The organism is Paenibacillus sp. Y951 (assembly GCF_056786395.1).
Genome location: NZ_JBXCIY010000011.1, coordinates 115343 through 165814, shown reverse-complemented (window position 1 = coordinate 165814; position 50472 = coordinate 115343). Strand labels below are relative to the sequence as shown.

Annotated in this window: 48 protein-coding genes and 2 pseudogenes; 17 read left to right on the top strand and 33 right to left on the bottom strand. The window is 37.8% G+C overall.

Annotated features, from left to right (window positions below):
• The 8 genes from AC1TPB_RS16525 to AC1TPB_RS16490 form a co-directional block, all read right to left on the bottom strand.
• On the bottom strand, positions 1 to 2114 hold a 2114-nt coding region (locus AC1TPB_RS16525; protein WP_482077508.1), incomplete at its 3' end, for a hypothetical protein.
• The gene (locus AC1TPB_RS16520) at positions 2115 to 3062 is read right to left on the bottom strand and encodes a copper amine oxidase N-terminal domain-containing protein (protein WP_482077507.1); all 948 of its coding nucleotides are present in this window, start codon (positions 3060 to 3062) and stop codon (positions 2115 to 2117) included. It abuts the gene before it with no gap.
• 267 nt (positions 3063 to 3329) lie between these two features.
• Positions 3330 to 4208, bottom strand: coding sequence for a carbohydrate ABC transporter permease (locus tag AC1TPB_RS16515; protein WP_482077517.1), 879 nt, complete (start codon positions 4206 to 4208; stop codon positions 3330 to 3332).
• A 204-nt stretch (positions 4209 to 4412) separates the two neighbouring features.
• Entirely contained in the window at positions 4413 to 5294 is an 882-nt protein-coding gene (locus AC1TPB_RS16510) for a carbohydrate ABC transporter permease (RefSeq protein ID WP_482077506.1), read from the bottom strand.
• A gap of 98 nt (positions 5295 to 5392) precedes the next feature.
• Positions 5393 to 6703: an extracellular solute-binding protein gene (locus AC1TPB_RS16505; RefSeq protein ID WP_482077516.1), complete on the bottom strand. Its 1311-nt coding sequence runs from the start codon at positions 6701 to 6703 to the stop codon at positions 5393 to 5395.
• Between the two features lie 132 nt (positions 6704 to 6835).
• Complete coding sequence (locus AC1TPB_RS16500; RefSeq protein WP_482077505.1) at positions 6836 to 7624, bottom strand: response regulator transcription factor; 789 nt, start codon at positions 7622 to 7624, stop codon at positions 6836 to 6838.
• A 2-nt stretch (positions 7625 to 7626) separates the two neighbouring features.
• Positions 7627 to 9411 carry a cache domain-containing sensor histidine kinase gene (locus AC1TPB_RS16495; RefSeq protein ID WP_482077504.1) on the bottom strand — a complete coding sequence of 595 codons (1785 nt, stop codon included), beginning with the start codon at positions 9409 to 9411 and terminating at the stop codon, positions 7627 to 7629.
• 192 nt (positions 9412 to 9603) lie between these two features.
• Complete coding sequence (locus AC1TPB_RS16490; protein WP_482077515.1) at positions 9604 to 10788, bottom strand: MFS transporter; 1185 nt, start codon at positions 10786 to 10788, stop codon at positions 9604 to 9606.
• A 218-nt stretch (positions 10789 to 11006) separates the two neighbouring features.
• Here AC1TPB_RS16490 and AC1TPB_RS16485 point away from each other — a divergent pair, with 218 nt between their 5' ends.
• From AC1TPB_RS16485 to AC1TPB_RS16460, 6 genes are all read left to right on the top strand, one after another.
• Entirely contained in the window at positions 11007 to 11339 is a 333-nt protein-coding gene (locus tag AC1TPB_RS16485; RefSeq protein WP_482062368.1) for a hypothetical protein, read from the top strand.
• Between the two features lie 87 nt (positions 11340 to 11426).
• Complete coding sequence (locus AC1TPB_RS16480) at positions 11427 to 11666, top strand: hypothetical protein (protein WP_482077503.1); 240 nt, start codon at positions 11427 to 11429, stop codon at positions 11664 to 11666.
• A complete protein-coding gene (locus AC1TPB_RS16475; protein WP_482077502.1) occupies positions 11641 to 12642 on the top strand; it encodes an aldose epimerase family protein in 1002 nt (333 codons plus the stop codon). The genes AC1TPB_RS16480 and AC1TPB_RS16475 overlap by 26 nt, the downstream gene beginning before the upstream one ends.
• 282 nt (positions 12643 to 12924) lie before the next feature.
• Positions 12925 to 13098, top strand: a complete 174-nt coding sequence (locus AC1TPB_RS16470; protein WP_482077501.1) for a hypothetical protein — start codon at positions 12925 to 12927, stop codon at positions 13096 to 13098.
• A 198-nt stretch (positions 13099 to 13296) separates the two neighbouring features.
• Positions 13297 to 13470 carry a hypothetical protein gene (locus tag AC1TPB_RS16465; RefSeq protein ID WP_482077500.1) on the top strand — a complete coding sequence of 58 codons (174 nt, stop codon included), beginning with the start codon at positions 13297 to 13299 and terminating at the stop codon, positions 13468 to 13470.
• A 12-nt stretch (positions 13471 to 13482) separates the two neighbouring features.
• Complete coding sequence (locus AC1TPB_RS16460) at positions 13483 to 13656, top strand: hypothetical protein (RefSeq protein WP_482077499.1); 174 nt, start codon at positions 13483 to 13485, stop codon at positions 13654 to 13656.
• A 10-nt stretch (positions 13657 to 13666) separates the two neighbouring features.
• Here the strand turns inward: AC1TPB_RS16460 and AC1TPB_RS16455 are convergent, their stop codons facing one another.
• The 6 genes from AC1TPB_RS16455 to AC1TPB_RS16430 form a co-directional block, all read right to left on the bottom strand.
• Positions 13667 to 15388 carry a methyl-accepting chemotaxis protein gene (locus AC1TPB_RS16455; protein WP_482077498.1) on the bottom strand — a complete coding sequence of 574 codons (1722 nt, stop codon included), beginning with the start codon at positions 15386 to 15388 and terminating at the stop codon, positions 13667 to 13669.
• Positions 15389 to 15515: 127 nt separating this feature from the next.
• Positions 15516 to 16100, bottom strand: coding sequence for a lysoplasmalogenase (locus AC1TPB_RS16450; RefSeq protein WP_482077497.1), 585 nt, complete (start codon positions 16098 to 16100; stop codon positions 15516 to 15518).
• A gap of 313 nt (positions 16101 to 16413) precedes the next feature.
• Positions 16414 to 17178, bottom strand: a complete 765-nt coding sequence (locus tag AC1TPB_RS16445) for a response regulator transcription factor (RefSeq protein WP_482077496.1) — start codon at positions 17176 to 17178, stop codon at positions 16414 to 16416.
• A gap of 37 nt (positions 17179 to 17215) precedes the next feature.
• A complete protein-coding gene (locus AC1TPB_RS16440) occupies positions 17216 to 18046 on the bottom strand; it encodes a carbohydrate ABC transporter permease (protein ID WP_482077495.1) in 831 nt (276 codons plus the stop codon).
• Between the two features lies 1 nt (position 18047).
• The gene (locus AC1TPB_RS16435) at positions 18048 to 18938 is read right to left on the bottom strand and encodes a carbohydrate ABC transporter permease (protein ID WP_482077494.1); all 891 of its coding nucleotides are present in this window, start codon (positions 18936 to 18938) and stop codon (positions 18048 to 18050) included.
• A gap of 78 nt (positions 18939 to 19016) precedes the next feature.
• The gene (locus tag AC1TPB_RS16430; RefSeq protein WP_482077493.1) at positions 19017 to 20309 is read right to left on the bottom strand and encodes an ABC transporter substrate-binding protein; all 1293 of its coding nucleotides are present in this window, start codon (positions 20307 to 20309) and stop codon (positions 19017 to 19019) included.
• A gap of 310 nt (positions 20310 to 20619) precedes the next feature.
• On the opposite strand from AC1TPB_RS16430, the gene AC1TPB_RS16425 reads away from it, so the two are divergent.
• Genes AC1TPB_RS16425 through AC1TPB_RS16415 form a run of 3 tightly spaced genes read left to right on the top strand, consistent with a single transcriptional unit; the run spans position 20620 to position 23988 of the window.
• Positions 20620 to 21582 carry a glycoside hydrolase family 113 gene (locus AC1TPB_RS16425; protein WP_482077492.1) on the top strand — a complete coding sequence of 321 codons (963 nt, stop codon included), beginning with the start codon at positions 20620 to 20622 and terminating at the stop codon, positions 21580 to 21582.
• Entirely contained in the window at positions 21572 to 22771 is a 1200-nt protein-coding gene (locus AC1TPB_RS16420) for an AGE family epimerase/isomerase (RefSeq protein ID WP_482077491.1), read from the top strand. Before AC1TPB_RS16425 ends, AC1TPB_RS16420 begins: the two co-directional genes overlap by 11 nt.
• A 44-nt stretch (positions 22772 to 22815) precedes the next feature.
• A complete protein-coding gene (locus tag AC1TPB_RS16415) occupies positions 22816 to 23988 on the top strand; it encodes a glycoside hydrolase family 130 protein (RefSeq protein ID WP_482077490.1) in 1173 nt (390 codons plus the stop codon).
• A gap of 138 nt (positions 23989 to 24126) precedes the next feature.
• On the opposite strand, the gene AC1TPB_RS16410 is transcribed toward AC1TPB_RS16415, so the two are convergent.
• From AC1TPB_RS16410 to AC1TPB_RS16400, 3 genes and pseudogenes are all read right to left on the bottom strand, one after another.
• Positions 24127 to 24750: a hypothetical protein gene (locus AC1TPB_RS16410; RefSeq protein ID WP_482077489.1), complete on the bottom strand. Its 624-nt coding sequence runs from the start codon at positions 24748 to 24750 to the stop codon at positions 24127 to 24129.
• Between the two features lie 927 nt (positions 24751 to 25677).
• A pseudogene (locus AC1TPB_RS16405) lies at positions 25678 to 26784 on the bottom strand (RNA-guided endonuclease TnpB family protein).
• Between the two features lie 11 nt (positions 26785 to 26795).
• Positions 26796 to 26996, bottom strand: a pseudogene (locus AC1TPB_RS16400) (transposase).
• A gap of 88 nt (positions 26997 to 27084) precedes the next feature.
• On the opposite strand from AC1TPB_RS16400, the gene AC1TPB_RS16395 reads away from it, so the two are divergent.
• Complete coding sequence (locus AC1TPB_RS16395; RefSeq protein WP_482077514.1) at positions 27085 to 28302, top strand: MFS transporter; 1218 nt, start codon at positions 27085 to 27087, stop codon at positions 28300 to 28302.
• Here AC1TPB_RS16395 and AC1TPB_RS16390 read toward each other — a convergent pair.
• The 8 genes from AC1TPB_RS16390 to AC1TPB_RS16355 form a co-directional block, all read right to left on the bottom strand.
• Positions 28299 to 28547, bottom strand: a complete 249-nt coding sequence (locus tag AC1TPB_RS16390; protein ID WP_482077488.1) for a hypothetical protein — start codon at positions 28545 to 28547, stop codon at positions 28299 to 28301. The two genes, AC1TPB_RS16395 and AC1TPB_RS16390, sit on opposite strands and share 4 nt — an antisense overlap.
• Before the next feature lie 7 nt (positions 28548 to 28554).
• Positions 28555 to 29649 carry a LacI family DNA-binding transcriptional regulator gene (locus AC1TPB_RS16385; protein WP_482077487.1) on the bottom strand — a complete coding sequence of 365 codons (1095 nt, stop codon included), beginning with the start codon at positions 29647 to 29649 and terminating at the stop codon, positions 28555 to 28557.
• Positions 29650 to 29666: 17 nt separating this feature from the next.
• Positions 29667 to 30956, bottom strand: coding sequence for an ABC transporter substrate-binding protein (locus tag AC1TPB_RS16380; protein WP_482077486.1), 1290 nt, complete (start codon positions 30954 to 30956; stop codon positions 29667 to 29669).
• A complete protein-coding gene (locus AC1TPB_RS16375) occupies positions 30937 to 32796 on the bottom strand; it encodes a sensor histidine kinase (protein ID WP_482077485.1) in 1860 nt (619 codons plus the stop codon). Before AC1TPB_RS16375 ends, AC1TPB_RS16380 begins: the two co-directional genes overlap by 20 nt.
• Positions 32797 to 32893: 97 nt before the next feature.
• Positions 32894 to 33655: an SDR family NAD(P)-dependent oxidoreductase gene (locus AC1TPB_RS16370; RefSeq protein WP_482077484.1), complete on the bottom strand. Its 762-nt coding sequence runs from the start codon at positions 33653 to 33655 to the stop codon at positions 32894 to 32896.
• A gap of 217 nt (positions 33656 to 33872) precedes the next feature.
• Positions 33873 to 34805 carry an AEC family transporter gene (locus AC1TPB_RS16365; protein WP_482077483.1) on the bottom strand — a complete coding sequence of 311 codons (933 nt, stop codon included), beginning with the start codon at positions 34803 to 34805 and terminating at the stop codon, positions 33873 to 33875.
• Between the two features lie 13 nt (positions 34806 to 34818).
• Entirely contained in the window at positions 34819 to 35448 is a 630-nt protein-coding gene (locus AC1TPB_RS16360) for a nitroreductase family protein (protein ID WP_482077482.1), read from the bottom strand.
• A 202-nt stretch (positions 35449 to 35650) separates the two neighbouring features.
• Positions 35651 to 36532, bottom strand: a complete 882-nt coding sequence (locus AC1TPB_RS16355) for an EamA family transporter (RefSeq protein WP_482062348.1) — start codon at positions 36530 to 36532, stop codon at positions 35651 to 35653.
• A 171-nt stretch (positions 36533 to 36703) separates the two neighbouring features.
• Between AC1TPB_RS16355 and AC1TPB_RS16350 the strand changes: the two genes are divergently transcribed.
• The 3 genes from AC1TPB_RS16350 to AC1TPB_RS16340 all read left to right on the top strand — a co-directional run bounded on the left by AC1TPB_RS16350 (position 36704) and on the right by AC1TPB_RS16340 (position 38227).
• The gene (locus AC1TPB_RS16350) at positions 36704 to 36916 is read left to right on the top strand and encodes a hypothetical protein (protein ID WP_482077481.1); all 213 of its coding nucleotides are present in this window, start codon (positions 36704 to 36706) and stop codon (positions 36914 to 36916) included.
• Positions 36917 to 37187: 271 nt separating this feature from the next.
• On the top strand, positions 37188 to 37349 hold the full coding sequence (locus AC1TPB_RS16345; RefSeq protein WP_482062346.1) for a hypothetical protein: 162 nt from the start codon (positions 37188 to 37190) through the stop codon (positions 37347 to 37349).
• A 227-nt stretch (positions 37350 to 37576) separates the two neighbouring features.
• Complete coding sequence (locus tag AC1TPB_RS16340) at positions 37577 to 38227, top strand: metal-dependent hydrolase (protein WP_482077480.1); 651 nt, start codon at positions 37577 to 37579, stop codon at positions 38225 to 38227.
• Between the two features lie 128 nt (positions 38228 to 38355).
• Here the strand turns inward: AC1TPB_RS16340 and AC1TPB_RS16335 are convergent, their stop codons facing one another.
• Both AC1TPB_RS16335 and thrC read right to left on the bottom strand, forming a co-directional pair.
• Positions 38356 to 39288, bottom strand: coding sequence for a manganese-dependent inorganic pyrophosphatase (locus AC1TPB_RS16335; RefSeq protein WP_482077479.1), 933 nt, complete (start codon positions 39286 to 39288; stop codon positions 38356 to 38358).
• 345 nt (positions 39289 to 39633) lie between these two features.
• Positions 39634 to 41028 carry a threonine synthase gene (thrC, locus tag AC1TPB_RS16330; RefSeq protein ID WP_482077478.1) on the bottom strand — a complete coding sequence of 465 codons (1395 nt, stop codon included), beginning with the start codon at positions 41026 to 41028 and terminating at the stop codon, positions 39634 to 39636.
• Positions 41029 to 41325: 297 nt separating this feature from the next.
• On the opposite strand from thrC, the gene AC1TPB_RS16325 reads away from it, so the two are divergent.
• Positions 41326 to 42729 (top strand): MBOAT family O-acyltransferase, encoded by a 1404-nt coding sequence (locus AC1TPB_RS16325; RefSeq protein ID WP_482077477.1) that lies wholly within the window; start codon positions 41326 to 41328, stop codon positions 42727 to 42729.
• 49 nt (positions 42730 to 42778) lie between these two features.
• Here the strand turns inward: AC1TPB_RS16325 and AC1TPB_RS16320 are convergent, their stop codons facing one another.
• Positions 42779 to 42913, bottom strand: coding sequence for a hypothetical protein (locus AC1TPB_RS16320; RefSeq protein WP_482077476.1), 135 nt, complete (start codon positions 42911 to 42913; stop codon positions 42779 to 42781).
• A gap of 130 nt (positions 42914 to 43043) precedes the next feature.
• Between AC1TPB_RS16320 and AC1TPB_RS16315 the strand changes: the two genes are divergently transcribed.
• Positions 43044 to 44204 (top strand): DHHW family protein, encoded by a 1161-nt coding sequence (locus tag AC1TPB_RS16315; RefSeq protein ID WP_482077475.1) that lies wholly within the window; start codon positions 43044 to 43046, stop codon positions 44202 to 44204.
• Positions 44205 to 44373: 169 nt separating this feature from the next.
• On the top strand, positions 44374 to 44577 hold the full coding sequence (locus AC1TPB_RS16310) for a hypothetical protein (protein ID WP_482077474.1): 204 nt from the start codon (positions 44374 to 44376) through the stop codon (positions 44575 to 44577).
• On the opposite strand, the gene AC1TPB_RS16305 is transcribed toward AC1TPB_RS16310, so the two are convergent.
• Together AC1TPB_RS16305 and AC1TPB_RS16300 are read right to left on the bottom strand one after the other, a co-directional pair.
• On the bottom strand, positions 44569 to 45447 hold the full coding sequence (locus AC1TPB_RS16305; RefSeq protein ID WP_482077473.1) for a DUF72 domain-containing protein: 879 nt from the start codon (positions 45445 to 45447) through the stop codon (positions 44569 to 44571). The two genes, AC1TPB_RS16310 and AC1TPB_RS16305, sit on opposite strands and share 9 nt — an antisense overlap.
• Before the next feature lie 736 nt (positions 45448 to 46183).
• The gene (locus AC1TPB_RS16300; protein WP_482062339.1) at positions 46184 to 46966 is read right to left on the bottom strand and encodes a TerC family protein; all 783 of its coding nucleotides are present in this window, start codon (positions 46964 to 46966) and stop codon (positions 46184 to 46186) included.
• A 295-nt stretch (positions 46967 to 47261) separates the two neighbouring features.
• On the opposite strand from AC1TPB_RS16300, the gene AC1TPB_RS16295 reads away from it, so the two are divergent.
• Entirely contained in the window at positions 47262 to 47582 is a 321-nt protein-coding gene (locus tag AC1TPB_RS16295) for a thioredoxin family protein (RefSeq protein WP_482077472.1), read from the top strand.
• A 1-nt stretch (position 47583) separates the two neighbouring features.
• Here the strand turns inward: AC1TPB_RS16295 and AC1TPB_RS16290 are convergent, their stop codons facing one another.
• The 3 genes from AC1TPB_RS16290 to AC1TPB_RS16280 form a co-directional block, all read right to left on the bottom strand.
• Entirely contained in the window at positions 47584 to 48879 is a 1296-nt protein-coding gene (locus AC1TPB_RS16290) for a TraB/GumN family protein (RefSeq protein WP_482077471.1), read from the bottom strand.
• A gap of 221 nt (positions 48880 to 49100) precedes the next feature.
• A complete protein-coding gene (locus tag AC1TPB_RS16285; protein WP_482077470.1) occupies positions 49101 to 49601 on the bottom strand; it encodes a VanZ family protein in 501 nt (166 codons plus the stop codon).
• 2 nt (positions 49602 to 49603) lie between these two features.
• A complete protein-coding gene (locus tag AC1TPB_RS16280; protein ID WP_482077469.1) occupies positions 49604 to 50461 on the bottom strand; it encodes a M15 family metallopeptidase in 858 nt (285 codons plus the stop codon).
• Positions 50462 to 50472 lie beyond the last annotated feature (11 nt).

Sequence of the window (50472 nt, the reverse complement as noted above, 5' to 3'; positions counted from 1 at the left end):
CCACTTTGGAATAACACTTTCGGTTCGTTGTAGATGCCATCGTTATTCGCATCAAAAATGACAAACCAATTACGCTTTGCAATCTGATCACCATCAGTAGAATAGGAACGATCGGTAAGTTCAAATGTTGCTAGATTGCCCTTCACTGGATCTCGATAGATTTTCTCCTGGAATGTAAAGTTAGTATAAGGCACTTCATCGGGTAGAATCGTATAGATTCTTGATATTTCATCGGTATAGCCTAATGTGTTTTCCATGTACAATGTTACTTTGTATTCGCCTGGCTTTTTGAAAAGTACATCGATGCTTTTCTGTCCTTTAAGGGGGCTGTTAGTTTTTATTTGTGTTTGGGGGATTTCACCATATGCAGATTCGATCTTCCACGTTGTTTTACTATCTACAATCGGATAACGCGAGGAGGTTGTGCCATTTGCGGTAAAGATTACTTTTCTATTTTCTTTCAATGTACCTGTTTGGTTGATACTGGCTGTAACGATCGGCTCTGTAACAATAAGTGAATGCTTCGTACAATCTAGTAAACTATCATCATCGATTACGCATAAATCTATCGTTTTCGGTCCTAATTTGTCATACCATATCCATCCATCGCCTTCATTTTTCGTAATTGGATCTTTAGCACCACTCATCGTCCAATCATAGGTTTCAATCGTGCCGTCTTCATCGTATGATTCATAGCCGTTGATATAAATATCGTCACCTAGCAGCACTTCGGAATCTGATTCAATGATTGCCGTCGGTTTCTTTTTCAATGGCGGTGGTGATGGCGGTGGTGTCTGTTCTTTATAAACTAAAGAGGTAGCTCTCACTTGCCCCGAATCCATAAATTTTCCGTTGACTGGATCTACAAAGTATGAACTTGCTTTATAGTAAGCAAATATTCGACCAACATAGATTTCTGTATATTCGATTTTATTAGTCATCTTACTTTTAGGAATCGTAAAATCTAAAGAAGCACTAACTTTTAATTTTCCGTTGGCTTTTATCTCTATTCCAGGGGGATTGATCGAACTATCTTCCGTTCGGATGTAGAGCATGTAATAATCTATCGCTCCAGGACTACTTAAATTCTTTACTTCACCATCAAGAGTTAATTTTACTTTTACATCTTTATCATCAAACTTAGTGCTTGTTGGATCAGCCGTTAATGTTGCTACGATATAGGCATTAGTTGGCTTCGTATATTGGAATGAGATCGTTCCGCTATAATCGTAAGATTTAGCTGGTATTGTGGTAGCCGTTACATAGTATTCCATTGGACTAGCGTACATATAGCAAGCTGCATGACCCGTTAAGAATAAAGGGTTTTTCGTATCAATAACCCCTAAAGATTTTAATGGTCTAACGTCTGTTGCATTATATTGCACTCCAATTTTCGGATTTTTTTTATCGTATCCATTTGGAAAAATCGGACTTCCCATTGATGACTTTACTGCTTTTGTTGGTAACTCGATAGTATTTGTATTAACTTGATTTGCAGGGAAACTCACCAAAACTTCATTTCCCTTTTTATCTAAAACAGGTTTACCGTTTTCATCTAATTTAACTTCAAACCAAGATATTCCTGTTGTGGGCAGTTTAATCTCTACAAAGGTTGCTATCAATTGTTTTTTTAGAGATTCATAAGGAACATCGCTTGGCATACCTTTCATATTAGAGAACCTAAATTGAGTTTGTGAAAAGTCTGTTGTTTTGACCGATGCAATTTGCCAATCTATACCGTCACTGTAACGACACATCGCATTACCTGGATTGGAAGGAAACCCTGATTCTTCTTTATCCCTATATCCTTGTACCGTCTTTGAACTCACTACTTTTTCTTTTCCTTTAAGTGTTACAGTTATTGTTCTTGTTTCTGTATCTACTTTAGGTTCTCCGACAATCTCACCTTGTCCCGAAATCTTAAAAGAACCTTTTACTATATTTTCTGCTTCTTTCGGAAATTTAATTTCAATCGTTCGCTGCGCAAGATTAGAATTTAACACCGTTGTAATTATCTCGGTTTCATCAACTGTATTAGTTTCAGCTTTAACACCACTAGAAACTAGTGGTGTTAGAAGCGTCAAAGCTAGTAATATAGCTACAATCTTTTTCATCTACTTATCTCCTTTTTCTGCTATTCTCTCATAATTTGAAGTATTACCGTTTAGAACACTTACACCAATAAACTCTAATTCTTTATTAACTAAATCTACAAATGGAATATTACTTGTTAGTCTTTCACCAGGGTTAAGTTCCCAGTTTGCAAGAAGTTCTGTATTGTTGAATCCATCATATTTATCTAACCAAGAAAACGAATAAGTCATTTCATTACTCTTCCCATTAATAACTGAAACCTTTCTCAACATATCGCTATAGTCTGTAGCAATACGCTTCTTAGAAACATTCTCTAGCGTTACATTCACCCATACAAGGTAATAAGCATCTTCAAACTTCCAAATATCATACTTGCTATCTAGTGCCTTTGCTTCTGCTGCACTCGTTGGATATACATACACTTCATTAACCGTCATTTTCAATCCATTAGCTGTTAATTCTAGTGGCAACTTCTCAAGCGCTGTTAATCCATAATCCTCAAAGTTGTGTTTTGCAACTTCCCCTGTGTTGAACAATACTGTACCAGTAGCAGCATCATAACCGATCTTTACACCTAACCCTTGTGCAATAAATCTTGCAGGAATGAATACACGACCTTTTTTCATTTCAGAAACAGTATCCATAACCACTTTCTTACCATTAACGGTAATTTCTTTTTTACCAACAACAACAGAAACTGTATTTTCACCACGTACTAGAGTCGCTGTATTCGTTGCTGACGACCATTTAATATTATTGTTTTCAACTCCCAATGCACTAGCGATCAATCGTAGAGAACCCATTGTACGGTTGTCTTTGTTAACATATGGTGCTGGCTCACCAGCTGGCGTTACGAACAACTTACCATTCACTTTGAACATTGGAACATCTTTTGATGCTGCACCTACAGAACCAACAAGACCAAATAGTAGTACGATGGATAATAATAATGTGATTGTTTTTTTCATAATAATCTCTCCTTAAAGTTTTTTAGTTTTAATGATAACTTTAATTTTTTATATGATTGGTTACACGGAGAATAGTAGTTGCACTCACTATTCCAACAAAAAAAATCCCTCGAAGAACGAAAAAAAGAAGCACCTCCAAGATTTCTCTGGAAGTGCTTCTTCGCTACAACTAATATATCATAATTCAAAAATAGTATCTATATATTTCCTAAAATTGATAATTACACATTATATTCATTTGCCTACAGTAGAAATAGATCTCTGAGCTTATCCTTTAACAGAACCTGCCGCAATACCTTCTACAATTTTATCAGATAGGAATAGGAATGCGATAAGTATAGGTAATATACTTATCATCAGTGTAGCGCCAATCGCACCCCAGTCTGTTGTATATTGTCCAATAAAATTTTGAATGCCGACAGTAAGTGTTTTGTATTTATCTGAGCTAATGAATGTATTAACAAAAATAAACTCATTCCAATTATAAATAATATTAATAATACCTGTCGTTGCAAGCACAGAACTTGTCATTGGAAATATGATTCTGAAGAAAACCTTATGCACTGAACATCCATCGATAACTGCTGCTTCTTCAACTTCTTTCGGAAGCGTGTAATAGAATCCTAGTAATATCATAATGGTAATGGGCATATTAAATGCCACATAGCTTGCAATTAATGATAGTGGATTATCAATAAGATGAGCTTTACTAAACAAATTGAATAGCGGGATTAACGTGGAATGAACAGGTATCATCATGGCCACCATAAATAATCCTAACACGAACGAGCTGCCTTTCCATTTCATCCGTGTAATCGCGAATGTTACTAAACTCGCAACTAATATTGTTATCGCTGTTGCAGCAATCGTAATCCATACACTATTTAAGAAATATAGATCAATATTTCCGGAATTCCATACTTTGGCGTAGTTTTCCCATTTTGGATTTGTAGGCAGAGCTAATGGTGGCATATTGAATATTTCTTGATTGTTTTTCAGTGAGAAGAACATTAACCAGACTAAAGGAAATAGTTGAAATACTGCTACGCCTGCAAGTACAACATACAGTACACTATAGCCGATTTTATTTATTATGTTATTGTTATGACTAGTTTTTTTATGTTTGATTGGAATTGTTCCCTGCATCATTCATTTCCTCCTAAAACTTTTCGTTACTTCATAAGATACTTCTCTGTAAGAAAAGTACATCGAAAGCATAGGCTAAAACTTTTCGTTACTTCATAAGATAATTCTCTGTAAGAAAAGTACATCGAAAGCATAGGCTATAACTTTTCATTCACTTTCGAAATAACTTCTCGTTATATGGAAGGTTACTTTGGAAGCATAATCTCATGAATATTGAATTTGTTCTTTAGTTGCTGTTAATTTACGAACAATCCAAGTTACAACTAGACAGATCACTAATAGAAAGAAACCTATTGCACTAGCGTAACCAAAGTCATAAGATTTGAATGCAATGCGATACATATAGGAGGCCATTACTTCACTTGCTCCATTAGGACCACCATTGGTCATAACATAGATCAAATCAAAATATTTCAATGACCCTACAAGAGCCAGGACAATCGTAACTTTAATTACTTCCATCGCTAGAGGTAATTTGATTTTGTAGGCAATTTGGAAAGCATTTGCACCATCAATCGTTGCTGCCTCTTCAAGTGATGACGGTATGTTTTTCAAAGCAGCATAATAGATCAATATATAAAACCCAGCATATTGCCAAATAATCGGAATGATAAGTGCATATAACACAATGGACGGATTCGCTAACCATTCTGGTGTATTGGTAAAACCTAATGCTTCTAATAGAGTATTAATTATCCCGTTCGTCGGATGATAAATTTTCATCCATAATTGTGCGATAGCTACTGATGATAATAGCATAGGTATAAGATAAATTTTCCGTAATAAATTTGATCCTTTAATTTTGGAAGATAGCACTAATGCTACTGCCAAATACAGTACTAAACTCAATGTAGAGAAGACTGCTAATAGAAGCGAGTGACCTGCACTACTCCAAAAATCTTTATCTTGTAGTACCCCACTGTAGTTTTCTAGCCCAATAAACGTCATTGAACCGATACCATTCCATTCATGAAGACCATAATAGCCTGTTAATACAATAGGTATATATACAATCGCAATAATGAAAAGCAAGGCTGGCAATACATATAATGCAATAATTCCTTTGTTAGACATAACTTTATCCATTAGTAATAACTCCTTTCATGGGCCAATAATTGAAAGAAATGGCTTATCTGATTAATGTACAGATAAGCCATTTCTAGATATAGGTTATACGCTACATCTTATTGTCCCGCAGAAATTGATGTATCATGTTCTTGTGCAAATTGCTCTGGAGTATTTGCTTTACCGAATAAAGCTTGGATTTGATTAAGATGTACTTCAGCGTCATCAGATTCCATCTGTACATCAGCGAATAATGTAATGCTGCTAGCTTTGCTCATTTCATTGAACAAATCGATATATAATGCAGGAAGATCCAATGTAGAAGTATCTACTTTCGTTGCTGGAATAACACCCGCACCAGTTACAGCACGTTCACCCCATTTTTGAACAAAGTACTCTACAAATGCTTTAGATTCTTCTTTCACTTTAGAGTTTTCAGCGACGAATAGTCCAACACCAGGACCACCAACCCAGCCATCAATATTACCTTTACCACCATCAACTACTGGGAATTTGAAGAAGCCTACTTTATCTCTGAATTCTTGTGTGTAATCCTCATTCGTTGTGAAGTTTGGTAATTCCCAAGTTCCCATCAAGTACATAGCTGCTTTCTCATTAACAAACTCTGATTTCCCTTCATCATTAGATAAGCCGTTGAAGCCTTTGTTAAATGCGTTAGCGTTAACTAGATTTTGCACCTCTGTAGCTGCTTGAACTAATCCTGGATCAGCAAAAGATTTTGTGCCTTGAATAGCTCCTGCCAATGTTTCTTGACCAGCAATGCGATCAGCAAAATACATATACCAAAGTGAACCCGTCCAACGATCCTTGTTACCAAGAGCAATCGGAGTAATTCCATTTTCTACAAGTACTTTCACAACATTTTGGAACTCCTCATATGTTGTGGGTATTTCTAAGCTGTATTGTTCAAAGATATCTTTGTTATAGTAAATTGGAGCGATATTGAATTCTAACGGTAGTGCGTACGTATGATCATTCATTGAATACGCCTCCGTAGTGCCTGCAACGAATTGATCTTTAAGTGAACCAGCCAAAAGCTCTTCGATTGGTGCAAATAAATTACCTTCTACATAAGGTTGCATAAAGCCTGCTGCCCAAGTTACGCCTACATCTGGTAGCTTGTTAGATGAAGATAATACTTTTAGCTTATTTTTATATTGCTCATTTTCAAGCACTTCCGTCTTGATCGTTACATTTGTATGTTCAGTTTGATAATCGTTAATAATTTCATTTACAATTTTATTCTGACCCGCTGAAATACCTTCTGGCCATAAATGCATGAAATTGATCGTTACTTTTTCTGTTCCTGCTTTGTTACCACCATCTGCTGGAGATTTTCCTTCTTTAGATGAGTTACTACCACATCCAGCAACCAATAATGTGAAACATAGCGTTAATAGAACCAACATCTTTTTATTTTTGTACACGATTACACAACCCCTTTTGTTTTGTAAGCTTTCGTGGACTTATTAGCTTCATATTTATTTTAACAAGCACATCGCCTAGTTGTAAGGGCATACATTTTGGGATTATTACCACTATTATTGGATTGTTATATTTTTGTGAAAGTTTTTTTCTTTGCGATATTGCGCGGGACTTATACCTGCTACGGTACGAAATACTTTCCCGAAATATTTATCAGTCTGATAACCTACTTGCTCCGCTATATCCGCCATTGAATCATTCGTCGTAAGCAGCAATTCTTTCGCTAATTGCATTCTTCCTCTCGTCACATAATCCGAAAATGTTAAGCCTACTTGCTCCTTGAACAATACACTGAAATAACTTGCATTCATGTGTAATTGATCTGACATCTCTTTCATCGTAATTTGCTCCGACAAATGTTCATGAATATACGTTAGTGCAGTATTAATATGTGGATTTTGACTTGACTGCTGCGCCACTTCTAACCGCTTCGCGTCTACTACTTCAGCCATTACTTTATAACGCTCTTGCTCTTCTACACGTAACATAGCTTTATCAATCGCTTGTATGAGACTAGCTTTATCAATGGGCTTCAACAAATAATCAACAACGCCAAATCGCAACGCTTGCTGTGCATACGAGAAGTCTGAATAACCAGATACTAGAATAACATTCGGCCTGTTCTCTAACTTCTCTAACTTCTCAACCAATTCTAAGCCCGTTAATTCCGGCATCCTTATATCACTAATTAGCAAATGAGCTTCATTATATTCTAGCCACTCTAGCGCTGCTATCCCATTAGCAGCCGTCTCAATCCGATATTTCCCTGCGGACCATACTTCAAGTACCTTTCGAATTCCATCTCTTGTGCGAGGTTCATCATCTACAATTAAAATTGTCTTCAACGTTATTCCCCCTTTAGTACAATTGGTATATCGAATGAGACGGTTGTCCCTTTTCCTTTTTCACTTTCAATTATCAGACCTTCACTTTCTGTTCCAAAATATAATTTAATACGTTGCTCGGTAATACTAAGCCCTACACCTGTCGATTTCCCCTCTTGATTGTCCCCTTGAATGCCACGTTTTTTTCGCTTAATACGCTCCATAATCTCGTCAACCTGCTGCTCACTCATCCCAGGTCCATTATCTGTAACGTTAATTCGAATATGCTGCTCAGATAAATTTTCAACTACACTCAGTTTTACAATACCTGATCCAATTTGTTGTTCTACACCGTGATAAATGGCATTTTCAATTAACGGTTGTACAAGTAGCTTGGGCATGACAATCACTCTGCAGTCTGGATCAACCTCGATACTCCATTCCAAGCGATCCATCATTCTCATCTTCATAATTTTCAAGTAGCGCTCTGCATGATCTAACTCATCACCGAGCGTGACCCATTCGTCCTGCTCATCTCGATTAATGACATATCTGAAAATCCCCGACATTGCAACGATAGCTTCAGCAAGTTGTTCTTCTCCACGAGTCTCCATCTCCCAATACAATGCCTCTAATGTATTGAATAGAAAATGCGGGTTAATCTGTGCTTGCAATGCTTTCAATTCCGTCTGACTTTGTAATATTTCTTTCTCATACACCATCTTAATTAGTCCATTCAGCGACTCAACCATCTGATTGTACGTATGATTCAATTCATTAATTTCTATCGTTGCTGATTCTATCGGAATGACTTTGAGTGTGCCCAGTCTGGCCACTCGCATTGCTCGTATTAATCGGAGAATAGGCTTACTAATCATTCCCGATAGAAAATAAGTAGCTATTAGAAAAAGTATAATACCAGCAAGCAAAGAAATAATAATTCCTGTTCTAAGCACTGAGATCCCTTCCGTTGCTTCATCCACCGGTGTTAAAATACTAATTTGCCAATTCACATCTTCAATATTACGTTGCACTCCATAATAATATTTGCCATCAATATTTATTGAGTTTTGTATAGTAATTGACTGAGGAAGGACTATGTTTTCAGGACTATTTGTATTCAATATTGTTCCAATATTATCAGTCAGCCACATATATTCATTACTAGCAACGGCACTATCACCATCCACTGAAAGATCAGTCAGTTCAAAATAATTAACATCCAAATAAATCAGCAAGTAACCAGCTTGCGCGAATGATTGATTCATTAATCGCACATGCCGCATAGCAATGACTATATCTGGATTATTCACATCCGTACCTAGCCAAACCAATTCACCTTTGCCCTGATCTGCCTTGGCAATCCATTCTGTGGATAGACGATCATCCAATTTATCCTCGGTAAGCGGCAGTAGTGTCGAATAGTCGGTTGTGTATAGCTCTATAGAACGGATGCCTTTCATATAAGCTTCATGCTTTCTAACTTCTTGTTGTAGTTGTTGCCGAGCATCAAACGATAACGGCTTGCCATTCAATTCTTGCTGCATCATCGATTGTACAACCGCGTTAGTAGCGATCTGTGCAGTGAAGTTGTCAATTTGATTCAATAATAGCTTTATGTTTCCAGTAGCTTGTACCGCAGTATTCTCCATATGACGCTCTGTATTTACTTGTAGTAATTTGGATACTTGGTCGTACAAATAGAAACCTACTGACGATAAAATGGCAATCATAATAACCATATAGCTAAGAAAAATTTGATTTCTTAATGTTTTAATATTAAATATATTTTTAATTATTTTAATCACCTCGCTTGCAAATGTTACTTTAGTACAATATTAGATAAATATTTGGAATTTGTCTAATAAATACCATCTTCAGCGAACTAGATTGCGCTCTACTACAGCAGCTTAAGAACATTATTCCGATTTAATAATAGAAACAACAAAGAAGTGTCCACGCAATGGTAGACACTTCTAAATGCAATATAATAGCTCATCTTATCTAGCACGATCCTTTGGTAGCAACAGTGATAGAAAGCCAAAGAGTGGTAATAGACTTGCCCCTATCATCACAAATTCCATCGTCTTCACATCAGCCAGATTACCGAGCACGACCGAACCAACTGCTCCCATACCGAATGCAAATCCGGTAATTAGCCCTGATGCTGTGCCGACTTTTCCTGGCATTAATTCTTGTGCATAGACGACACTTACCGAAAAGCCTGATTGTAGAATCAGTCCTAACAATGCAATCACTGGATATACCCACATTAACGGTAAATGTGGCAGAATTAACGCTAATGGAATTGATCCTACAAGCGAAACAATCATCATCGTTCTTCTCCCAATTCGATCCGCAAACATCCCTCCGAAAAACGTTCCGACGACGCCAAATATCATAAACAAATAAAGTGGAATTTGAGCCTGTTGAATGGGCAGTGCATATTGCTCCTGTGCATAAAATTGATAGTAGTTACCAATTGCTGAACTATACCATGAACGAGCAAATACGATCGTCATTAAAATTCCCATACCAATATATACAATGTTTGATGGTATCGGATTTTGTAAAGTTACTGCCGCTGCCTTCTTCTTCATTGAAACTGAACCATTGATTGCTAGCTGCTTACGATACCACGGCACTACGTACAATAGTATAACGATCGCTGCTACTGCCAGCAATGTCCCCCAGATTGCACCACGCTGTCCAAGTGGCACAAAAATAAAAATGGTCATAAGTGGAGCTAATGATGAGCCGAAGTTACCGCCAACCTGATAAATAGACTGTGCAAGTCCGCGCTTCTGACCCGCAGCTAAGTACACGACACGTGATCCTTCTGGATGAAAGACTGCTGAACCAAGACCAATACATATAACTGCGAGCAAAACCAACCAAAATGTTGGTGCAAACGAAAGTGCTGCGATCCCAATTAGACTACTGCCCATCCCAGCTAGCAGCAACCAAGGCGTTGGACGCTTATCTGACCATAATCCAACTACTGGCTGCATAACGGAAGAGGTCATATTTAATGTAAAAGCAATCCAACCAATTTGTGCATACGTTAATTGAAGCGAGTCTTTAAATATCGGAAATAACGCTGAAACTACAACTTGCATCGAATCATTCAACATATGTACCGCGCTTACAGCAAATAAAATAGAATAAACCGTTAATGATTGCATTGTCGTAGCTGATGAAGAAGTTCTCGCTGATCTGGACACAAAAAGGACCTGCCTCTCAATTCATTCATATATTTCACTAGTAAAGCATATATCATTTGACATTACCATATGGTGCTAATACTACACAATATTTTTTTCAAGACTACCCAAAATTTTTATTTCATGGTACAATGTAAACGCTAACATTTCAGTTATTAGATTATCTAGGGGGTATTCGAATGTTGAGTGTTGCGTTAAATGAACGTACAATGTGTAAAGATTTTGATCTAGAGCAAGAGATCTTATTTTACAAAATAGGATCAGAAGGGCTTGTCAGTTTTCACGGAAGTAATTTCAGCAGAAAAGTTCAGCTTTCTCAGTCTGAACTAAAACAATTGACTAGAACAAAGGGATACTTTGCAATTAGCTCTACTTGCTATATTAACGTATCTCGAATCAAATCGATTGGGTCTGGTGCTATTTCTTTTGGTAGTGACTTTACAAGCACTAAAATTCTTTCCGTAAGCAAGCGGAATGAATTGAAACTGAAGCAATTGCAGCAGATAAGCTAAAGACATAGAGCTAACGAAACAACCGCTAATCTTATGTTAGCGGTTGTTTGTTTTCTCCAATGCTGATATGCTGATTATCGAGAAGCTATGAAAAGTTTAGCTTATGCTTTCGATGTACTTTTCATCTACAGTGATGATTATCGAGAAGCTATGAAAAGTTTGGCGTATGCTTTCGATGTACTTTTCATCTACAGTGATGATTATCGAGAAGCTATGAAAAGTTTGGCTTATGCTTCCGATGTACTTTTCATCTACTGTGATGATTATCGAGAAGCTATGAAAAGTTTTAGGAGGAATTATATTGACTACACAAAGCAAAGCATTTGAAGGATTATTTCATGATGAAGCTGCCATTTGGCTGCAATGGGGACAGTATGAAAGCGCTGTTCTTCCTAAAGTAGGAGCAAATCTAATTGCCTTTCGTGATCATGAACGCAACCTAACTCTATTAAGAGAACCAGCGGCTGCTGAAATGAATGACTTTCGTGCAAATCCAGGTATTCATGGCATTCCAGTACTATTCCCACCGAATCGCTATGAAGATGGTACATTTACATTTAACGGTCACAAATATGTATTCCCAGTCAATGAAGAAGCCACTGGCAACCATCTACACGGATTTTTCCATACTGCTCAGTGGAATGTTGACGATTTCAATACAACGGCTACTGAAAGCTATGTTGTATTGTCTATTTCTATTGATGAGAGTCATGAGATCTATCAGTACTTACCTCATCAATTCACATTAAAGCTACGTTACTCTTTGAGTGATCAAGGTCTATTGCAGCATGTATCTGTTCATAACAATGGTACAACAGCTATGCCTTGTATGATCGCGTTCCATACTGCGATCAATGCGCCATTTGCTGCAGGTAGTTCGAAGGAAGACTATTCTTTCACAATGACTATGGGAAACCGTTGGGAATTGAATGAAAGAATGCTTCCCACAGGTAAGTATCAAGCTTTAACAAGTGAAGAACAAAAGATGAACGGCTCTGGTCTTAATCCGTTTTGGGAGTCGATGGACAACCATTACACAAGTTCAACTAAAAATGGTCGTAATATGATGGAGCTTACTGACAACCGTCTAGGATTAAAACTAATCTATGATGTTGGTGCATCTTATAAGCAATGGATGATTTGGAACAATGGTGCAGGCGGTACCTTCTTCTGCCCTGAGCCACAGCTTAACCTTGTAAATGCACCGAATAGTTCACTTCCAGCCGAGCAGATCGGACTTGTGACACTTGAACCAGGTCATATTTGGGAAGAAACAAGTCGTATCTACATCGTGAACGTATAAATACTGTTTCGCGTGGTGCAAAAGTAAATAAAACGGGGATGTCCTCAGTCATTTTACAATGACTTTCAGGACATCCCCGTTTGCCTTATTATCGACGATAATTACGCTACGTAGCCAATCATCACTATCACAAACAATGTAACAAAACCCAGCAACGTGTACGGTACGAGTACACAAGCAATCAATCTTCTGCACGAAGCTTAAAATGAAGGTTCAGATTCGACTAAGTTACGTCAGCATAATCATCGTTATCAAAGTCTGCTTTTTGAACTTCCCCTTACAATGAAGGTTCAAAAAGCGGGCTTTCAGAATCGAGCAGGTGAAGCGCTACTTGAGAAAGGCGGAAGCGCAAATGTACGTTATTGGTACATGCGAACCGTACTTTCCAAGTTCGCTTCAGATGCGATGTCGATTACGCTACGTAGCCAATCATCGTTATCAAAGTCTGCTTTTTGAACTTCCCCTACAATGAAGGTTCAAAAAGCGGGCTTTCAGAACCGAGCAGGTGAAGCGCTACTTGAGAAAGGCGGAAGCGCAAGTGTACGTTAATGGTACATGCGAACCGTACTTTCCAAGTTCGCTTCAGATGCGATGTCGATTACGCTACGTAGCCAATCATCGTTATCAAAGTCTGCTTTTTGAACTTCCCCTACAATGAAGGTTCAAAAAGCGGGCTTTCAGAATCAAGCAGGTGAAGCGCTACTTGAGAAAGGCGGAAGCGCAAATGTACGTTATTGGTACATGCGAACCGTACTTTCCAAGTTCGCTTCAGATGCGATGTCGATTACGCTACGTAGCCAATCATCGTTATCAAAGTCTGCTTTTTGAACTTCCCCTACAATGAAGGTTCAAAAAGCGGGCTTTCAGAATCAAGCAGGTGAAGCGCTACTTGAGAAAGGCGGAAGCGCAAGTGTACGTTATTGGTACACGCGAACCGTACTTTCCAAGTTCGCTTCAGATGCGATGTCGATTACGCTACGTAGCCAATCATCGTTATCAAAGTCTGCTTTTTGAACTTCCCCTACTAGTTGATTTTGAATCTTTGTGATTCCTGTTGTAACTCCTCCGCCACATTCGTCAAACCTTGAACGTTATCTTTCACTTCATTCATAATTTGCTCTTGTTCTTTCGCAACTTCAGAAACTTTTTTCGCCTGCTCCGAAGCTGTATCTGATAACTGTGTCATCTCCATCAATGCTGCAGTAACTTGCTGAGAGCTTGCAGACATTTCCTCAGAAGAAGCTGTTACTTCTTGCAATTGATAATTCAAAACATTAATGGACCCAACAATTTCTTCGAATACTTCGTATGTCAATTGAACTTCTTTCATCCCTTGTGTCGCTTCATGCTTTTCACGCTCAACTATCTCTACTGCAACTTTTGATTGCTTTTGAATTTGAGTAACTAAAGTTGATATATCTTTGGCAGCTGTTTTGGAAGAATCTGCCAAGTTTCGTATTTCACTTGCTACTACTGCAAATCCTTTACCATGCTCACCTGCTCTTGCCGCTTCAATGGAAGCATTTAACGCAAGTAAATTTACTTGTTCCGCAATTTCGTGGATATAAGTAACTGAACGACCAATCCCATTGGATTGCTCGGAAAACTTCTGGATAACCTCGGAGGTTTGTAGCGAGCCATCTAGAATGGAAGTCATCTGACTTTTAATTGCTTGCATACGCTCCTGGCCAATTATCGCTTGGTCATTAGCAACATTCGCCAATTCAGATACATTAGCCGCTGATTCGGAAATTCGTTGAATCCCTATTGCTACTTCCTCCATAGAACGGGTTGACTCTTGTGCATGCATAAACTGAGATTCTGCTGTATTAGCAATATTGTGCATATCTGATGCAATTTTGGAAGTATGTTCGGTCGATTGTTCAGCAGCAGCAAGTAATTGCTCTGAGCTAGCTGCAACAGATTCAGAATTACTAGACATTTTAGTAACAATATTGTACAATCCGCCCACCATATTATTAAAGCTTGCAGATAGATTACCGAATTCATTGTTCCATTTATACTCACTTCTAACAAGAAGATTACCTTCTTCAACCTGTTTCATATCAGAAATCAGTTGATTAATCGGCTGTTTGATCGTGATATAGACAAAGTAACCAACTAGTCCTGCAACTACAAGAATAATAACTAAAACAGAAAAAATAACTGTTCTACTTGTATTAGCATCAGCTCTATTTGATTCATTAGTATAAGCTACTTCATCCATATTAATTTGCTTTATTTCTCTCAATGTTGACAAAATCGTAGCCCGTGCGCCACTTAGACGATTTTCAAAATACATAAATGCCTCTAAATTTTTCCCTTCGTCAATTCGTTCTTGCACCTTCAAAAATTCCTCATTAACAATAACTTCCTGTTCCTTATAGAGTGCATATAATGCTGCTGATGTCTCAGTCATCGGAAGTTTTTCTACTTTTAATTGTATTTCCTTTTCACTAGCCTTTAATAAAGCAATAGCTTCATTGAGCGCAAATAGATCTACATTAAATTGATTTAAAACAAGCTCTAGCTCATTCGTTTCAATTTGTACATTTGCAGTAATTAGCTGACTCAAATACTCATTAGCCATCATCTGGTCTTCATACATCACTCTAGCATTATTGTTAATCTTGTTAACTGAGTAAATCCCAACAATCCCCATCAAAATCATAAATACAATTAATGATACGATGAGAACCATTAATTTTACCGATACTTTTTGATTCATTACAAACTGTTTAATCATGTTGTGCTCCTTCTTATGTAAGATAAATTATGTAAATATGTTTACTGTAACAAAACTATTATAGCGAGAATTTACCAAATATACTAGCTATTCCATTTGTCGATTTACAAACTTTTTTTTCACTTACCTATGAGCTTGATGATTGCATACGTAAACTTCTAGCAATACAGAATTGAGCTCCATAATATGTACTCATAATTAACAGCGATGAAAATTCAATTGGTACTACGAACAAATTCAATGCAAGAATAGAATCCGACACCATAAAGCACAAACTTCCTACAATTACCCATATATTTTTCGTTAACGATGCCATCCATACCATTAGTGATATGACGGCAATATACAAAATAATAGGGATGACTAGACTGTTGTTTTGTCCCTCGATTAATGACATAACCATAATAACCGCCATAATAATAGCATAAACACTAATACATAGACCAATTAATTTATTAGATTTCCCTTTACTTCTCCTTAGATTAAAGGCAAATATATAAAAAATATGCCCCACTAAAAAACTGAATAACCCAATGATAAACCATTGTAACGAATAGTCACCAAGCATACAAAATAATAAACCAAGAATAACTAGATAATGATGTAGTTCCTTCTTTTTCGGTAATTGTAGACAACCATACACAATAATTAAAACCATCGGAATAAGCTTAAAAAGCATCAAATTCGATACAAATATGTATAAACTACTCATGATGATAATAATAATTGGAAGCAACCAATCACGATTTTTTTTAATAATAACACCCTCCTTAAACTTTTCATTAACTCCTCGATATACTTCTCAGCAATGAAAAGCACCTCAAAAGCATAAAGAACTTTTATTAACTTCTATGTAACTTCATCATCCTTATATTATATTGATTCGTACTCAATAAATCACTAAGTAACTTTAGATTAGATGAAGAAAAGGGATCATCAAGCTGAGTTTCCTCATATCTTACTAACGGTATAAGTGATGCATAAGCTTGCATCCATATCGAAATTCAGTTCAACACATTTTATCATTAGTGATGAATATCTTTATATTCTCTAGGTGTATATCCTGTTACTTTTTTGAACAATTTCTGAAAATAGACTGGATCACCGTATCCGACAGATTGCGAAATTTCATAATTTTTCATATGGGGATAATTGATCAAATATTGCTTTGCTTTGTCGATTCGAATGTCAATTAAGTAATCGGTAATCGTTACACCCGTTTTCTGTTTGAATAGACGACTTAAATAATGGGAGCTCATTCCTATCGTTTCAGATATTAGTTCAAGATCAAAGTTGCGATCATATTGTTCTACTAATATATTTTTCAGTTTTTCAATCGCATGATGAACTTTACCTGCATCCATTGGTTCCGCAGGTAAATCCTCGTAATTCGTTAACGAGTGCTCATCAAATTGGGCATGCTTTTGTTGCTTAATACGTATTAACACATTTAATAATTGTTGCTTGTCGATTGGTTTCAATAAATAATCACATGCTCCATACCGTAACGCCTTGCGAGCATAATCAAATTCGCTAAAACCACTAAACACCATTTTCGCAAACTTTCGCCCTTGCGTAGCTTCGATCAGCTTCAAGCCATCCATCATCGGCATTTTAATATCAGTAATCAATAAATCTATTTCATGATCGCCAATTTTATCGATATGAGTTAGTGCATCAAAGCCATTACTATATGATCCTATAACCTGTATATTCATATTTAATCTGCTAATCATCTTCTCAAATCCAGCACGAATCATTAGTTCGTCGTCTACAATAATGACATTCATTATGCACACCTCCTACGAAATTGAGTATGATAACGACTTACTTCACTGCACCACTCGTTACACCAGCAAAAATATAACGTTGTAAAAACATATACATTATCGCTGTAGGAATCATAATAATAAGAATCGCAGCAGAGATTAGCTGCCAATCGCCACTATTATTTCCGAAAAACCGCATCAATGAGGTTGATACGACTACATGTTCAGCTCTTGGTAAATATAAGTAAGGTACGAAGAAATCATTATAAATAGCAATCGTCTTCAATATAATGATCGTTACCGTTGCTGGGGCTAGTAAAGGGAAAATAATTGTACGGTAAATTCTAATTAAGGATGCTCCTTCAATCATAGCACTTTCATCAAGCTCATAAGGAATATTTCGGATAAACTGTAGGTAAATATAAATCTGGATTATGTCTGCTCCCACATATAATAATACTGGTCCCATCAGATTGTTTGTTAGACCTAATGCCATTATCGTTTTGTAATTAACTACTTGTGTAGTTATTTGTGGAATAATGGTAGCAAATAGAAACAACCCCACTATTGCTCCTTGAAACTTAAACTGAAAACGTGAAATCGCATAACAAAACGCTGATCCTAACAATATATTGAACGCTAACGTAACCAATATGATCGTTAATGTATTGCCAAATGCTAATGGAATTGTAGCTTGCTTAAATGCCTTCGCGAAATTTTCAAAGTAAAACAGGGAATCTGGCAATGAAATAGCTGAAGTCTGATTGAATTTCTCCTTCGTCTTAAAAGCATTAACAACAATAATATAAGGTGGAAATAGGATAACAAAACCTGCTAGCGATAATATAATGTATTTCAATGCTTGCTGTACGTTTTTCATTGCGCTCATGCTAATCATCCTTCCTTGAAAGAATGTATCGTTGAATTGAAAGTACGAAGACAACGAATACGAGTAATACAACGCTCATTGCGGAAGCTAGACCAAAATTATTAAATTGGAATGCTGTTTCAATGATTTTCATTACAAATGTTTCACTTGCATGGGCGGGTCCACCTTTCGTCAATACGAATGGTAGGTCAAACACTTCTAAAGCTCCAGTTACGGTTAAAAACAAATTAAGCTCAATGATCTTATATATATTAGGCAGTGTGATTCTCGTAAACTTCTGCCATCCGTTTGCACCATCAATTGAAGCTGCTTCATACAAATCTTTTGGAATTGATTGTAAAGCTCCTAGATAAATCACCATATTAAAGCCCATAAATCGCCATAAACCAACTGATGCCAGCGTATAGTTCACATACTCTTTTGTTCCTAACCAACTTGTTTGTGCTAATCGGTCAAAGCCTAATTCACCTAGTAAATAATTCAGTGATCCATTTGTCGTATCGAATACATATCCGAATAAGTAAGCTACAGCTACCCCGTTCAATATATAAGGAAGAAATAATAATAATCTAAAACCATTACGCCCTCTTAACTTAGTATTAAGTAATACCGCGAAGAAAAGAGCGAGAATATTCTGTATAATACCTACCACAAAGTATGCGAAATTATGTTTGAATACGCTAAATATACTCGGATCGGAAAACACCTCAATATAGTTAGCAAAACCAATCCATTCCTTATGAGCACTCACTCCATTCCACTTCATAAAACTTAGACGGAACAATTCAAGTGCTGGATAATATGCAAATGTAAAAAGGAGCACTAATGGAATTGTAATGAAAGAGATGAGTACGATTCTCTTTTGAGTGTGAAACGATAGGTTGTTAAACATCAATCGTCACTGCCTTTCATTCAGGTGTAATAGCATTAGAGGATCATCGCTACCGATAATCCCCCTATGCTTAGCTTTTTATTGTGATACGCCCAAATCTTTTCTTGCTTTTGCCCAAGATTTATTCACTTTATCTAATACGCTTTGAGGATCATCTGACAATACAAATTCTTGTACAGTTGATGCCTGATCAAGACGAGCTTGGTTTTGAATTTCTGTTGCTAGATCTAAAGGCTGAGCTGGTTCAAAATATTTCACTTCGAAACTATTAAATTCAGCTAATTGAGCCAACTTGGGTTCTTTTGATTTCAGTGTAGGGATAAATCCAGCAAAATCATCATAACCAGAATCCTCAATTAGCCATTGGATGAATGCTTTTGCTGCAGGAACATTACCATTTTTATTAACAGCATAGAAGAAGTCAGGGTTAAGTGGAGCTTTTGCTTGACCGCTATTATCAACTGGGAACGGAAAGAAACCAATATTATCTGCTTCTGCTCCATTTTCGATAACTTGATTAATTACCCAGTTACCAAGTAAGTACATACCGAATGTCCCATTTGCAACGTCCTTTTTGGATTGTTCCCAATTCGTAGAGTTAACGTCTTGTTCTAGGTATCCTTTAGTATAAAGTTCGCGAATAATATCCCAAGATTTTCCGTATGCGTTATCCAATGTATATGGTGTATCTGTTTCTGCACGTTTGTTCTGGTGATCAGAAGCTTCACCTGTTAAAGAAGGCATATCATATACCCACACATCCAGTGGCCATTTGTCTTTGAAGTTAGAAGCTAGAGGGACAATACCTGCTTGCTTTAACTGCTCACAAGCTGCAAGAAATTCATCGTAAGTTTGTGGTATTTCAGTAATTCCAGCTTTTTCGAATGCTTCTTTGTTGTATACGATACCTACTGTTGAAGCCCCTGAGGAAATACCATACATTTGACCTTCATGACTTCTTAACTCTGAGAAATAGATCTCACTTGAAAATTCAATATCATTCAGTGGAGCAAAGTATTCAGAAAACTCTGAGTTAGCTAATGTTGGTAAAAAAACAACATCCGGGAACTCTCCTGAATTCATGCGCACCTTAAGTGTCGCATCGTAATCCTGTATAGCTTCAAACTTAACATCTACATCCGGATACTTTTCCTTGAAGCGTTTGGCATAGTCGTCGTATGCCTCTCCAATCATATCTGTCCGGTTTGTTAGAAAGATAATTTCCCCACTAATCTTTTCGTTAACTGCTGAGCTATTTTCCGGACTTGTTGCTGGACTAGTTCCTGGCTCACTTTTTGTATTACTACCACAAGCTGATAACACAGTTAGCATAACGAATACTGCTAACAATAACGAAATACTCTTTTTCATTGTTTTTCCCCCAATCATTTTTGTAAACGCTAACATAATTAAGTTTATTATATTTAGTTTCTTGATAAAATGGTTTGAAATGCTATTTATAGTCTTCTAATGTCTTTAATACTTTCGTTTAAATTGTCATTCCTTAAAAGATGACGTTATTTCAAAATGAAAGAAGTGCTATAATTTCTCATGCGATTAACCAAAAATAAGTAATATTTTCAAAAATGTCTTGCCAATTCATATACATTTCATGTTTACTTGTTATATAACTAATATTCATTTATAACTAACAAATATAACAAGTTTAAGGAGTGTTTCAATGAGCCAAACATTATCGTATATCGCAGGTATGACTTGGGGCTGGACTGGTATTCGCGGCACATGGGCTAATAATAAGGCTGATGAGTCATTACAACTAATGAATGATTCACTAGCGATCAATTGGACTGCCATCACATTCGCTGCCTTACAAGATCATCCTCAAGCAACAGTTATTCGCTATCAAGAAGAACCTACTGTCACCGATGATGAGATTCGTTATGCAATTACTAGTGCAAAGCGGCTTGGTTTGAAAGTATGTTTGAAGCCTGTCGTTAACTGCAGTGATGGTACTTGGCGCGCGCATATTAATTTTTTCGATATCGATGTTCCTTGTGAGCCGAAATGGAGTGATTGGTTCGTATCCTATCGTCAATTCATGGTGCATTATGCAAAGTTAGCACAAGAAATGAATTGTGAAATGCTTTGTATTGGATGTGAGATGGTTCAAACTGACCGCCGTGAGCAACAATGGCGTGAAGTTATTCAGGCGGTTCGAGAAGTGTATGACGGACTCATTACTTATAACTGTGATAAATATCAAGAAAATGAAGTAAAGTGGTGGGATGCTGTAGATATCATCTCATCGAGTGGATATTACCCAGTCGATCAATGGGAGCAACAGCTCGAACGTATTGAAACGGTTGTTGAACAATATGACAAACCATTTTTCTTCATGGAGGCTGGTTGTCCTAGTCGTGAAGGTTCGCAATTTCTGCCTAATGATTGGGGACTTCAAGGAGAAGTAAGCGAGTTGGCACAACAACAATTTTACGAAGCGATGTTCACTGCATCTGCCAAACGTGAATGGGTAAGAGGATTTATGCTATGGGATTGGCCAGCTCAACTTTATTCTATTTCTGAAGCTCCAAAAAACAATGATTATTGTATGTATGGCAAATTAGCTGAAACGACCGTAAGGCACTATTATGTTGAGCAAACGAGGGATGATCATGATCAATAATCATAATGCAATGCAACAATGGAAAGAGAAGTTCGAATCGGAGTTAAAGGAAGGTATTCTCGACTTTTGGCTTAAACATAGCATCGATGACTTGAATGGAGGCTTTCTCGGAGAAGTACAACGTGATTTAACGATTATTGAAAATGCCCCGAAGAGCCTTGTCCTTAACACACGAATTCTGTGGACTTTTTCAGTAGCATATCGCTTGGATCAGAATAGTGAGTATTTAATTATGGCCCAGAGAGCCTATCACTATTTGAACGAACATTTCATTGATTGCGACAATGGTGGCTTATATTGGATGCTTAATGCAAAGGGTGAACCACTAGAAACGAAGAAACAAATATATGGTCAAGCATTTGCGATCTACGCTTTTAGTGAGTATTATCGTGCAGTACAAGATGAAGCAGCGCTTGAACATGCCATTGAACTCTTTCAATTGCTAGAGCAACATGGCTACGATCACAACTATAAAGGTTATATCGAAGCATTAACTAAAGATTGGGGAGACACGGATGATCTCAGTCTAAGTAATAAAGATTTGAATGAAAAGAAATCAATGAATACTCATCTACACATTATGGAAGCTTATACGAATTTGTATCGCGTATGGCCTTCAGTGCAATTGTCTGTGAAGTTGCGTGAATTGATAGAGATTACAGTTCTGCATATCGTCGATTCAGAATCTGGACATTTCCGCCTGTTTTTCGATGAAAAATGGAACTCTCAATCAGCGCATGTCTCTTACGGTCATGATATTGAAGGTAGCTGGCTGCTAGTTGAGGCTGCTGAAGTACTGGGGGATGAAGTTCTACTAGAGCGTGTAAAGCAAACAGCATTACAAATGGCTGAAGCTGTACTACTCCACGGGATAGATGACGACGGTGCTTTGTTCAATGAAGCTGAACATGGGCAGATTATTGATGACCATAAAGATTGGTGGCCGCAAGCTGAGGCAGTTGTTGGATTTTATAATGCCTACCAAATGACGAACGATGATAGATTTCTCCAGGCATCCCAGCAAACTTGGGATTTTATTCAGAAGTATCTCATCGATCGACAATATGGAGAGTGGTATTGGAGTATAGTGCGAGACGGCACGCCAAGCGATAATTTACAGAAGATTAGTGCATGGAAGTGTCCATATCATAATAGCCGGATGTGCTTCGAAATGCTAATCCGCTTATGATCACGATGTGATGTATACTATTACTTATTATTGGGAGGGTTATTATGTCTTTATTTAATGAACGAAAGCAACAGATTATTGCACGATATGAGGAGCTTATTACTCGCCCTAACTATGCAGAGCAACTGGGTAATGGAATCTATGATCGTTATCAACACCCTATTTTAACAGCGGCACATGCTCCGGTACATTGGCAGTATGATTTTAACCCAGAAACTAATCCATTCTTTATGGAGAGATTGGGTATTCATTGTGTGTTCAATCCTGGGGCAATTTACTTGGATGGCAAATATTATTTGGTAGCTCGCGTGGAAGGTAATGATCGCAAGTCGTTTTTTGCTATAGCTGAAAGCGACAATGGTGTTGACGGCTTCCGCTTCTGGGATCAACCGGTTGTACTGCCTGAAACGAATAATCCAGATATTAATGTGTATGATATGAGACTTGTTCAGCATGAAGATGGCTGGATTTATGGCTTGTTCTGTACAGAACGCAAAGATGCTAATGCTGCACCGGGGGATCTATCAAGTGCAATTGCACAATGCGGCATCGCTCGTACAAAAGATTTGAAGCAATGGGAACGTCTTGCTGATTTACAGACAAAATCTAATCAGCAACGCAATGTAGTCCTTCATCCAGAATTTGTCGATGGCAAGTATGCTCTCTATACTCGCCCACAAGATGGATTCATCGATACTGGTTCAGGTGGGGGAATCGGATGGGGATTATCAGATGGTATCGAGCAAGCTGTTATTGACGAGGAGATCATTATCGACGAACGTCATTATCATACGATCAAAGAAGTGAAAAATGGTCAAGGTCCTGCTCCATTGAAAACGGACAAAGGCTGGCTTCATCTTGCTCATGGCGTACGTAATACGGCTGCGGGACTTCGCTATGTCATCTATGTGTTCATCACAAGTCTTGACGATCCTACGAAGGTTATCTATGCTCCTGGCGGTCATCTCATTGCTCCTACAGGTGAAGAACGAGTTGGTGATGTATCGAATGTTACGTTCTGCAATGGTGCTGTTGTTAATGAAGATGGCAAAGTGTTTATCTACTATGCTTCATCTGATACTCGTTGCCATGTTGCGACTTCTACGATCGATCAGCTGCTTGATTACGCCATCAATACACCAGCTGACCCGCTTCGTTCCTATGCTTGTGTACAGCAACGAATTCAATTGATTGAAAATAACGCGGCATTTCTATAGGCGATTAGCTCCAGCGACTACTCTCTAGCCCATCTAGATAATAGTCAAAAATTAATGCCAACAGCATAAACTAGATAATCCAATACACAACAATAAGGATTGAGCACTGCGAGATGCAGAGAGCTCAATCCTTATTGTTTACTTAGCATATTGCAGTATTGCAATAGCTGCACGTTCTCTTCTCTCTACATCATCCGAAAGCATTGCTGTTTTCAGTATATTTATAGCATCCTCGATAGTTTGCTTATCTACAAGCGATGCTTTTGCATAATCATTACGGTTATCGTCTTCTAACCAACTCTCTAATAATTCATAAGATACTAGTCGATCGAACTTTGAAATATTTGCTTGCTGACCTACGAACATTTGTAGTTCTTCAGTTAACTTCTCTATTGGAACGCACTTTAACCACGTCACACCTCTACGATGAGAGCTATTAATTTCCTCATCATCTAATCCGTTCACATAGTAATAGTCTCCCACATCGCCAATATGAACGAAACCATCACTTACCATTACGATATAATCTCCATCCTGCATGCTATACACAAAAGCATTAATTTCCTCTAGTTGTCTTATCCATTCGATCTGCTCAGTGCCAACAGCGTTTACCGAAAGAAGCGCTTTGCTTCTAAATTCTGCTTCACTAATATTTTCTAAGTCCCCAATCTCTTTCCAACCGAAGCTTACATAGTTGTCTTCCAAATATACTTTCATAAGCTTTATTTCATTAGAACCGTCTTTCACCTGAAATAATTGCATCGTATCACTCCAACTCATTGATCTAATCAAAAAGCAGACTTTAATAATTACTTTTAGTCTACCTTTTCCGATTTATGGTTGCAAACAATATCTATATATAATTACACGGAACGATAATTGATTATTTACAAATTTTAAATGGCTCAAAACCAAAACCAGCGCTTGACGAAATATGAATGGACATACGGATATGCGGAAGTAGCTCCATTTCACGCACTTTGACGCTACTTTTGGTATTGCTACGACGCAAGTGGAGAATGAAGCACAAAAATGATCTTCATTGTGTACGGATGGTAATCAAGTGGGGAATGAAGCACATACGAGCGGACTCACAGGACGCTATTTAGCTAAAAACCAACACTTTAGGATGTAAGAGGACTCACAGTACTCTATTGATCGTTTAATACTGAACATTTACTAGCAAACGAGTGATTAAGGTCCTGTGAGTCCGCGTAAACTCGAAATGAGCGGAGAACGCAGAAATAAGGTCCTGTGAGTCCACTATCTGAAAAATGATCAATCATGCCCATAGCGTACCTGATGTCCGCTTACGTATACAAATTTGAACAGTCAAGTACTTATTATGAGGTTGAGCCATTTTAATTAGATTAAAATATATTTTAGTAGTATAATTCTTTACTATCACAAATAATATCGAACCAATTATCTAGCGAACATAGAAATATTGAAAGATAGGAAGATAGAGAGTGGAACATCATTGATTACTAACAAAATCTGGACCAAAAGCTTCATTGCGATTTGTGCAAGTAGCTTTTTTATTTTCGTGAACTACTCCCACCACTTACCCCTTTACAGGTCTTGAAGTGGGGGTTTCTCGGTTCATCGTTACTTTTAGTAGCTAACGAATTAGTCTTAGACCGCCGAGCTATCACCCTTGTTCCAAAGGTTCTTTAATTCTATTTAAGATCACGCGAATAAGCGCATTCCTTCATATTTAATATTGATTGCGGCGTTATAATCTCTATCCAGATTTGCACCACATGTACAGGTATATACGCGTTCAGACAAGGAAATCTCTTTGATACGGCCACAATGACTGCATGTCTTTGTGGATGGATACCATTTGTCTATTTTGATCAGTTGTTTTCCTTGTTCTTGTAATTTGTAGGTTAAGAAAGTGGTGAACATACCCCAACCATTGTCCGCCACACTTTTACCAAAGTGAAGGGCCTGTGACATTCCTTTCATGTTCAAGTCTTCGATTGCGACTAAATCAAACGCTGTAGCTAATTCTTTTGACTTGTGATGTAAGAAATTCTTGCGTTGGTTTGCTACCTTTTCATGTAACTTAGCTACGGTTATACGTTGCTTATTCCAACGAACAGAGCCTTTTGTTCTTCTCGATAGAACGTGCTGTGATTTTGCTAATTGTTCTAACATTTGACGATAGAAACGAGGGTAATTGGCTTTCTCACCTTCACTACTAACGTACAATTCAGACATAGCAAAATCTAAACCTACAACGGATTTCACTTCTTTTTGCACGATTACCTGCTCATACTCCGTCAGGATCGATATATAATACTTGCCCGAAGCGGTCATAGAGATCGTGCAAGACTTCATGGTATGGTGACTCGGTATATCTCTATGTTGTTTGATCCGTACCATCTTTAGCTTTGGTAATTTGATATGACGAGCAAATAGCATAATGTTTCCGTTTACAAGATTGGTTGTATACGACTTTCTATCCTTTTTGTTCTTGAACGTAGGAAAGGCATTCTGACCACTAAAGAAATTCTGATATGAAGTTTGCAAATGGAGTTGAGCATTGGCTAAGGCGAGGGAATCCACTTCTTTTAATCACTCAAATTCTACTTTATATTTCGCAGGAGTTGGAAGCTTATGCTTCTTTCGTTGATCCTTATCGTCTTTATATTTCTCATAGATTTCTTTACGTTCTGCTAACATTTTGTTGTATACGAATCTGACACAATCGAAGGTTTTACGCATAAGAAGTGCTTGTTCTTCTGTTGGATACAAACGGAACTTGTATGCTTTATGGTGCTTCGCCATATCATGTCACCTCACTTTTCACCTTGACTTTCGATATATTTTTTCACTACGTCTATGGTTGAACCACCCGTCGTAACTAAACAAAAACTTCTTGACCATCTTTCCAAAGCTGTCTTTTCACTTGTGGAAAGTCTTTTTTAATCAAAACTCACAACTAAAACAAGATGGTAATATAATAAGAATACTGAATGATTATTACTTTCTAACTTCATTGATATAACACCCTTTAATCTTTATAAGACTGATTATATCTGATCCGAAAATGTAAAGCAAAATCTTTTTGTCTATCGCCAAGCCGAAATTCATCTCCCACCTAAAATTGGGCTTATCAGCCCTTCATTAATTTTTGAGGATGGAGAATTCTTTCGGGTAGCGTTAAACTTTTATGTACTTGCTACAGCATTACCATTGTATGTGAGCGAATATTTGCATGGTAACCAACAACAAATGGGACTTGTCATCACACTATGGGCTGTAGGCTGTGTTATTTTACGTCTATTCTCTGGAAGATGGTCTGACCGATTCGGCAAAAAGAAAGTTTCAATTATAGCACTATCTATATTTCTACTTTCCTCTATTTTTTATTTCGGAGTAGCCAGCATTGCATTGTTATTTATTATTCGTATTATTCATGGAGGTAGCTATGGAGTAGCTGCGACATCAACTAGTGCATTAGCTACTGATATTATTCCTGAATCTCGTAAAGGTGAAGGTATTGGATACTTTAGTATGTTTATGAGTGTTGCTATGGTCGTCGGCCCAGCACTTGGTATTATGGTATGGAATAAATATCAAAGTGCAAATACGCTATTCACATTAAGTGCGATCATTTCAGTACTCGCACTGGTTTGTACGCTTATCGTGAAACCTAATGAAATACCACAGCAATCCATCAAACAAGAAAAAATGTCATTCAAAAACTTAATCGATAAAAATGCACTTCCTATCTCATTAGTGGGCTTTATTCTTGCCATCTCCTATAGCTCGCTTACTCTGTACATTACTTCTTATACTAAGGAATTAGATCAAGAAAACTCTGCAGGATTATTTTTTATCGTGTTTGCATTGACGATTATTATTTCTAGACCATTTATAGGGAAAATGTTTGATCGATTAGGTGAAAACTTTCTAGCGTACCCTGGTCTAATCTGCTTCGCTGGTGGAATGATCATTCTTAGTCAGGAAACATCTAGCACTGTACTTCTACTATCAGCAGTCATTATGGGATTAGGCTACGGAGCAATCTTACCTTGTTTTCAAACGATTGCTATTCAATCTGTTCCTGCCGAGCGACGTGGACTCGCTACTGCGACGTTCTTCTTACTGTTCGATGCTGGATATGGAGTAGGATCTTACTTAATGGGAGTTATTGCAACTCATTCGAATTATCGTGTCATGTATTTCAGTGCTGGTGTACTTGCTCTAATTAGTTTATTCATCTATTACTTCATGCATCATCGTCAAACTGATAAATCCAACAAGAATATGAGTTCTGCTATTCTTCCGAAAACTAGTTAATTGATAACGATAATCAGCCCAGATATTACAATACTGAAAGCTAGACGATTACTTATTCGATCAAGCTTTTCCAGTAACATAGTTACTTGACGGGATTCCAAATCTATTCTTAGTTTGCCGTTGCTCACCATACGAGCTAGCTGCTTCAGATGGAGTGGAATCTCCTTAACCATATCAATATATTCTGGTATTTCCTCTGATATATTTTTCAATACCCGCTTCGGATTTATCCTTTCCAGCAACATTGAATAACTATTCTCTTGCAGCTGTTGAGTCTCGGTATATTAATTCGCTTTTTATTAATATTTTAACGATTGGCTCATCTGGAGTTGCAAGTCGATTAAGTAACCGTTCCACTGCTTTCTTCCCTAACGTCTCCTTTGGTACATGTACCGTAGTTAAAGCAGGGGACAGACGATAGGAATCTTCAATATTATCGAAGCCGGAGACGGATATGTGCTCTGGCACCTTTATACCTAATCCTTGCAACATCTGCACTGCACCAAGCGCGATGGCATCATTACCGCAAACAATTGCAGTAGGCATTACTTTTTGCCTCGTAATCCATTGCTTCAACTGCTGAGCAAATTGTTCGGATTCGAAACCTTCAATTTCGAGAAAGCTATGGTCAATACAAGAGCTATAGGAAAGAAACGTAATATTTTCTCCATCGTTTTTTTGCTGTCTATATAATTGCTCCTCCATCGCAGCCCGATAACCTAGAAATCGGTCGTAAAAGCTTCGTGAAAATTGCGTATTACCAACGAATGCGATCTCATTATGCCCCGTTCCAATAAGTTGCTTCGTTAATCGATACGTTGCTTCATAATTATCTACGAAAATACTATCCGCAGGAATCAAATAATCCTCATGATCGACCAGTACCATCGTCACTCCAAGTCGGTGTATCTCTAGAAGCATCGTAGATGATATTTCGCCAATACCAATAATCCCCAATATTCCATCAAGATTAATAAATTGTGTAAAATGATCGATACTTTGTTCTGATAAAATAACCATTCCTATTCCACGTTGTTCTAACTCTGCTGATACACCATCTAAGATTCGTCCCCAATAAAGTGACTCTTTCGTTTGAAACCGAATATTAGGCATTAATACAAGAACTGATTGCTTGCTTGATGCTTGTGAACGGACATTAGATTCTACTCTATTCGGTTTCATATATGCATTTTTTTGTGAGAAATAACCTAATTGAGAAGCAGCTTCAATGACTCTTTCCTTCGTATGGTCACTAACCCCAGCCTTCCCCGATAATGCTTTAGAAACTACGAATTTGGATACTCCTAAGTAATTGGCAATTTGTTGCATTGTGATTTTTTTAGACATCTATATTTTCCACCTTACTAATGTGTGATGATGGTACGTGCTTCTGTCCATCGCTTATTATACTGTTCAAATACTTCTTGAAGACTAGGCGCAGCTATCCATTCTTGAATGTAAGACCCAGACCATAATGTAATTTGTGCTGTTGAAGCAAGTTCGAGTAACCGATCACTTGGAATCATCCGCTCTACAGGAATACTACCATACGATTCAAATTCTTGAAATTGTGGTAGTGTTGGAAATTTGGTCGTATCAACAGGGAGAAATCCGGAATCATCAACAAACCCTGACTCATGGATGAAATACTCAATCCATTCTATCGCAATGTCTGTATGTTCACTGTACTTACTAACACCAACGAACCAATCGGGATTCAAAGGCGAATATAACGGCTTCTCATTAGAATAAGGAAAAGGGAAAAACCCAATAGTTTTTGGATCTGCACCAAGTGCAATTAATTGATTAATAACCCAATTACCCATAAAGTACATCCCCGCTCTACCTGCAGCAAGCTCTAGCTTGGATGCTTCCCATTGATTAGATATTAATGATTTTTCAACATAATCATTCTCAATTAATGTCTTAACGATCGTAATCGCTTGTCCCCATTCATTATCTACTTGCCATGGCTCATCTAATCCGATCATATCATTCAAATAAGCGGCATCGCCCTTCATAATACTAACAAGCTCTTCTCCCCAATTCATAAGTGGCCACTGCGCCCCATAGTTCAAATAAATTGGAGTTATACCTGCCCTTTTCAATTTATGACAAGTCTCATAAAATTCATCTAATGTTGTAGGTATGCTAGTGATGCCAGCGGCCTTAAATGCCTCTTTATTGTACACAATTCCTGTTGATGCTGCGCCTGCTGCTATGCCATAACGTTCGCCGTCGTAAGTTTTATAATCAGAAAAACGAATATTTTGAAACATCTCGTCTGGTAAAGGAGTAAAGTAGTTAGGCAATACTTCATTTTTCAAATGATTCGGGATTAACAATACATCGCCAAAATTTTGTGTCGATAAGCGGACCGATATATCAGATACATAGTTCGTTAATCCTTCGAATTGTATCGTTACTTGTGGATGTTCTAGCTCGAACTCTTCCGCGTACTTCTGGAATCCACCATTTTCGATTAAATCTACTCGATTCGTTAGTATCGTTAATACGATATCTTCATTCATTTCCTGTAGCTGATCTTGCTCTATGTCTATTGATGGATTCGGTTCAACAGTATTATTACTACACGAAGTTAGTTGGATAACACATATCAACGTTATAAGGAAGCTACATATCGCTCTCTTCACCAATCACTTTCCCCTTCCCTAGCGGAAGTTGTAGAATGACTTCTGTTCCTATACCAGGCTGACTATCTACACGTATTCCATATTGTTGGCCGTACTGAAGCTTGATGCGTTCATTCACATTTTTCAAGCCAATACCTCCAATGCCGTATTTCGTTTCATCAACAAACCCGTCTCGTAATCCACTATTCAACTTGGCAAGTTTACTTCTCTCGATTCCAATCCCATCATCGACAATATGTATCATAAGCATTGGATATTTCACAGTCGAGCGAATCTTAAGATGCATATTACCTTTAGCATCATCTAACCCATGATATATAGCATTCTCAATAATAGGCTGTAATAATAATCTAATCATTCTATATTGCATTACGCTACGATCGACATCAATTTCAAGTTGGAAACGATCTGGATAACGATAATTTAATAACTCAATATAATGTTGAACGTGGTTCATTTCCTCTTCAATATTCGTCTCATCATTCAGATTACTAATACTATAGCGTAATAATTTACCAAGTATAGCGATCATATCTGCCGTTGTACTATCATCATTCATTTCCGCGCTCATTCGTATCGACTCAAGTGTATTGTACATAAAATGAGGATTAATCTGATTTTGTAATGCTTGTAATTCTGCTTTCTTTTTCTTCGTTTCCATTTCATAAATATGTTGAATAAGTTGATCCAGTCTTACAATCATGCGATTAAACTGGCTGCCTAGCATACCGACCTCATCATGATATTTCACAGGGAATTTCACGTTGAAATTACCCTCTTGTACACTTTTCATAAGTCTAGACATTGTACGTAATGGTCTAGTAATTGCAAATGATAAAATAATTGCTACAACAATAGAAATAAGTACTGCAACTGCTGTCGTAATCCAGATAATCCGTTTAACAATGATAGTGTCCTTCGTAAGTTCAGTAACTGGAATAGAAGTAATAACCTTCCACCCAGTACTGGCCGAAGTTACATACATATGAAGATATTGAATACCATCCTTCTCTAGATAGAAACTCCCCTTCTTATTCAATGCATGATTTACAATATCATGGTCGCTCATATTACTAGCAATCCACTTCTTCTCACTATCGAAGATAACATTACCTTGCTTATCTATAATTAATGAAGCTCCCTTTGTCACTTGATCTAGTTCGCTAGTCTGATCTTCAATAATGCTAATATCTGCATCGATTGCAATTAAACCAATCACCGATAAGGAATCATCTACAATCTTACGAACAACAGAAAATGCATACCTTTCCGATTGTAAGTTACTTGTATACTTTTGCGTTCTAAGTAGTACCGCTTCGCCCCGTGATAATTCCGCTTCATTCAACCAATAATGATAGCTATTCTCCAGATCATTACGTATACCACCTGAGACGATAGCGTAATAACTATTACCGAATTCATCGAATAAGTAGACGGAATTAGCTCCCCTCTTAATCGTATTGATGAATGAAAGCTGACCTTCTATTCCACGTTGAATGGACAATAGTTGATCAAAATTATTCGGTAATGATGTAGTAACTTCTGAGGATTGTCGCTCGGCATAATATCCATTCGAGCGAATAAGATTACTTTTAATGTCATCAATATAGGCAGGAATAGAGGATATACTTTTCATATCCTCTATATAATCATCCACACGAACCATCATACTCTCTTGCATTTTAATGGAGTATGCTATCGTTTTTTCCTCTATTGACGTTGCATATTTCGAGGATGAATTGTAGCCCACCACAGATAGAGGAATCGTAACAAGTAATATGAACGAGAGTAATAGTTTACGATCCATCTTCATATCACCAATACGAAGCTTCGATCTCATCGTTATACCCTCCTAAAACTTTTCATATCGTCTAGCTATGCTCCTTGAGTTGAAAAGTAATATCGGAAGCATAAGCTCCATTGGTCTCTCAATTAGATTAGATCGTAGGCATTACATTTCCGCCATTAACAGGAATGAACGCACCCGTAATGAAGCTAGCAAGATCAGAGGCAAGAAATGCGACAGCATTGGCAACTTCTTGATCCGTACCGCGTCTACGTAATGGAACTGTACTGCTATATCCAACATTGACTTCTGTACCCGCTTCACGATCACGCGCACTTATCGTCCAGCCTGGAGCAATCTGGTTAACTGTAATTTGATGCTCCCCTACCTCTTTCGCCAATACGCGATATACACCATCCATCCCACGTTTTCCGGCAACATATGCAGATTGCGTAGGCGCATTTTGCATCGAGCATTCCGAATTAATACCTATAAAGCGACCAGAGCCACGCTCGATCATGCCAGGTATGAATGATTTGGCAAGTAATACACTTTGCATAACGCAGGAATCGAATTGTCCTTGAAAATCTGCTGCATTTTGCTCTAATATAGACGTCCACTCATATTGAATCACGGCATTAGCTACAACAATATGTATATCCCCCATCTCATCTGTCGCTGCCTTATACATGGCTTGAATATCTGCTTCTCGTGTAATATTGCCTTTAATAATCATCGCTTTCTGGCCTAGCTGCTTCACTTCTTCACGCAGCTCAATCGCTTTTTGTTCATTTGAATGATAATGAATAACAACATTTGCACCGCATGCCGCTAATGTTTTCACAATTACTCTACCCAAATCACCAGTTGCTCCAGTAACTAATGCCGTTTGACCCGTCAATTCTAAATTCATAATAATCCCCCATATAATTAGTTTTGTTAGTAACAATGCTACCATATCCACTAACATTTATCATTGAATATTTTATTGGCGGACGCTTCTATTTTACAAAAAAAAAATTAGAAATAGCCAACGAAAGTCAATATGTAGATCGACTGTCGCTGGCTATTTCATTATTACAATCAATTATTATTTATTATTTCAATGCATGAAGAATATTTAAAGCTCTTCATACCGTAATATTAAGCATAAAAATAACTGCAGTAACGGTAAGTATACTTATTAATGTGGAAATGAATACTGCTTGTGATGCAAATTCCTTCTCGTTATCGAACTCAACTGCAAGTAATACACTACTTAACGAAGTAGGTACTGCTGATGAAACGATTAATGCCGCAGATGTTAAAGGATCAAGGTTCATCACAGTAACAACCAACCACGCTAATACTGGGCCACCAATTAAGCGTAGTACGCCTGCGATCGATACATCGATGGCAAGTGATTTTGATATTTTCCACTTCATCTGACCAAGCTGAACACCAAGCGTTAATAGCGCCATACCAATAAAGGCATCCGTAATGTAATCGATTGGTGTTTGGATCGGAGCTGGAATCGGAATTGCAAATCCTCTCATTATAAATGCGAGCGGGATAGCATAGATGACAGGCATAGAAAGAATCGTCTTCCATATTTCCTTCATATTAGCTTTATGTGAATTAACACTGTAAACGCCATATGTATTCGGAATAAGCGACTGCATCATCATAATAATGACTTGAATACCTAACGTTTCCTTGTTTCCAGCAAACGCGAGCTGATTCAGCGGCACTCCATAATTAGCACTATTATAAAATAGCACACTATTTTTCATCGCACTTTTCATCGTTGGACTATAACCCCGAAGTCGTACGACGATTTCAACGACGATAAACTGTAGAACCATAAAGATCACAAAAAACAGTAATACATTCCCCATAACGCTAGCTGAAATAGATGTTTCATATATTAGAGAAAAAATGATTGCTGGTGAGAACAAATAAAAATTCAGCTTGGAAAGCGTCTTAATATCTAGATGAAAGATTTTCTCAAGTGTAATACCGATAACAACCATAATCATCATCGGCATTACATTGTTCAATAAAATGTGAAGGAATATACTCATCCTAGTGGTATTCCTATTCTACACTATACGACATAATCAATTCGTCTAATGATTTTCTTGGAGTAGGAGCATTTACCTTATGGAATGACTCATCAAGTAGATCAATCGTGCCTGGCTTACCAATTGCGATAACAACATGGGGAACGAAATTCTCAGGCATTGCTAACAATTGTTTCGCCTTTTCGCGATCATAGCCACCCATCGCTCTAGTAGATAGCCCGATCATTTTCGCTTGAAATGCGATAGAAGCCCAAGCTGCTCCCGAATCAAATGCCTGATTATTATTTGTTTTGCCTTCAGGTAAAGATGTATCTCCTGCAAGTAAAATATAAGCAGAAGCTTTCTGTGACCACACCGCATTACGAGGCATAATAAATTGCTCGAATAAAGCTTTTTGAGCTTCAGTTGTAGCTACAAAGAAACGCCATGGTTGAAAATTATTCGCAGATGGTGCATAGCTCGCTGCTTCAAGAATTGTATTGATTTCTTCCTCAGTAATTTCATAAGGCTCAAACGCACGTGTAGACCAACGATTAATGAACAGTGGACTTACCTCATGCTGTGGTTGGCGGATAGCTAGCGCTTCCTTATTGTAAGCTGTAATATTCTGCACTTCTATCACTTTTGTATGGTTTAAACTCATTTTATTTCCTCCTAAAACTTTTTATAATCTACTTGATGTACTCCCCTGAAATAAAAAGTAACTTCGTAAGCATAAGCCAAACTTTTTGTTTACTTCTTGATGCACTTCATTGCTGACGAAAAGTTACTTCGTAAGCATAATCTAAAAACTTTTTGTTTACTTCTTGATGAACTACCTTGCTAATGATAAGTTAGCAGTTATATCATTTAAATAAATGAATGAGTAATATTCCACAAATCGCAAGAATCATGCCAATAACCTCAAACTTAGTTAATGGCTCTTTTACAACAAATCTAGTATAGAGTAGAATAATGACAACATTCAATGCGATAACAGCCGATACAAGCCCTGTCTTACCTATTTCGAATGATTGTAAAATAAATATCATACCAACCGCATTCGTGATCCCTACTGCCAAACCGATCCCAAACGTTGAACGATTACTGTATCGTTTCACCGTTTGCTTTGCTGCGCTAATTGCTACTTGCGCTGCTTTCCCTCGCTGTTCGATAAGCCACCATACGCCGAAGCATACTGTTCCAGTTGCAAACATGATAAACATTGTTGGAAATCGCTCTGCTTGAAGCATCGTTGACCATTTGCCAGAGAGGTCATTTCCAGCGAAAAATAACATCGTTAATAGTGCCCATTGTGCTCCCTGCATATTTGAGAGTGAGATCTCAGAAGAGTAACGAATCGTTACTACACCGATAATTAATACAAGAAACGCTAATAACTGCATCGCATGTAATCTTTCATCCCAAAGTAGATAAGCAACAGCAACGACAACAACTGACTGCAAAGATGAAAGTATTGCTACTATTGACGCTTTGCCTACTGCAAACGCCTTGTACATACATGCACTAGCAGCAAATGAGAATAGCCCCATTTGTATACCAACCATGGATGATGCTGACCACTCTGCACCAGTTACTAAAATTATTACTCCATTAATAATGACGCCTGAAGCAAATACACCACATAACATTAGATTTCTATCAAGCTGTAATGTACTCGTCTTATGATACAATACGCCGCGTAAACCAAAGGCAAGAGCGGCAAATAATGCATACATTAACCACATACTCTAGTTGCTCCTCTTCTATCGATATTCATTCATTCTATATCTAGTATCTCAAAACGGCAAATGAAAACTTGTAATGAGCTACTAAGCTAGCTACAATCATACTAATTAAATCAGTTACTATCACTATTATTTTTCATTATAATCATTCAATAAGAAGGGGATATCGTTATGAGCAAATTATATAAGGTTCTAACGCGACATCGTTATGGTAAAGGGTTTGCTTGGTATTATGGCTCAGTATTCAGTGAGCAGTCCATGTCAATCCAGCTTGATGAGCAGAAACTCAATCTGCTAACGAATGAAATGATCGGTGGTCGGATCGAGTTAGAAGGGTACGATGTGTTACTATTAGTAGAGGAAGTTCAAAACATCCACTTGTGATCACGATGTATTTGCTAACGTAGCTTAATCGACATCGAATATGTTCCCCCATCGAAAGCCTGCGTGTGCTCACGTACACAATACGTACGCTGTGCTACTCGTTTCCGCTGTGGGGCATCTTCTTGGTGCTGACAAGCGAATGTTTTGAACCTTTATTTTAAGCGGAAGTTCAATTAGCAGACTTTGATAACGAAGTGACGCAGGAAGCTTAATCCACATCGAATTGAAAGCTAACAATCGAGGAAATGTAGGTCTTGAAAGGAGTATTACCATGTTTACACTTCAAGAAAAGCAATTTTTACTGCAATTATTGAAGAGCAAGACACGCTGGAGTTGGTTCAATCGCAAGAAAAAGCAAGCGATGCAGCAAGAGTTGATTGAGAAGATTGAACAAATGATACGCAACGAGCAGGTCAACAAAGCCCGCTTGTGATCACGATGTAATGCTACGGAGCGGAAAGAACTAATCGTTCGTGGAAAAGCGATAGCGGTCGTTTTTGTCCTCGAATTTATTCTGCTTGTACCATTACGATAAATCCGAGGACAACGACGATTGGTCATCGTAGCGTCACACTAGCATCGCTCGAACAACAATTGGTCATCCCAGCGTCACACTAGCTAAAGCTACAACTTCAACTAGATTTCACAGCAGGAGGTTTCATGAACGGTAAAACACATTTGGCGATCGGAGCTTCGATTGGAGCAGCTTGTACTTTGTACTTTTCACCTGCCCAGCAATTAGACTCTGTTGTCGCATATATCGGGGTAGCAAGCTTTTCGGCACTAGCTGCTGATCTTGATGGCCCAAGTATTTTAACAAGGAAATTAACAAAGATAAGTCGGAATCTTCATCAGTTTACACTAATCGGTGGTATCGCAGGGTTAGCTTTTTCACTTTACTTATGGCTATCCACTTCTGCCTTCTCGCCATTATGGATCGGTGCATCTGTTGCAGCTATACTTATCGGATTAATCGTTAATCGCAGCGCTATGCGAAATGCATTGGTAAGTATTATCGGTGCAGCACTTGGAGTTTACGGAATTTCGGAAAGCTGGTATTGGCTCATTGGGCTCGGTCTATTTACTGTTATTGCTCCTTGGCTCAAACATCGTGGACTAACTCATACAATATGGATTATACCTTTATGGGGACTAATGGGATATGGGTTAGAGCAACAGTTAGCAGTAGACGGACTAGGCTTAACAGCTGCGCTAGGTTATCTTTCACATATTATCGCTGACATGCTGACACCCGCTGGCGTACGTTGGCTATATCCGTTAACGAAGAAAAAGTTCAAACTGAAATTATAATTTTGATGATAAACAACTAATAATACAATACTTTATTGTAAAAGGAGCAGTTCTCGATAATCGAGAACTGCTCCTTTTTATAATGGCTAGAGACGATAATCGTCACAAACGCCTATTTTTCCCGAATCTTAAAGTGCATTCAATGTTTCAGTTAATACTGGAACGATTTGAGATTTACGAGATACGACACCTTTCAATAGTGCAGTGTTGTTATCAAGTGTTACGTTATAAGCTTTTTCTACAGCAGAAGCTTGCTTACCTAGTGCTAGTGCAACGGAATCATTGTTAAGAATATCAGTTGTAACTAGTAAAAATAGATCAAGACCTTTTGCTTCGATAATTGCTTGAAGAGCTGGCTCAAGCTCAGCTTGGCGAGATAGAACATCGTTCGTATCTACAGCATTAACTTGTGCGATTTCTACTTTATAGTTACCCATAGAGAACTCTTTAGCATCTAGGGAAATTAATTGTTCAATTGTTTTATCACTTAGGTCTGCACCTGCTTTAAGCATCTCAAGACCATATACTTGTGGGTCAACACCAGCGATAGCTGCAAGCTCATTAGCTGCTGCAACATCTTGCTCTGTGCAAGTTGGTGATTTGAATAGTAGCGAATCAGAAATGATAGCTGAAAGCATTAGACCAGCCACTTCTTTCGTTACGGCTACACCATTTTCTTTGTGAAGCTTATTAAGAATAGTTGCTGTGCAGCCTACTGGCTCAGCACGGAAATATAGAGGAGCACTAGTCTCAAAGTTAGCAATACGGTGATGATCGATAACTTCAACAACACGTACTTGATCGATATCATCAGCACTTTGTTGACGCTCATTGTGGTCAACAAGAATAACTTCACTTACTTCATTAGCAACAGTTGCTACATAACGAGGAGCTTCAACTCCGAAATAGTCCAATGCATATTGAGTTTCACCGTTAACATCGCCTAGACGAACAGCTTCAACGTCTGCACCTAGCTTAGTTTTCAAGTCAGCATATACTAATGCTGAAGTAATAGTATCCGTATCAGGATTTTTGTGACCGAAAATTAAAGTTTTTGACATAGTTTTTTTAACTCCTTCAATTTTTCATTGTCTTCTCGATATTCTTCATATGTAATTGAAAAATACATCGGAAGCATAAACCTAATTTTTCATTGTCTTCTCGATATTCTTCATATGTAATTGAAAAATACATCCGAAGCATAATTAGTTATTCTAATATTATAAGTGCATTCTGACTTACAAGCATCTAAAATATATTATACTATCTTTTCCGCATTATTCCTAGTACTTTACTATGATTATTTTCCCTGTTTTTGTGTGATAATATTTTGCACAATATTAAAAAAGCTAAAGCCCTGCATAGGTACACGATGCAAGACAATAGCTTATTCATATTTATACTAATTACGCACGATAAAATTGCTCAATCGTAGTAGCAATCGCCGCTTTGTCACCCGCAATACGAGTTTGGCGTTGCGATTGATTGAATAGCGCTTGAATCTGCTCTGGGTACTCTTGCTCAATTCCACATAATTCAATGGCTTCATTGAATTTAGCAGGATGGGCAGTAGCAAGAGAAATCGTAATTTCACCTTTAGCAGCACATTGATTGGCAGCAGCAACACCACATGCACTATGAGGATCTAGCAAATAATTCGTCGATTCTTTGTAATCTGAAATCGTAGTAAGACATTCTTGACCTTGAACACCATATGCCGCAAATTCAGCTTGAACTTTAGCAAGTGCTTCTGGAGAAATCGATATTTCACCTTCAACTTTAAATTGCTCCATAATTGAAGTAATAAGCTCAGCATCTTCACCGAGCACATAATATAAGTAGCGCTCGAAGTTACTTGCTACTTGAATATCCATAGACGGACTGTATGTCATACGGAAATCACCTGGCATATATACTCCTTCGTTAATAAAACGCTCAAGAATATTATTTTCATTAGTTGCCAAAATCAATTTATTAATAGGTAGTCCCATTCGTTTAGCTAAATATCCCGCAAAAATATCGCCGAAGTTACCCGTTGGCACACTAAAGTTCACTTTAACTGAACCGGCTTCTTTGGAAACTTGGAAATATGCATAGAAGTAGTATACAGTCTGTGCAAGGATACGGACAATGTTAATCGAATTGATTGCAGCAAGTTTGTTTTTAGCTTTAAAATCAAGATCAGCAAACAATTCTTTAATAATTCCTTGGCAATCATCAAAATTACCATCTACAGAAAGATTCAATACATTATCTTCTTTTACCGTCGTCATTTGCAATTCTTGAACTTTACTTACTTTACCATGCGGATGAAGAATACATATTTTGATGCCATCTTTACCACGCACGCCTTCAATAGCAGAAGCACCAGTATCACCTGATGTTGCACCCAGAATATGGATTTGGACACCTTGTTTTTTCGCTACATAGGAATAGAACTGTCCCATGAATTGTAATGCAATATCTTTAAATGCAAATGTAGGACCATGGAATAACTCCAATAAATATAACTCATCAGAGAGCTTTTTCACTGGTGTTACTTCTGGATGACGGAATGTGCTGTAACTTGCCGTTACTAATTCCTTCAAATCATCTGCCGGAATTTCATCATTTGTGAAATGCGAGAATATTTCAAGCACTAGCTCTGTATAGCTTAGCTTACTCCAAGCCTGTAATGTTTCTTCAGAGAAAGTTGGGATTTCCTTCGGAATTAGTAAGCCACCATCATTAGCAAGCCCCATCATGAATGCATCGACAAAACCAATACTACCAACGTTACCTCTTGTACTAATGTACTCCATTATCGTACCTCCTAAAAATTTTTATTGCCTCAATGAACTACTTCCTCGCTATAAAAACTTGCATCGGAAGCAATAGTCTATTCATTGCTTCTTATGTGAATGCATAAGCTATTGTACTAGCATTTTACCATCGTTTGACCGAAAAATGAATGTTCAATTTGTTTAATGACTTTTTATTCAATTGCAAGTAATCGTGAAAGGTAATAATTTCAAGATCGCATTATTGCAACATTATGCTTGCTTCTGTCGTTTGATTCATATAACTCAATACTATTCTAACATAACAGGTGACTACATATGGTTTTTAGCAGTTTATTATTTATTGTGTTCTTTCTTCCAACCGTTCTACTTCTTTATTACATTTGTCCACCCAAGTTTCGCAATTGGATTTTGCTTATTAGCTCCTTTATTTTCTACGCATGGGGTGAACCGATTTACATAGTCCTTTTGTTAGTATCAACGACAACTGATTTTTGGCTTGGTAAATGGATTGGAAATACGCAGCGAGGTGAGCGTTCACGCAAAATGTTGCTCATTGTATCCATTACGATTAACTTAGCTGTTCTATTATTTTTCAAATATGCAGGCTTCCTTATTGAAAATGTGAACAATGTACTAGGCACCAATATTGCCGAGCTTGATCTACCGTTGCCGATCGGGATATCCTTCTACACCTTTCAATCGATCTCATACATAATTGATGTGTATCGACGTAAAGTCCAGCCGCAGCAGCGTTGGGTTCCGTTCGCAACCTATATTGCACTCTTCCCGCAGTTAGTTGCTGGACCAATTGTTCAGTACAGTACCATTGCGGCACAATTACAAAATCGTAAATTCAACGAAGCCCAATTTGCCGAAGGTATACAACGTTTTATTCGTGGGCTTGCCAAAAAGGTACTGCTTGCCAATAATATTGGTTTACTTTGGGATCATATCCAGTCGCAGCCAACGGATGCCATATCGATATGGTTAGCTTGGCTCGGTATCATTGCATTCGCCTTCCAGATTTACTTCGATTTCAGCGGTTACTCGGATATGGCAATTGGACTTGGGCTTATGTTTGGCTTCCGCTTCAATGAAAACTTTAATTTACCTTATCTAGCTAGAAGTATTACAGACTTTTGGCGGAGATGGCATATTTCACTTAGTAGCTGGTTCAGGGATTATGTATACATTCCACTCGGTGGCAATCGGCAAGGGCTGTGGAAGCAGCTTCGCAATATAATGATTGTATGGGCACTTACTGGAATTTGGCATGGAGCAAGCTGGAATTTTGCTTTATGGGGTATTTATTTCGGTATCGTCTTAATTTGTGAAAAGCTATTCCTATTAAAATGGTTAACTCGCATTCCTCGCTGGCTACAGCATAGTTATGCGATCATTTTAATTCTTTGTGGCTGGGTACTGTTCGTGTTCGAAGATATGACAGCGATGGGGCAATATATAATGTCAATGCTTGGCATGCATGAAAGCTCAGTATGGATTAGCAATGAGTTATTATTCCAGCTTCGAAATTATATTGTATTATTAGCGATACTCGTTATCGTATCGATTTCACCAAAAATTAAGCTATGGAATCGATTTACGCAAGCGACTAGTGGGCAGGTTGTTGTCTGGGCAATTCATATGCTCTTGCTATTCATATCGATTGCGTATTTGGTAGACGCGAGCTTCAACCCTTTTCTATACTTCCGCTTTTAGAGGAAGTTCAAATAGCGTGCTTTGATAACGATGGATAGGCTAACGTAGCTTATTCGGCATCGCATCTGAAGCGAACTTGGAAAGTACGGTTCGCGTGTACGCAATCATGTACACTTGCGCTTCCGCCTTTCTCAAGTAGCGCATCACCTGCTCGGTTCTGAAAGCCCGCTTTTTGAACCTTCATTATAAGCTTCGATCGGTGACCGCTTATGTACTCATGCCGTACACGTTGCTCGGTTTCGTTTCATAGCGTTGCGATGAGTATGCTAGCGTACGCTTTACTTCAAGTAAGAAAAGTTTAAGGAGTTACAACGATGACTAACAAATGGAATGCTAAATTATATATTATTGGATTTACGGCGATGCTTGGAGGGTTATTGATATTATTTTTAGTCTCGCCAAAGGGTAGCTTTTCGCAGTTTGAAAATCGAACGCTACAAAGCAATGTGACGTTTAGCTGGGACGCATTAATTGATAAATCGTTTGCTGAAGATACAGAGAAATATGTTTCTGACCAATTTCCATATCGTCAGCAATGGTTTATGGTTAAATCAATCGCTGAACAAGCTCGCCTAATGACTGTTAATAACGGAATTATTCATGGGGATAATGGCTACTTATTCGAACCGATGAAAGAGCCTGTTTGGGAAGATGTGGAAAAATATGTGGATAGTATTAACAATTTCCAAGTTAGTTTCACTAATACACATATGTCTTTGCTATTAGCACCTACTTCCGTGGAAATGTATCCACAATATTTGCCGAAATGGAGTAGTTCTTTCTCTCAGCAGTATACGAATGAGTCGATTCAAACGCATTTATCCACAGATATTAATTTCATTAATGGAATTGAAGCACTTCAACCTCATATCGCTGATGAAAAAATGTTATATTTCCATAACGATCATCACTGGACGAGCTATGGTGCTTATTACGCTTATGTGGAATATATGAATAGCCTTGGCATCGAGCCTATTGCTTTGGATGAATTACAGCCTACAACGATGTCGACTAGCTTCCTTGGCAGCTATGATACAAAGGGACAATTTTGGGGATCACAGCCTGATGAGCTTGTCGCTTTCACTAACCCATGGTTTAGCTCACATATGTTTATTGCTGATGATGAATCAAAGAGTGATTCGTTGTACTATGATAGCTTCCTCGAAGTCAAAGATCAGTATAGCTATTATCTCGGTGGGGTTCATGCACTAATGACGATTACGAATGAACCGATCAATGAACAATCAGCAAAGAAACCTGAAATTGACAAATTACTTGTCATTAAAGATTCTTATGCCCATAATTTAATTCCATTATTAGTGAACCACGCTCGTGAAATCCATGTTGTCGATCTACGTTATTATAACGGCTCGATGAAAGCCTATATGGAACAAGAACATTTTGACGAAGTGCTACTACTATATAATACACCAACGTTTATTACGGAGCGCAGTTTGCTTAATTTGAAATATTAACTTGAACCTTCTCTTTAAATGAAGCTTCAAAAAGTGGACTTTCAGCTTCACTGCCGATCAAGCAACAAAGCGAAACCCAGCAACGTGTACGGCACGAGTACACAAGCGGTCAACTCCCGAAGCTTCCATTAGAGGTTCAATCGAACAATCTACAAAGCAACACCCAGCAATGTTCTGCACGAAGCTTTCAATAGAGGTTCAAAAAGCGGGCTTTCAGAACCGAGCAGGTGAAACGCTACTTGAGAAAGGCGGAAGCGCAAATGTACGTTATTGGTACATGCGAACCGTACTTTCCAAGTTCGTTTCAGATGCGACGCCGAATACGCTACGTCAGCGTTATCAAAGTCCGCTCTTTGAACTTCCGCTAAAATAGTTCTAGCTGCTCAACATCCTGTCTTACCGCCTCCATTGGTTGCTGGCCGTCAGGGCGTTGTTGCCCTAATAACGTCATAAGCTGCTTAGCATTACCTGCAGCATGTCCACCTGAGTTATTATTGAATATGACATAGACATCTTGACTGCCTTGCGACAACTGTTCTAGCCTCGGTAACCATTCCATTAACTGCTGCTCGCTATAATTGTACAAATATCTTACTTCACGCCACTTTTCGTCTCCTGTATCGTTCCAACCACTTTCATTGCGACCATGTAATCTTACCATCGTTACATTCTTATCAGTTGACTCTACTATCATCGGAACACTACCATCACCGGCTTGTGGTTCATCACAAACAGTCTGAATCCACTGCTCATCCTTCATAAATTGAATCGTCTTTTCGCGCATCTCATTCTTAAACCAGCTTTGATGACGAAATTCTAGTGCACAGGAAATGTTGCCCATTAACTTTTTCGTTGAACGAAGCACCATCACATGCTTAGTCATGCAATCAAACCATGGTGGAAATTGAAACAAGACGCAGACTAGCCGATTTTGCTCGATTAGAGGCTGTAGCATTGCAATAAACGAAGCGAACATTTCCCCTCGTTTGGAGGCACTACCAGCGCTTCCTCTTTGATGTCCGGTCATTCCTTGATAGGCCTTCACTATAAATTTGAAATGAGGTGGGGTTTGAGCTAGCCATTGACTCATCCGTTCAACTGATTGGATCGCATAAAAAGTACTATCGATTTCAACTACCTCATAGTGATTACTATATAACGCTAGCTTATTTGTACTGTTTGCACCTTTAACATATAGTGAATCATGATCTCCCCAGCCACCAAGTCCTATATAGATACTCATATCATCACCTCATACTAATAATTATTATTTTTATTAATAAGGGCTCAACCTCATAATAAGTGCTTGACTGTTTAAATTTGTATACGTAAGCGGACATCAGGTACGTTATGGGCATGATTGATCATTTTTCAGATAGCTTTGGCCCCTTGGTACTCGTGTATATCACAAAGCCAAAGTAGCCTTAATATGCGCTGGATGGGGCTACTGCGGCGTTCGTTGCTGAGCTCAGTACATCCCAAACCCATTAGTAATACTAGTGGACTCACAGGACCTTATTTCTGCGTTCTCCGCTCATTTTGAGTTTACGCGGACTCACAGGACCTTAATCATTCGTTTGCTAGTGAATGTTCAGTATTAAACGATCAATAGGGTCCTGTGAGTCCTCTTACATCCTAAAGTGTTGGTTTTTAGCTAATTAGTGTCCTGTGTGTCCGCTCGTTTGTGCTTTATTCCCCACTTGATTACCATCCGCACACAATGAAGATCATTTTTGCACTTCATTCTCCACTTGCGGCGTAGCAATACCAAAAGTAGCGTCAAAGTGCGTGAAATGGAGCTACTTCGGCACATCCGTATGTCCATTCATATTTCGTCAAGCGCTGGTTTTGGTTTGAGCCTTAATAAGATACAGCTATTGCTACTCCAACATAAAAACACTCTATTCTTGCTTATTACTTTAGCAAGAGTAGAGTGTTTTTTCAATATTGGACGAACCCATTAATTACTTGTTAAAGCACTAAGCAGATTGCTTAGTTCCTTCACCTTTAGCATGCTTATTGTTAGATAGTATCCAACCAAGCACAGCGATTCCAATAAGTACGATATAGAATGTTAACTTCCAGCCCGTTGATTCTGCAAAATCATGAGAGATTACGCCAACAGCCTCATGAGCCAATGTATGAACAGCAAGCTTAATACCAACCCAACCAACAATACAGAATGCCGCAATTTCAAGACCTGGACGACTTTCAAGTAATTTAACAAACATATTTGCTGCGAAACGCATAATAATTACGCCGACTAGTCCACCAAGGAATATGACGATGAAATGACCACCATCCATACCACCTATTTTCGGTAAATTCGTAGCAGGTAAAGATACAGCAAGGGCAATGGCTGCCAATATCGAATCAATTGCAAAAGCAATATCTGCTAATTCTACTTTTAATACAGTAACCCAGAAGCCACTTCCTTTTTTCTCTTTTTTAGGCTTCGTTGAATTTTTTCCGTGGAACCATAATTTTCTTAGTATATGGTTGAGTGCAATAAAGAGTAAGTACAATGCTCCGATTGCTTGGACCTGCCAGATATCCACCAAGAAAGAAATAATAAACAATGATAAAAATCTAAATACTAATGCGCCAAACAACCCGTAAAACAATGCCTTTTTGCGTTCTTCTTCTGGTAAATGCTTTACCATAATTGCAAGTACGAGTGCATTATCTGCTGCTAATAAACCTTCTAATGCAATTAGAATTAGTAAAACTGAACCATACTCAAAAAAAATTGACCAATCCATCGTATTCCTCCTAGATTTGTTATTAACTATTGAATAAGCGTCAATTTCCTTTCAGCACATAAAAAAAACCTTTGCCAAAATAGGCAAAGGTCTTGCAAACAACGATTATTGCATTCGTTGCCAATAAAACCGGAGATTTCTCTCGTGATGACGATTTTATTGTAGTAGCTACTCCCCTTTGGAGGTATATGCATATGAAATTTTACGACCTATCTCTTTCTATACGAGCCTTTGTTCATAAGGGTTTCATTTTTCCCAAAAAAATATTATGCTTATTCCAATGGAGGGAATACATATGAATCAAATCATTACAGAACTTACTGAAGATCAGCTTCACCAGATGGCTTCCATAGAAATCGGACGAGTCGCCATACTTTTCACATCACCGTTTTGCGGGACATGTAAAGTAGCCTTAACGATGCTACAAATTGTACAAGCAGTTGGCGTTCCATATTCACTTTATCAAGCAAATATTAATTACACACCATATTTCCGTGAATTATGGCAGCTACGCAGTATACCAGCACTCGTCCTTATTCATAATGGTAAAATGATCGATGTTGTCTATGCGATTCAATCCGTAGACGCACTCTATGCGAAATTACAACTTAATTAAACTACAATCGTTCAACCTTGTAGCCTTGCGCTTCTAGTAGCTTAATAATACTATCAGAGCCAGCCATATGAAGCGCACCTGCAATGACAAAATATGTTTTCGTCTCAGTTCCGTTCAAATAACCTATAACTTTATCTGCCATACCTTTATTACGTTTAGCAAGCATACCATTGTAGTAATCAAGCTCTTCCTTTTTCAATGATTCCGCCATACTATCTAGTGGCTCAATATCTCCCGCTTTCCAAATATTAAGGAGATAGTCAGAACCATTATTCACATCATAGCCTAGTTCAGCATATCGAATCATCTTAAGCGTATTTTTCAATGCTTCTTCTTCATATTCGTCAGAGAAGCTACTTAACATTTGGTATTGTAAATAAGCTGTTTCTAATTCTAGATTAGGTATTTTTCTGTCTTGAGCTGACTCTAAGAAATAAGTATCAATACCGTAGTCAGGACTGATTTTCTCATCCTCCGGAATTAAATCTTCAAGTATCATATTAACGAGCCAAACTTTCGTCTGATCAACGGCTTCCATATTAAAGCCTTCTTTTTTCGCCAAAACAACTATCTTCGCATATGTTTCTGGAGATATATGATCTTTAAGTGTCGTACCATCTTCATAATATATCAATTTGTCGATAGCTTCTTCTTCTTCTTTCGTTAACTCTTTCTTAGTATCCACTTCAGTTACCACAACATCTGATGCTGCGAATGCCTTATTAATTTCAGCTCTTAATGGATATAATGCTTCATCGCCAACATGGATCGAGCCTAGTAGATATACAGTATTTCCATTGTGTTCAGTCTTCCATAAAAATCCTTGAGAAGCTAATTGAGCTTCTATCGTATCTTCATCCGTTGTTGGATACATATCCGTTAAATAGATCGAGTTACTCTCTTTCTTCCATTCCATATTCAATAATGTAATCGGTTGTAATTCTCTAAGTGGGGCATAGGTCGTATAATTACGTTGAATAACATCTAGCTTGTCGACGATAACCTCGCCATATTCAGAAACTTTATTTGTTTTCAAATCAATAGTAGATTTAAAACCTTCATATGAAACTATAATAGTTTTCTGTTTATCCGAATAGGATACATTATAGCCTAGCTCTTCGAAATAGCTCCGCAATGGTATGTATGTTTTACCTTTTTCAATAAATGGAGCTTCCGTTAATGATAATTTTTCTCCATTATAATAGACCGTTGCGTTTGTTGAACTCGCTGCTTGAGCTGGTAAAGCGATTGTGAAAATTAGCAAAAATGAAAATAAAATAGCTAAACTTTTTTTCACTAGTCTCTCATCTCCAAATCATATATTTGTAGCATTGCTAGCAAACATCGTACCATGATTTGGTAAAGTGATCTAGTGTATAATATGGCGCTCCGAGAACTAATTGCTGTTTCAATCGCCGTTGTCCTCGGATTTATTGTATAAGGAATAGCGGTATAAATCCGCGGACAAAAACGAACGCTAGCGTTTTTCCACTAGCAATCAGTTCTCTCCGCTACAGCTTAGCTTACTTCTTGAACCACTCTAAAGCGAAATAGTCTTTTCAATATAGCCGTACCAATAACTACAATTCCCGCTCCTATCATACCACCAGCAGTATTCAGAATAAGATCGTCTACGTCGAAGGAGCCCATCGCTAGTATTAATTGTAGGCTTTCTAGCATTAAACTAATTCCAAAAGATATGAGAATAGATAATGACCATCGCTTCGTCACCATCAAACTAATTAAAATACCAGTTGGGATAAAAATAGCAATGTTGCCATACAAATTCATAAATTGTGACATGCTTAGTTGAAGTCCAAGACTTGGTGTTATCGTATCGAAAGGTACAAGATTAGCCCATTTCCATCTATTAATAATGATGTCTGGATGCTCGTATGTATTTTTTGCTTGCTCTATTAAAGTCATCAGCGACACTGGACCAAATTTGAATAAAATAATTTTCAATAAAACGAATAAATTGATGATAAAAAGCGGAACTAACAGCATTTTTCGCAACACCTTTATTGTCCTCCTAACTCTAACGTCACGATAATCCCATTGCTATTATCTCCTGAAATAGTATAGCTTTTATTTGTCGGAACTTTAATCTGCAACTCTTGTTCAAACTCATAATAGTTAATCAAATATTTCTTCCCTGCAATTGTTGTTTGCAAATTATGATTTTCTCTTACATATTGCAAATATTCTTCAAGCACCCAACGCCGGTCTTGCATAATGACACTATGTGGAACTCCCACATAACGAAAATGCCAAGGCTCATATTCAATTCCCGTAATATCGACTTTATCCTCGGGATAGCGTAATATAAAACCAAAACGAGCAGCATTTCCCCTTAGCCATTTCCCTTCAGGTGCATCCTCTATCTTGCCTACTAATGAACCGATGTCCAATGATAATCCGATATTATGCTCGCTATATCCCGCTGGTAAAGCGTATTGAGAACCCATTTCATTATATAACGAAGCTTGCTTCTCTTTATTTCGATAGCCACTATTCAATATTAAATTTGTTATTCCATCTTCTTTCGCATCGTCAACCATATTTTGAAAGTTGCGAATGACTAATTCTGATAGCTTAATATCGTCATTATCAAGCCGATATCCGCTAGTATATTGATCTTCTTTCACAACAAGGACGAGATCATCAACTAAGCCTTCATCGCGTAGCTTATAGTCTTTGTTAACGAGAATTAAATTCCCCGCATATTTCATTTCTTCAATTACAGGCATAAGCTCATATCCATCTTGTTGTAATTCATTATTATTATACGGTTTAAGCTGCACGCCACGTTCCTTGAAACCAACAAATAGATAGATTAGCACTGCTGCTACGCATGATAATACGATTGCTTTCTTCATTTCTAGCTTCC

Excerpts from the sequence above, each read along its gene's own strand:
- AC1TPB_RS16340 (WP_482077480.1), top strand. The coding sequence starts at position 37,577 with ATGAACGGTAAAACACATTTGGCGATCGGAGCTTCGATTGGAGCAGCT.
- AC1TPB_RS16515 (WP_482077517.1), bottom strand. The coding sequence starts at position 4,208 with ATGCAGGGAACAATTCCAATCAAACATAAAAAAACTAGTCATAACAAT.
- AC1TPB_RS16425 (WP_482077492.1), top strand. The coding sequence starts at position 20,620 with ATGAGCCAAACATTATCGTATATCGCAGGTATGACTTGGGGCTGGACT.
- AC1TPB_RS16280 (WP_482077469.1), bottom strand. The coding sequence starts at position 50,461 with ATGAAGAAAGCAATCGTATTATCATGCGTAGCAGCAGTGCTAATCTAT.
- AC1TPB_RS16470 (WP_482077501.1), top strand. The coding sequence starts at position 12,925 with ATGAAGGTTCAAAAAGCGGGCTTTCAGAATCGAGCAGGTGAAGCGCTA.
- AC1TPB_RS16375 (WP_482077485.1), bottom strand. The coding sequence starts at position 32,796 with ATGAGATCGAAGCTTCGTATTGGTGATATGAAGATGGATCGTAAACTA.
- AC1TPB_RS16350 (WP_482077481.1), top strand. The coding sequence starts at position 36,704 with ATGAGCAAATTATATAAGGTTCTAACGCGACATCGTTATGGTAAAGGG.
- AC1TPB_RS16310 (WP_482077474.1), top strand. The coding sequence starts at position 44,374 with ATGTTCTGCACGAAGCTTTCAATAGAGGTTCAAAAAGCGGGCTTTCAG.
- AC1TPB_RS16305 (WP_482077473.1), bottom strand. The coding sequence starts at position 45,447 with ATGAGTATCTATATAGGACTTGGTGGCTGGGGAGATCATGATTCACTA.
- AC1TPB_RS16335 (WP_482077479.1), bottom strand. The coding sequence starts at position 39,288 with ATGTCAAAAACTTTAATTTTCGGTCACAAAAATCCTGATACGGATACT.
- AC1TPB_RS16435 (WP_482077494.1), bottom strand. The coding sequence starts at position 18,938 with ATGTTTAACAACCTATCGTTTCACACTCAAAAGAGAATCGTACTCATC.
- AC1TPB_RS16355 (WP_482062348.1), bottom strand. The coding sequence starts at position 36,532 with ATGTGGTTAATGTATGCATTATTTGCCGCTCTTGCCTTTGGTTTACGC.
- AC1TPB_RS16445 (WP_482077496.1), bottom strand. The coding sequence starts at position 17,178 with ATGAATGTCATTATTGTAGACGACGAACTAATGATTCGTGCTGGATTT.
- AC1TPB_RS16410 (WP_482077489.1), bottom strand. The coding sequence starts at position 24,750 with ATGCAATTATTTCAGGTGAAAGACGGTTCTAATGAAATAAAGCTTATG.
- AC1TPB_RS16485 (WP_482062368.1), top strand. The coding sequence starts at position 11,007 with ATGTTGAGTGTTGCGTTAAATGAACGTACAATGTGTAAAGATTTTGAT.
- AC1TPB_RS16450 (WP_482077497.1), bottom strand. The coding sequence starts at position 16,100 with ATGAGTAGTTTATACATATTTGTATCGAATTTGATGCTTTTTAAGCTT.
- AC1TPB_RS16315 (WP_482077475.1), top strand. The coding sequence starts at position 43,044 with ATGACTAACAAATGGAATGCTAAATTATATATTATTGGATTTACGGCG.
- AC1TPB_RS16320 (WP_482077476.1), bottom strand. The coding sequence starts at position 42,913 with ATGAAGGTTCAAAAAGCGGGCTTTCAGAACCGAGCAGGTGATGCGCTA.
- AC1TPB_RS16490 (WP_482077515.1), bottom strand. The coding sequence starts at position 10,788 with ATGCAATCATTAACGGTTTATTCTATTTTATTTGCTGTAAGCGCGGTA.
- AC1TPB_RS16415 (WP_482077490.1), top strand. The coding sequence starts at position 22,816 with ATGTCTTTATTTAATGAACGAAAGCAACAGATTATTGCACGATATGAG.
- AC1TPB_RS16465 (WP_482077500.1), top strand. The coding sequence starts at position 13,297 with ATGAAGGTTCAAAAAGCGGGCTTTCAGAATCAAGCAGGTGAAGCGCTA.
- AC1TPB_RS16300 (WP_482062339.1), bottom strand. The coding sequence starts at position 46,966 with ATGGATTGGTCAATTTTTTTTGAGTATGGTTCAGTTTTACTAATTCTA.
- thrC (WP_482077478.1), bottom strand. The coding sequence starts at position 41,028 with ATGGAGTACATTAGTACAAGAGGTAACGTTGGTAGTATTGGTTTTGTC.
- AC1TPB_RS16325 (WP_482077477.1), top strand. The coding sequence starts at position 41,326 with ATGGTTTTTAGCAGTTTATTATTTATTGTGTTCTTTCTTCCAACCGTT.
- AC1TPB_RS16390 (WP_482077488.1), bottom strand. The coding sequence starts at position 28,547 with ATGTTGCTGGAAAGGATAAATCCGAAGCGGGTATTGAAAAATATATCA.
- AC1TPB_RS16345 (WP_482062346.1), top strand. The coding sequence starts at position 37,188 with ATGTTTACACTTCAAGAAAAGCAATTTTTACTGCAATTATTGAAGAGC.
- AC1TPB_RS16460 (WP_482077499.1), top strand. The coding sequence starts at position 13,483 with ATGAAGGTTCAAAAAGCGGGCTTTCAGAATCAAGCAGGTGAAGCGCTA.
- AC1TPB_RS16505 (WP_482077516.1), bottom strand. The coding sequence starts at position 6,703 with ATGTTGGTTCTATTAACGCTATGTTTCACATTATTGGTTGCTGGATGT.
- AC1TPB_RS16510 (WP_482077506.1), bottom strand. The coding sequence starts at position 5,294 with ATGGATAAAGTTATGTCTAACAAAGGAATTATTGCATTATATGTATTG.
- AC1TPB_RS16385 (WP_482077487.1), bottom strand. The coding sequence starts at position 29,649 with ATGTCTAAAAAAATCACAATGCAACAAATTGCCAATTACTTAGGAGTA.
- AC1TPB_RS16430 (WP_482077493.1), bottom strand. The coding sequence starts at position 20,309 with ATGAAAAAGAGTATTTCGTTATTGTTAGCAGTATTCGTTATGCTAACT.
- AC1TPB_RS16370 (WP_482077484.1), bottom strand. The coding sequence starts at position 33,655 with ATGAATTTAGAATTGACGGGTCAAACGGCATTAGTTACTGGAGCAACT.
- AC1TPB_RS16295 (WP_482077472.1), top strand. The coding sequence starts at position 47,262 with ATGAATCAAATCATTACAGAACTTACTGAAGATCAGCTTCACCAGATG.
- AC1TPB_RS16360 (WP_482077482.1), bottom strand. The coding sequence starts at position 35,448 with ATGAGTTTAAACCATACAAAAGTGATAGAAGTGCAGAATATTACAGCT.
- AC1TPB_RS16365 (WP_482077483.1), bottom strand. The coding sequence starts at position 34,805 with ATGAGTATATTCCTTCACATTTTATTGAACAATGTAATGCCGATGATG.
- AC1TPB_RS16480 (WP_482077503.1), top strand. The coding sequence starts at position 11,427 with ATGAAAAGTTTAGCTTATGCTTTCGATGTACTTTTCATCTACAGTGAT.
- AC1TPB_RS16420 (WP_482077491.1), top strand. The coding sequence starts at position 21,572 with ATGATCAATAATCATAATGCAATGCAACAATGGAAAGAGAAGTTCGAA.
- AC1TPB_RS16520 (WP_482077507.1), bottom strand. The coding sequence starts at position 3,062 with ATGAAAAAAACAATCACATTATTATTATCCATCGTACTACTATTTGGT.
- AC1TPB_RS16455 (WP_482077498.1), bottom strand. The coding sequence starts at position 15,388 with ATGATTAAACAGTTTGTAATGAATCAAAAAGTATCGGTAAAATTAATG.
- AC1TPB_RS16440 (WP_482077495.1), bottom strand. The coding sequence starts at position 18,046 with ATGAGCGCAATGAAAAACGTACAGCAAGCATTGAAATACATTATATTA.